Below are 57,671 nucleotides of genomic sequence, written 5' to 3' on the forward strand. Positions count from 1 at the left end.
CTACATATGGATAAATAAGAAATTCGATTCTAGCTCAAACCGTTAGAACTTGATTTTATTTTGCTCCCATCTTCTATACTGATGGGAGCCATTTATAAATGACTTTTTGATTTTAAAGTGCTTTCAGCAAATGAAAATAAATACGTCTTCATTTTCGCGTGGGTGGCGCGCTGATGAATATAATTGCTAAGTATTATTTCCCCGCCTCAAAGCACTTTAAAATCAATCAGTAGATACCTCATTCTATGCAGTGAAATCACTGATATGAATTAAATATTATAAGGATTCATCATGACAGTTGAAAACATCAGCCAAGCTAAAGTTGCCGGTGGTTGGCATAAACAGTACACACATACTTCATCAGCATTAAATTGCGATATGCGTTTTGCAATTTATCTTCCAGCTAATGCATCAGAGACAAATAAAGTCCCTGTGCTGTATTGGTTATCAGGCTTAACGTGTACTGATGAAAACTTTATGCAAAAAGCAGGCGCATTCAAAAAAGCGGCTGAATTAGGTATTGCTATTGTAGCAATGGATACAAGTCCTCGTGGTGAAGATGTACCTGATGATGCAGAAGGCGCGTACGATTTTGGCCTAGGTGCAGGGTTCTATTTAAACGCAACACAAGCGCCGTGGAATCGTCACTATCACATGTACGATTACGTAACTAAAGAGCTGCCTTCTTTAATTGAAGAGCATTTCCCTGTATCAGATAAAAAATCTATATCTGGTCATAGTATGGGTGGACACGGTGCAATTACTATCGGGTTAAAAAACCAAAATGCATACCAATCTATCTCTGCATTTAGCCCAATATCAAGCCCTATTAACTGCCCTTGGGGTCAAAAAGCATTAGGTCTATACCTTGGCGATAGTAAAGACACTTGGAAAGAATACGATAGCTCTGAGCTTCTTAAAAAAGGGGCTAAACTTCCGATTTTAGTTGACCAAGGTGAGGCCGATGGCTTCTTAGAAAATCAATTAAAACCTGAATACCTACTTTCTTCGGCAGAGCAATCTGGTGCGGATATAAATGTAAGAATGCAACCAGGTTACGACCACAGCTACTTCTTTATATCGACGTTTATTGATGGCCACCTAGAATTTCATGCTGCTTATTTAAATAAATAATACTGGTTTAAGATAAGTAAAAGCATAAACAACAAAAACCCAGAGTAGGTTCTCCTTCTCTGGGCTTTTTTATATCTAATAATCCAATACGATTAGATGAATGCTAATACTGGAGAGATACAAAGTAATATACCTGTCACGATGATTAAGTTAGTTGATAGACCTTTGTATTTATGAAGATCTGGCACCTTATGAACAAGATAAGCTGGAATTAAACAACCAACCAAACCAAACACAGGGCTACAAATTGATGTGAAAGATAAGATAGGTGCATTTAATGCGACTGCCGACCAAGCCAATAAAACAATAAATACCGTGATAAGTTTATTAACTAACTCTTTGTTAATCGCCGACTCATCCATGCGTCTTAGTAAAATATTCATCGCCAAACCACGACACGCTTCTTGGAATGCCATAAATACACCGAAGAATGAGGTAACTACAGCAAAAATATTAATCACGATACCCGTAACGGTAGCCCAACTGCCTGGGAAGTAATGAGCAATAATAGCGAGAGCTGAGATATTTTTATTCATCGCTTCTGCCGCTTGCTCTTGACTGATAGCAAAGGTAAATGACACAGCAAAAAAGAAAACAACAACAAATAAGATTGAAAAAGCAATATTCATCGCTCTTAGTGATTTATAACGTGCAACTTCAATTGATTTCTCACGTGAACGGTATGAGATAACCATAGGGCTAAGCGACTGAATAAAAAGAATAGACGTTAGTGTAAATGGAAGCGTAATGATCGCATCTTTTAGCATTGGGCCAAAAGAGCCAATGGCTGGTACGTTAGAAAAATCCCAACGAGAAACCAGTAATAACCCCATAACAGCAACTAATGAAAGTACTGTTACGGCCATAAAGCCAGATAATTTAAAGAGTAACTTCTCACCTTTAGAACCAATAAAAGCAAGTATACAAATTAAACCTAAACCATAAAACACGTTATCATTTAAATGCCCTTCCGTAACACCAAACGAATGTAAGTACGAAGAACTGTCATTGGTTACAGCAAGTGCGTATACCAATACCCAAATAACAAGCATGATGAAATAAAGGGCCCCTAAAGCTACCCCCCAGTTTTTACCTAAATATCCGGTAATCACACCAGGATAATCTGTACAAGTTTTTGCTTCGGCAAGAGTATTGATAAAAAGTTTTTGAAACAAATACATGGCTGGGTAACCAATAATTGAAGACAGAAGAAAAACCCAGATCCCCATGATACCTACTTGAACAGGCAAAAATACGATCCCTGCCCCTATCGCCATACCAATGCTGATTACAATCCATCCAATATCGACACTGTCGAATTTAGTGGCTTTTTTCCATTCAGAATCAGTCATATCACTTTTACCATGACTTGGATTCGCCAATGTAGCTGTGTTCATATAAAACTCCATCTTTGTAGGGAACATTATTTTTATAATTTTAAAGCGTCTAAACGCCATTTTTTGCAACTTTTGAAGAATTTACTCTCTAATTTAAAAATAACAATGCAATTTTATTTGAAATGATATCGAGATCTCAGTTCGTAAAATAAACAAAGATTTGCAACAAAGTCATTGCATTCCCTTACGAATAAGCATAAATTCAACTCACACAAAATAAATGCAATTATTTTTGCATAATTAAAAATCAAACTCCAAGTCAACAATAGTTGCAAAAAAAAGGATGGGAAATATGAAACAAATTATCGTGGCAAAATCAGCTCCAGAAGCAATCGGTCCTTACTCTCACGGTACTGCATTTAATGGTCTTATTTTCACATCAGGTCAATTACCTGTTGATGGCTCAACTGGCTCTGTTGTAGAAGGGGGCATTACCGCTCAATCAGTAATGTCTCTTAAAAACTTAATGTCAGTAATTGAAGCCGCTGATGGTGATGTGAATACGGTTTTAAAAACAACCTGCTACCTTGCTAACATCACTGATTTTTCAGCATTTAATGAAGTATATAAAACCGTTTTCCATACCGACTGCCCTGCTCGTTCTTGCTTTGCGGTAAAAGATCTTCCGCTTGGCGTATTAGTTGAAGTCGAAGCGATTGCTCACAAGAAAACAACGGTATAACTAAAAAGGTGAACAAAATGAACTCTACCTGGAAGCAATACATTACTATTTTAAAAAATGTCGTGAAGCCAGCTCTTGGCTGTACTGAACCTATTTGTGCGGCCTATGCAACAAGCGTAGCAACGCAAATGCTAGGAGAAAAAGCTGAAACAATTGATGTTTTTGTCTCTGATAATTTGTATAAAAATAGTATGGGTGTTTTTGTTCCAAGAACAGGTAGAGTTGGTCTTGCCATCGCAGCAGCGACTGGCGCTACAGGTGGAAACCCAGAAGCTGGTTTAGAAGTTCTTGCAAAACTGACTGAATCCCAAGTAAATGAAGCGCAACAACTTATTGATGCTGGCCGAGTTCAAGTAAAACGAGAAACTACAGAGGAGTTCATTTATTGTCGCGTTGTAGTTAAAGGCTCACAACATCACGCAGAAGTCACTATCAGCGGGGGTCACACTCTCATTGTAGAAAAACGACTTGATGGTAATGTCATTTTTTCCCTTGATTCTTCATTACCAAAAGCCTCTACCGCTTCTATTTGTGATGGTGTAGATATCACTATTTCATCCATTTATGACTTTGCAACTCACGCTGAATTCGATGACATTAAATTTATTCTTAAAGCTAAAGATCTCAATATTGCACTAGCTCAAGAAGGACTAAAGAACCCATACGGCTTAGAAGTGGGTCGAACTTATCAAAAGAATATAGATACTGGTTTACTTTCAAAAAGCTTAGATAGTGATATTTTAATTTATACCTCTGCAGCATCTGATGCTCGAATGGGTGGCGCGACTTTACCTGCTATGTCTAATTATGGCAGCGGTAATCAAGGTATAGCCGCAACGATTCCGGTCGTTAAAATGGCTGATTTTTATAATGCTGATGAAGAAGCATTAGCAAGAGCCTTTATTATGAGTCACCTTGGTGCCATTTACATCAAATCTCATTATCCACCACTATCCGCATTTTGTGGTAATGCCGTCACATCTGCTGCTGCAGCAATGGCAATGGTATATTTAGCGGGTGGTACATTCGAGCAATCTTGTTCAGCAATACAAAACACAATCAGTGATACTAGCGGTATGATCTGTGATGGTGCGAAATCAACCTGTGCGATGAAAGTAGGCAGCAGCGCCCAATCGGCAATGAAATCATCCTTACTCGCTTTGAATAATCATTGCGTAACGAAGCAGGGTGTTATTGCTGAAGATGTAGAAAAAACCATTCAAAACATCGGTAGAATGATAACAACTGGAATGCCAAATATTGATCATGAAATCATTGAAATAATGGCGTCATAATGAAAAGATGTCACTTACACACTAAGTGACATCATCTTTTTACCAACATAAAGAAAACATATGCTACATAAACTTTCTACTGCCGATAAACTCATACTGAAATCAACTTATAGTATTGTTGATGGCATTGCTGCTATGTTTGGAAAACATGTTGAAGTGGTACTGCACTCTCTTGATTCTGATAATCCATCAATCATAAAGATCGCTAATGGCCACGTCACTGGTCGTGGTATTGGTGCACCCATTACCAATCTTGCGTTAGAGAAATTGAAGGCAGGATCCGATGTATCGACACCTTATTTCACAAGAACTGATAAAGGTGAACTACTTCGCTCTGTTACTTCAATGATTAGAAATGAAGCAGGAATACCTATCGCTTTACTTTGCATTAACTCTAATCTTGATGTGCCAATGAATAGCTTCTTTATGGACCTATTCCCACAAGCAAATCAATTAGCAGCGTCACCTGAAACCTTTGCAAAAGACAGTATTGAAATGCTGACAGACTCTATTGCAAGAATACAAAGCGAAGTATTAGAAGATGAAAGCATTGCTATTTCTCGAAGAGTAAGAACCATTGTTGAACGTTTACATCATCAAGGGGCGTTTAATATAAAAGATGCGACTCAAATAACCGCCAACATTCTTAATGTGTCTAAAGACTCTGTTTATCGTTATTTAAGAAAATTTAAATAATAAAAAAGAAAAGAACGTCATACAAAAAAGCCCTGAGAACTTATCATTCTCAGGGCTTTTATTTTATAAGCTATTTCATAAAGCGAAGTGCTTATATTAACCAGGTAATTGGTATGTATATGGTGCTTGTATCCCTAGAGGAATACCTAGAGCCCAGTACGCTAGTAAGAAGATTGTCCAACCAATTAGCATAGCGATAGAGAAAGGCATCATTAGAGAAGCCAATGTACCGATACCTGTAGACTTAACATAACGTTGGCAATAAACCACTACTAATGGGAAGAATACCATTAATGGTGAGATGATATTTGAAACAGAATCACCTACACGGTATGCCGCTTGAGATAACTCAGGAGAGATACCAACACCCATTAGCATTGGAACTAATACTGGACCAATTAATGCCCATTTAGCTGATGCAGAACCGATTAATAGGTTTACAAATGCGGTAAGCAAAATCATACCAATAATCGTTAGCTGACCAGGAAGCTCCATTGCTTTAAGTACATCAGCACCGTACATCGCTAAGATTGTACCAATGTTCGATTGGCTGAACGCAACTAAGAACTGTGCACAGAAGAATGACATAACCATGTATGCACCCATTGTGCCCATCGTCTCTGACATTGCTTTGATTACATCATTACTGCTTTTAAACGTACCAGAAACTCGCCCAAAAACGATACCCGGAATGATAAATAAAATGAAGATAAGTGGAACAATAGACTTCATTAATGGCGCAGAGAATGAGGTAATTTGACCATCTGGAGAACGAAGCGCTGAATCTTCAGGGTAAATAAGCGCGATAAGTAATGCGATACCAGCAACCATTGCCCAACCTGCAAACTTAAATGCTCTTGATTCAATTTCAGTGAATGATCCTAAATCTGGCGCGGTTTCTGCATCTTTATCTACTGGTGTTTTCGCTAAACGAGGCTCAATGATTTTCTCGGTTACATACCAACCAATCACAACAATTAAAATTGAAGAAAGACCAGTAAAGTAAATATTTGCTAATGGGTTAACGATGTAAGACGTATCCAATACTTGTGCTGCAGTTTGTGTAAAACCGGCAAGTAATGGATCAATACCCGATGGAATAAAGTTAGCAGAGAAACCACCAGATACACCGGCAAATGCTGCGGCAATACCCGCTAACGGATGACGACCCGCCGCGTGGAAAATGATACCACCAAGTGGAATAACTAATACATAACCGGCATCTGCTGCTGTGTGTGACACAATCGCAACAAGGATAAGCATTGGTGTTAGTAATTTAGCTGGCGTGAAGTTCAGCATTTTCTTTAGGCCAGTTTGAATAAAGCCTGAAGAGTCAGCAACACCAACACCTAGCATGGCAACTAATACGATGCCTAATGGAGCAAAACTGGTAAAGTTAGTTACCATTGTTGCTAAAAAGTTTGCTAAAGAATCACCCGTTAAAAGGTTTTTCACTTGAACTGCATCTTGAGTAACAGGATGAATCAAGTCAAATTGTACTTGTGATAATAGCGCCGAAAGGCCCCAAACAATTAAAAGGCCCCAGAAAAACAGTAGTGCAGGATCTGGGATCTTATTACCTACTCGTTCGATTGTATTTAGAAAGCGATCCATACCACTTGGCTTAGATGCTTTCTCTGCTGCTTGGTTACTCATCCGTAACTCCATTTTGTTTAATGTTGTATGTAAAGATAAAGAGATTTAATTTTTTTTATTCTTTATCTATTCCTTTGCTAAATCAGTGTAAACCAGATATTGCTAAGAAAAGATGAATACATTGCATTTTCAGCACTGTGCAAATAGTAAATTTGTAAAATAATGTTTCAATGAAACATATAACTAACAAGGTTAATATTTACATTACAATAGAAACAAAAAAAGCGCCTTTCGGCGCTTTATTATATTCATCATTTAACAATTAAATTAGAATTATTCCCATTCAATCGTCGCTGGTGGTTTACCTGAAATATCGTAAACAACACGAGAAATACCACCAACTTCATTAATAATACGGTTAGATACTTTACCTAAGAAATCGTATGGTAAATGTGCCCAATGCGCCGTCATGAAATCAATTGTTTCTACCGCACGTAGAGAGACAACCCAATCGTATTTACGGCCATCACCCATTACGCCAACAGAGCGTACTGGTAAGAATACCGTGAATGCTTGAGATACTTTATTGTAAAGATCAGCATTATGAAGTTCTTCAATAAAGATCGCATCAGCACGACGAAGTAAATCACAGTACTCTTTCTTAACTTCGCCAAGAACACGTACACCTAGACCAGGTCCAGGGAACGGGTGACGATAAAGCATGTTGTATGGAAGACCTAATTCTAGACCGATCTTACGAACTTCATCTTTAAACAATTCACGTAACGGTTCAACAAGACCCATTTCCATGTCATCAGGAAGGCCGCCAACGTTATGGTGAGATTTAATAACGTGTGCTTTACCCGTTTTAGACGCCGCAGACTCGATAACGTCTGGGTAAATTGTCCCTTGAGCTAACCACTTAGCATTTGATAGTTTCTTAGATTCTTCATCAAAGATATCAACAAACACATGACCAATGATCTTACGCTTAGCTTCTGGATCGGATTCACCACTAAGAGCAGTTAAGAAACGCTCTTCAGCTTCAACATGAATGATCTTAAGACCAAAGCCTTCACTGAACATTTCCATCACTTGTTCTGCTTCATTTAAACGAAGTAAACCGTTATCAACAAATACACACGTTAGTTTGTCGCCAATTGCACGGTGAGCAAGCATCGCAACCACTGATGAATCAACACCACCAGATAATCCAAGGATAACTTCATCGTCACCCACTTGCTCTTTAATACGAGCAACTGCATCTTCAATGATAGATGCAGAAGTCCACAGACCTTCACAACCACATACATTAAGAACAAAGTTCTCAAGCATTTTTAGGCCATTTTTAGTGTGTGTTACTTCTGGGTGGAATTGAACACCGTAATATTTTTTCTCTTCATTCGCCATTGCAGCGTAAGGACAAGTTTCTGTCTCTGCAATTTTTACGAAATCAGATGGAATTTCAACAACTTTATCACCGTGGCTCATCCAAACATCTTGAGTTGCTTCAAGATCTTTAAACAACGCTGATTCGCCAGTTACTTGAACCGCAGCATAGCCAAACTCACGCTCAGTAGACGTTGCTACTTTACCGCCAAGTTGCTCTGCCATTGTTTGCATGCCGTAACATACACCGAATACAGGAACACCAGAATCAAATACATATTGAGGAGCACGAGGAGAATTTGCCTCTGTAACACTTTCTGGACCACCAGATAATATGATGCCATCAGGATTGAAGTCACGGATATCCGATTCTTCTACATCCCAGCTCCAAAGCTCACAGTAAACACCTATCTCACGAATACGACGCGCAACAAGCTGCGTGTATTGAGAACCAAAATCTAAAATAAGAATGCGTTGAGCGTGGATATTAGTCGTCATTAGTCTTTCTCAAAAAGTCATTTATTTAGTGTGGTTTTACTATAAAACCACACGCTTAAAATTGAATTTGGTACAAAGTATTTCTTCATATTTCAAAGAAAAATATGAAGAAAAATTAACCTAGGCGCTTTTTCTAACCTAAACGGTAGTTTGGTGCTTCTTTTGTGATCTGAACATCATGTACGTGCGATTCTTTCATACCCGCACCTGAGATTCGTACAAATTCTGCTTTAGTACGCATGTCTTCAATCGTTGCAGAACCCGTTAGACCCATACTTGAGCGTAAACCACCCATTTGTTGGTGAACGATCTCTTTTAGACGACCACGATAAGCGATACGACCTTCAATACCTTCTGGTACAAGTTTGTCGGCTGCATTATCTGATTGGAAGTAACGGTCTGAAGAACCTTGAGACATTGCGCCAAGAGAGCCCATGCCACGGTAAGATTTGTATGAACGACCTTGATAAAGAATAACTTCACCCGGTGCTTCTTCTGTACCAGCAAACATTGAGCCAACCATGACACATGATGCACCGGCAGCGATTGCTTTACAGATATCACCAGAGTAACGAATGCCGCCATCAGCAATAACAGGGATGCCGTGAGCATTTGCCACTTCAGCTGCGTCTGAAATTGCTGTAATTTGAGGAACACCAACACCCGTTACAATTCGAGTAGTACAAATTGAACCAGGGCCAATACCTACTTTAACCGCACTTACGCCAGCATCGATTAATGCTTGAGCGCCTAAACCAGTCGCAACGTTACCACCGATTATTTGTAGATCAGGGAAAGCAGCACGAGTTTCACGAATACGTTGTAAAACGCCTTCTGAGTGACCGTGTGATGAATCGATAAGTAGTACGTCAACACCCGCTTCAACAAGAGCAGCAACACGCTCTTCATTACCAGCACCCGCACCAACAGCAGCACCAACACGTAGACGACCACGTTCGTCTTTACATGCATTCGGTTTACGTTCTGCTTTATGGAAATCTTTTGCTGTGATCATACCAGTTAGTTGGAACTCATCGTTCACTACCAATACTTTCTCAACGCGAGCTTCATGCATTTTCTCTTGAACTTCTTCACGAGTTGCGCCTTCTTTAACAGAAGCTAAGCGTGATTTTGGCGTCATTACAACGTCAACTTTCTTAGATAAATCTGTTACGAAACGAACATCACGACCAGTAATGATACCAACAAGTTCATTAGTGTCAGTTACTACAGGGAAGCCAGCAAAACCGTGTTTTTCAGTCAGATCTTTCACATCTTGAATAGTTGCGTCAGGACGAACGGTTACTGGAGCAGAGACAACGCCTGCTTCAAAGATTTTTACTAAGCGAACTTCTTCAGCTTGCTGTTCAATTGACATGTTTTTGTGGATAAAACCGATGCCACCCTCTTGCGCTAAAGCAATAGCAAGACGCGCTTCTGTCACGGTATCCATTGATGCTGAAATCATTGGGATATTTAGAGAGATGCTCTTCGTTAACTGAGTGCGAATATCAGCGGTGTTAGGAAGAACAGTAGAGTGTGCTGGGACGAGTAAAACGTCATCGAAGGTTAAAGCTTCTTTTGCGATTCGTAGCATTTGCAATATCTCACAACATAAGGTGTTAAAAGAAATAAATCCCACTTTATCGTTTCGCATAATAAAGTGTTTTGGATTTGATATTGCAGACGGATTATACGCATCACGCAAACGCTTGGCTAGACATTTATTTGTTTTTAATTTGCATTTACCCCCTTGATATGTATTATATTGCCGCTAATTCCTATATTCATGTCTAAGGCATTCTGATGTCTCTCGATTCCAATCCTCGCATCTTTACTGTCTCTCGTCTTAACTCTGAAGTTCGCTTATTATTAGAGAATGAAATGGGAATTGTTTGGCTTGTTGGTGAAATATCCAACCTAACCGTGCCTGTTTCTGGCCACTGGTACCTCACCCTCAAAGACAGTCAAGCTCAAGTCAAATGTGCTATGTTTAAAGGCAATAACCGTCGAGTTACCTTTAAGCCCCAAAACGGTAAACAAGTTCTTGTTAAAGCCCGCCTTTCTCTTTATGAACCTCGTGGTGACTACCAAATAATCATTGAAAGTATGCAGCCCGAAGGAGATGGTCGTCTTCAACAAGAGTTTGATCAATTAAAAATGTCACTCGCCGCTGAAGGACTTTTTGCTCAAACAGCGAAACAACCTTTACCTGAGCAACCAAAACGTGTTGGCGTCATTACCTCGCAAACTGGCGCTGCGCTTTTTGATATTCTAAATGTATTAAAACGACGAGATCCTAATCTTCCTGTCGTGATTTATCCTACGATGGTTCAAGGGGCAAGCGCTGCAATTCAAATAGCTCAAGCGATTGGACGTGCCAATACTCGTAATGAATGTGATATTTTGATCGTTGGCCGTGGCGGTGGTTCTCTAGAGGATCTTTGGTGCTTCAACGAAGAAATAGTCGCTCGTACAATTGCAGCTAGTAAAATCCCTATCGTTAGTGCCGTTGGCCATGAAATAGACGTAACCATTGCAGATTTTGTTGCTGACGTTAGAGCTCCGACGCCTTCTGCAGCCGCTGAGTTAGTGAGCCGAGATTTATCTTCCCAGCTGCAAACTGTTACTCACCAGAAACGTCGTCTGAACAGTGCAATGGATCGCTATTTATCAGGGCAGCAGCGCCAATTATCAGCACTTCAACATCGTCTTGAAAAACAGCATCCACAAATGCAGTTAAATAATCAAAGCCAAAAACTAGATGATTTGAATCAGCGTTTAATGACGTATATGCAGCAACGCCTACAACGTCATCAGCATAAAATTGAAAACCTAACTCTCCGATTAAATAATTTATCTCCAAGTAAAAAAATCCCTCAAGATAAATTACGTATTGAAGAATTAAAACGTCGCTTATTAGATTCAATGGATAGAAATTTGCTCATGCAGCGCCATCAGTTAGCTCTAGCAGCAGAAAAACTGGATACTGTAAGCCCATTAGCAACATTACAACGCGGCTACTCTATTACTCGTAATAAGAAAGGCGCGGTTGTCACTTCAACAAAACAAGTAGAAACGGGTGAGAACATAACCACTCGCTTTGTCGATGGTGAAATTACATCTACCGTAATTAACTAAGACTAATTTCTACAAATTCTGTTTTCGCACGAGATTTTGATTTCAACTCATTACAATCATGACAAAAATAGCTTGGTGCACCACATGCATTGAGCTTTTCCATTTCTTTGTTGCAATCTGGACAGTAGGCTATTTTTTTAAAATCAACCTGACAAAAATCGCAATGATATCCTTCTTTATGCCAACGTAATTCAGACTGACATTTAGGACACTCATTTATTTGCATTGCATATTCCTTCTTAATTTATTTAAAAATAAATACAGACTCTCTGTACACATCAAAGAATGCGGATCTTCATGCTTATTGGGATCTGATCAGCGATCATGCCACTTAAGAACATTTATATAACCACACCCCGAAAGCATTAGTTACATATCCTGTCCTTCAATTTAAAACGATATAATGTTTCAATTAGTGGTTTTAAAACCAGAAGATCCAGAACATCAATCAGCATTAACCTTCTCTGTTTTAGTGGAAAAAACGCAAATTACACAAAATGCAAAATAAGAATTACATCTTATGTAATTTCAACTTTAAATTCGTTTTTTCGAATGAGTCAGCATTAATAATTCTTGTTCACCTTGTGTTTTCAGCTCAACTTTAATCTCTTGATATTCTTTAAATGAAGAGACATGAGTTCCACCACAAGGAAGTTTTACTACACCATCTATACCAAAATCTGCAATCCAGTAACGTGAATCGGTTAACGCTTTACCTTCACATTCAATAGAAACTTCATTTTCTAAGGCTAACCACACAGTTATCTGCTGATTTACTTGCTCAGTAATAGAGCTAAGATCAGCCATCAGTTCAGCACTATTCAAGCCACGCTTACGTAATGTTTTTCCTAGACGGTAAACATCTTCACACTGATCTTCTGTGACAAAACTGGTTTCCTGTGCATAGCTATTAAAATTGTGATGTCCTAATTCGTCTTTTCTATCTGCATCCTTACGCCAATAACTTGTATGTAATACTTTATTTAATGCGAGATAAGCGATATGACCTGCACTGTGCCCACGGCTCAATGCATCTTGGTATTCTTTATCAACCGTTAGTTCGACAGTATTTTCTACTGCAATATTAGATTTTTTAGAGATTAAATGCGATACAACAAACACCCACCCCGCTTCTCCACGTTTAATTGGGATATCTTTATCTATATATAGCTCACCGGTTGCCAATTCAATCGCACCCGTTTGACAAGCAAGTACTGGGTATTTAATCCCATTAATCACGACAGTACCTTTATCTTCAGGATGATCAGGCCAGATGTGGCTAACTGGATGAAAGGGCGTTTCTTTAGTAACAAACCATGTCCCTTGGTCTGTTTCTTTAATTAATTGAACAACTGACGTGTGTTGCCATGTGTTATGACAAAAAAGGATCTCTGTTGCTGATAGCTCTATCATAAATTTCACCTAAAAAAAACGCCCAACAAGGTGGGCGTTTTATTATTGACTATGTATAAGTAAGGTAATTAAAAATTACTTTTTATTACGGTTTTTCACCGCGCCAACTAGGCGCTTGCGTTGACGCTCTTGAGATAGAGTCAACTTGCCACCGCGATCTTCAAATGGGTTTTCACTATTCTGGAATTGAATACGAATAGGTGTGCCCATTATTTCTAATGATTTACGGAAGTAGTTCATTAAGAAACGTTTGTAAGAAGATGGTAATTCTTTTACTTGGTTACCGTGAATAACGATAAGCGGTGGGTTATAACCACCTGCGTGTGCATATTTCAATTTCACACGACGGCCACGAACCATTGGCGGTTGGTGATCATCTTGAGCCATTTTCATAACACGAGTAAGAACAGATGTACCTACACGTTTAGTTGCTGAAACATACGCTTCTTGTACTGATTCATATAAATGACCAACACCTGTACCATGCAACGCTGAAATAAAGTGCAGACGAGCAAAATCAACGAAACCTAGACGACGGTCTAGCTCAGATTTCACTTTTTCCTTAACTTCATTATCAAGACCATCCCACTTATTCACTGCAATCACTAATGAACGACCGGCGTTCAATGCAAAGCCTAATAAGCTTAGATCTTGATCTGAGATGTTTTCACGAGCATCGATAACAAGCAATACTACGTTAGCATCTTCAACCGCTTTCAATGTTTTGATTACAGAGAATTTCTCAACCGTTTCATTGATACGGCCACGGCGACGAACACCTGCAGTATCAATAAGTACGTATTCTTGACCTTCACGTTCCATTGGAATGTAAATAGAATCACGAGTAGTACCTGGCATATCGTAAACAACCACACGCTCTTCACCTAAAATACGGTTAATTAGCGTTGATTTACCTACGTTAGGACGACCGATAATCGCAAGTTTGATTGGTTGGTCTTGAAGGCGAGCAAAGTCTTTTTCTGCATCTTCTTCTGTTAAATCTTTTTCTTCTTCGTCAAAATCTTCAAATTCAGTAAGATCCATGATCTCACCATTTTCATCTTTCAAAGATTCTTGAATTAACTCTTCCATGAAAGGAGCAAGAGCCAACTCAAGTAGAGACGTTACACCACGACCATGTGATGCTGCAATTTGATAAACTTTATTCATCCCTAATTGCCAGAACTCAGCACTTGCTGCATCGGCATCAATACCATCGATCTTATTTACTACTAAGAACGTTGGTTTTTCGCGTGAGCGTAAGTGTTTTGCAATCGCTTCATCAGATGATGTTAAACCAGCACGGCCATCAACCATAAATAACACAACATCAGCTTCTTCAATCGCAGCTAATGACTGTTCAGCCATTTTAGTTTCTACACCTTCTTCAGTTCCATCAATACCGCCGGTATCGATCAAAATGAATTCAAGTTCTTCTAACTTAGCACGACCGTACTTACGGTCACGAGTTAAACCTGGAAAGTCAGCAACTAATGCATCCCTTGTGCGTGTAACACGGTTAAACAGCGTCGACTTACCAACATTTGGACGCCCTACCAGAGCAACAACAGGAATCATATATACCTCTTAATTTAATCATAGGCATAGCGCGAGCTAATACCAATTTGATGATAGTTTTTTTAATATGAACGGATAAAAACCATCACCAAATTGGATTATCTTTCACTATCTAAAAACAATAAAAGGCCCCAAAGTCAAAATGACTTGGAGCCAATTCACAATTATAGCAAATAAAACTTATTTAATTCGCATTTTTTTGATATCGCCTTCGCGAGTCACGATTAAAAAGCCATCTTCAACAATAATTGGGGATACTGCGATACCATCACTGTCGATCTCTTGTTGAGAAACGAACAGCCCAGTATCTCTATCTAACCAGTGTAGATAACCTTCACTGTCAGCTAAAACGATATAATTATCAATAATCATCGGTGAGGTCAGCTGACGGTATTCAAGCTCTTCATTGTTCCAAAGTTCAGTACCACTTCGAGCATCAACTGCCACAACGTGATCTTTCTCTGTTACTAAGAAAAGACGTTTACCATCTGACGACATATTTATCGCTGATGAGTAATTACGCTTCCATGCTGGCTGACCAGTACGTAGATCCAGTGCAATTAGCTGACCATTATAGCCAATGGTATATAAGCGCCCACCTAAAATAAGCGGAGAAGCATCAACATCAACTAAACGATCAATTTCAGTTGCGCCTTTTGGTGTGCCTACTGGTTGCTGCCATAACAATTGACCTTTAGAGATCAATGCAGCGGCTAAACGACCATTAGACATACCCCAGAATACACCACCAGAAATACTGACGGGAGCACTATCGCCACGAAGCGTTAAGTTAGGTACTTCACTGTTGATCTGCCATTTTTCATCGCCAGTCTCAGCATCAAAAGCAATTAATGCGCCGCGACTCGTATGAACAATGACATAACCTTCATCTGCTAATGGCTTAGCAAGAACTTCACCATCAACCGTTTTACGCCATAATTCTTCACCTGTTTCTGCATCAAGAGTTATTACCTCTCCATTCTCAGAACCAATGAATACTTTGCCATAAGTTAGGGTTAAACCACCCGACAATCGTGCGGATATATCTTGTTCTAAATCTTGCTCCCAAATGGTTTTACCATTTTCGGGATCAAGTGCTTTAACAAGACCATCACGGCTTGCGACATACACTTTTTGATAAGCATAAACAGGAGTTAAACGTGAAAAATAATGCCCAACCCCATCACCAATTGAACTTGTCCATTCCGTTGTTGGTTCAAATTGATTCTGAACAACAGGAACCGGTGCCATTACGATTGTATCTTCTTCACTCGCACAGCCAAAAAGCATGGAGAAACCAAAGGTACATAATGCCGCTTTTTTTAACACCTTACGCATTCAGTTGTCCTTACTCTGCTAAATCGTCCAGTTTCATTTGAACCGCTTGGTTCATTCCAGCTTGTAGTGCTTCAGTATAAGCAGTACGAGCCGTTGCTATGTCGCCTTGTTCTAGAGCAATATCACCTTTTAGTTCAGCAACACGAGCAGCCCAACTTGTTGATTTAACATTAGCTAATGTCGCTAAAGCGGCATCAAATTGAGTTTGTTCTGCTTGAATACGAGCAGAACGAATTTGAGCCGTCGCAATTAAAGATTCATCTTTACTGTTACTTGCTACCCAATTTAATTGCTCTAGTGCTGCATCAAGTTGACCTGCATCTACTTGAACTTTTGCTAACTGAAGTGCCGCTAATACCGCATACTCACTTTTAGCATGATCGGTAATAAATGCTTGTGTAGATTCAGCCGCTTCTGCACCAGAGGCTTGCAATTCTGTTAGTGTTTTTTCATAAGAAATTGAAGCTGTTTCTTTTGCTTCAATTTGTGTCGATTGGTAATATTTCCAACCTAAAATTGCACCAATACCAACAACGCCACCAACTACGACAGCCTTGCCGTTTTCTTTCCACCAACTTTTAATGGCTTCAACTTGTTGTTCTTCAGTTTCGTAGGCTTCCACGTCCTATCCTCTTAAATCAATTCAGCTAATTTTGCGAATACATCGGCTTGAGCGAACATTTCTTGTTCGCCAGTATGTAAATCTTTTACGTTTACTGTTTGCTCAGCCACTTCACTCTCACCTAAAATAAGAGCAACTGCAGCACCTGCGTTATCAGCACGTTTAAATTGCTTTTTAAAGTTACCACCACCGAAGTGACACATTACTCGTAAACCTGGAACTTGTTCGCGCAGTGACTCAGCCAGTTTCATTCCAGCCATTAGAGTTCCTTCACCAGACGTTACCATGTAAACATCCACTGAACGACGTACATCTGTTAGTTCTAATGTTTCCATTAGTAATACCAAACGCTCTAAGCCCATAGCAAAACCAACGGCAGGAGTTGTTTTACCGCCTAATTGCTCCACTAGGCCATCATAACGACCACCACCACATACCGTGCCTTGAGCGCCTAAACTTTCGGTGATCCACTCAAAAACAGTACGGTTATAATAATCTAATCCACGAACTAAACGTTCATTAACTTGATATTGGATGCCAGCAGCGTCAAGTAGTTCACATAAACCAGAAAAATGTGCTTTTGAATCATCATCTAAATACTCAGATAACTTAGGTGCATCACCTAAAATAGCTTGTACTTCTGGATTTTTAGTATCAAGAACTCGCATTGGGTTTGTGTGCATACGACGTTTGCAATCTTCATCCAACACATCTAGATGCTGTTCTAAAAATTCAACTAATGCGATACGGTAGTTAGCACGAGCCTCTAATGAACCGATAGAGTTCAATTCTAAACGAACGTGTTTATCAATACCTAATTCACGCCATAAACGTGCAGTCATCATGATAAGTTCGGCATCAACATCAGGACCGTTTAGGCCAAAGACTTCAACACCAACTTGGTGAAATTGACGGTAACGACCTTTTTGAGGGCGTTCATGACGGAACATTGGACCCATGTACCATAAGCGCTGTTCTTGGTTGTACAGTAAACCATTTTCAATCCCTGCACGCACACAGCCAGCGGTTCCTTCAGGACGAAGTGTTAAACTATCACCATTACGATCTTCAAACGTGTACATCTCTTTTTCAACAACGTCAGTCACTTCACCGATAGCACGCTTAAATAGATGAGTTTGTTCAACAATAGGCATACGAACTTCGTTGTAACCATATGCACTAATAACGCGTTTAACGCCATCTTCTACTTTATGCCACAATGGCGATTGTGTTGGAAGGCAGTCATTCATGCCTCGAATTGCTTGGATTGCTTTAGCCACGTTCACTTCCCAATGGGTTTTATTTATATCTGGTTTACTAATCAGTCAATCTGATTAACATCAATTTGGTTTTCTTTTGATAACATTGCCGCTTTTGCACGAATTTTTGCTTCTAGCTTATCCACAATATTGTCGTTATCAAAACGCTCTTTCTGACGAATGCCATCTTCATAGAAGGCACTTCTACGATTACTTCCCGCGATCCCCATATGAGACACTTCAGCCTCACCAGGACCGTTTACAACACAACCAATAAGGGACACGTCCATTGGTGTGATTAAATCTTCTAAACGCTGTTCTAACTCGTTTACTGTTGCAATAACATCAAACTCTTGACGAGAACATGTTGGGCAAGCAATAAAGTTAATACCACGAGAACGGATACGCAACGACTTTAATATATCAAAGCCAACTTTGATCTCTTCAATAGGATCTGCTGCCAATGAAATACGTAGAGTATCACCAATACCTTCAGACAATAACATGCCTAAACCAACGGCTGATTTAACAGAACCTGCACGAGCTCCGCCCGCTTCAGTAATGCCTAAGTGCAATGGTTGAGCAATTTGTTTTGCTAATAAACGGTAAGAGTCGACTGCTAAGAAAACATCTGATGCTTTTACGCTGACTTTAAATTGATCAAAGTTCATTCTTTCTAAAATATCTACATGGCGCATTGCCGACTCAAGTAACGCTTGGGCCGTTGGCTCTTTGTATTTAATTTGAATGTCTTTTTCTAATGAACCGCCATTCACGCCAATGCGAATAGGAATGTTTTTATCTTTTGCACAATCAACAACAGAACGAATACGCTGCTCGTTACCAATATTACCAGGGTTGATACGTAAGCAATCAACACCATACTCCGCTACTTGTAACGCGATACGGTAATCAAAATGAATATCAGCGACTAATGGCACTGACACTTGCTGTTTAATTAACTTAAACGCTTCCGCAGCATCCATCGTTGGAACCGAAACTCGTACAATGTCAGCACCGACTTTTTGAAGTGCATTAATTTGTGCAACGGTAGCTGCAACATCAGTCGTTAACGTATTTGTCATAGACTGAACAGCGATAGGTGCGCCATCACCAATAGGCACATTACCCACATAAATGCGGGTAGATTGGCGACGTTTGATTGGGGACTCTATATGCATGGAATCAACTCATTATTGAGGTAGGGTTAATCGTGCAACTTTACCAGCTGGGTATGCTGATAAATCAACAGGCTTACCTTTATAAGTTAGGGTTACAGCGCTTGGTGCACCGATAACTAATTTATAAGGCGCTTTACCTGTTAACTTCAATGTTTGATTTGTTTTTTTAACGCCCGAGTACAAACGGTTGTTTGAGGCATCTTGAACTTGTAACCAGCAATCACTCTTGAATGTCATAACAACATCTTCACTAACTATTGCTATTTTATCTTCAACTTTTTCTTCAGAAACCGCTGCCGTTTCTGGCTTTTTTACGATTTCTTTTTCAAGCGCTTCTGGAGACGTTTCTAATTCAGACATATTCGTATCAACGTCAAGCATCTCTGCTTCATCTAAAGGAGCAGCAGTCTCTGTTTCTGTCTTTTGAATTGTAGAATCCATTGATTCAGCTGTAGCCACTTCGCTGATCAATTCAGCATCATTACCACTCTCTAATTGAGCTTGTTCTTGCCACCACCATAGAACAGACATTCCCAGAATAATTGCAAAAATTACCCACGTCAGTTTCATAATACGATTATCGTGTTTTTCTCTTTTCGTCTTTCGAGAAAAGCTTTGCATATCATGTTGCTCTATTTTGGCTTTACCTAATTGATCTAATGCGTTTAGAACTTCAATTTCAGGTACATTTACCATTTTAGCGTAAGAGCGATAGTAGCCACGCGTAAAGGTGGCCAGCTTTCCCATATCAAATAGATCTGCTTCTATTTGCTCTAGAACTTCAACTCGTAAACGTAAGCGAGAAGAAACATCTTCTCGAGTTAACCCTAATGCTTCACGAGCTTCTTTTAATAGCAGCCCTGGAGCGACAATTGTTTCTACTTTTTCTTCAATATTTTCAGGAGTCATAATTTAAATAATTCTGATATTCTCTGGAGTCCGGATATTTTTTCCCGAGTAAATCTGCGTATTTTTTAACTAAATGCGCATTGCCTGCTTTTTTTTCTAATTCTATGAGTAAGCTTAGGCTAACGGGTTTGTATCCGTACTTCTTAGTAAATTTAAACAGCGCAATTCTCGGTTCTGAATAGTTACCTTCATCAATATTCAATTTAGCCAATTGAAGGGTGGAACGAACGCGATTCGGATCGTGAGCCAATGAGCGCTCAAAATACGTTTTTGCTGTCACTTTATCCCCACTACCTAACGCACACATTGCGGCATTTTCATAACTTGCCGAAACAAGATAGTAGTAAGGTTGGTCTATTGCTTGAGTAAACTTCTGTTGAGCTTCCTCATATCGGCCATTTTTGCAAAGAAAAACGCCGTAGTTATTTAATACATTACCATTTTTTGACGAAGAACGTAATGCTCGTTTATAAGCCTTTTCCGCTAATTCGTTTTCATCTACTTGTTGATAATAATAGGCAAGGGAAGTTTGAGAGCGGTAATAGTCGGGAGCGTATCGTACAGCCAGTTCCAAATTTTCACGGGCTTTTATCATATTACCCGCATTTAAATAGCTTAATCCAAGAGTAACTCGAGCTTCAGCAGCTCGAATTATCTCAGCGTCGGTCATCTCATCGGATTCATTTACCGTGACACAACCGGCACTTACTAACAAACTCACCGTTAGTAGCGCGACTCTCCATTTTCTCATTCTGCCTTCCCTTGCTGTTATACAATAAGGTTAAACAGTTTTAACAGGGATAGCCTCACCTTGCTGTTTAACTTGAGTACGTTTAGTTCTATCGATTACATCACCCACTAATTGACCACAAGCGGCATCAATATCATCACCACGAGTTTTACGAACTGTTACCGTAAAATCATATTCCATTAGTGTTTTCATGAATCGATCGATACGTGAATTACTTGGCTTCTTGTATGGTGACCCAGGATATGGGTTAAATGGAATCAAATTAATCTTTGCAGGGGTATCTTTTAGCAATTCTGCGAGTTGTCTTGCATGATCCATATCGTCATTAATATGATCTAAAAGTACGTACTCTACCGTTACGCGTCCACGGTTAGCATTTGATGATGCAATGTATTCACGAACACACGCTAAAAACGCGTCGATATTCCAACGATCATTAATTGGCATAATCTCACTGCGCAATTTATCGGTTGGAGCGTGAAGAGAAATAGCTAAAGCAACGTCAACTTTACCAATCATTTGTTCTAAACCAGAAACGACACCTGATGTAGAGACGGTTACACGACGTTTAGATAAACCAAAACCTAGATCATCAAGCATGATATCTAATGATGGAATTAGGTTTTTCATGTTAAGTAATGGTTCGCCCATGCCCATCATTACAACATTCGTAATTGGACGACGACCCGTTTCTTTTTCTAGACCAATTTCACGAGCTGCACGCCAAATTTGGCCTACAATTTCAGACACTTTAAGGTTACGGTTAAAACCTTGTTGAGCAGTTGAGCAGAATGTACAAGCAAGTGCACAACCTACTTGAGAAGAGACGCATAACGTTGCACGATCACCATCAGGGATATAAACCGTTTCAACATCTTGATCGCCAACTTTCATTGCCCACTTGATAGTGCCATCTACAGAATGCTGAGCTTCAGATACGTAAGGAGCACGGATCTCACACTTATGCTTTAGTTTTTCACGAAGTTTTTTGTTGATATTGTTCATTTGATCGAAGTCATCACAACCAAAGTGATACATCCACTTCATGATTTGATCTGCACGGAAGGCCTTCTCTCCTAATTCCTCAGAAAAAAATGCTCGAAGTCCTTTACGATCAAAGTCCAGTAGATTGATTTTAGCTGTAGTCATGTTGCCTCTCTGATAAATAACATCACCGCGAATATCGGGCGCAGAATTGTACAAGTTTTGGGGGCATATTGCTAGAGGTTCGAGGTATTGCTGGGGATCAAAGAATAGAAACTATATGCACTTCGTGCCTAGATACTATAAGAGCAGATATACAACCAGTGTAAAAGAGTCTGCTCTTATAGAGAGCGAAGCGATTAATTCCTAGTTAATATAGAAACCTTAGCTTCGCTTATTTTTTAACATGATTTTATTCCGCTGGACGCGGACAAATTTCATCGCCAGCGAAGAAGTATGCAATTTCACGTGCTGCTGATTCAGGACTATCAGCGCCATGAACAGAGTTATGACGCATACTGATCGCATAATCAGCACGAAGTGATCCACAAGCGGCTTCTGTTGGGTTTGTTTTACCCATTAATTCACGATAACGAACAACCGCATTTTCACCTTCCAATACCTGTACCATTACTGGACCAGAAATCATGTAAGCAACTAGGTCATTAAAGAATTCTTTGCCTTCATGCTCTGCGTAAAAACCTTCAGCTTGTTCCTTAGTTAGATGTAACATTTTAGCAGCAACAACTTGCATACCTGTTTTTTCAATACGACGGTAAATTGCACCAATAAGATTACGCTTAACGGCATCGGGTTTTACAATTGAAAAAGTACGTTCTATTGTCATTTTACTTTCCTTTTTTCGAATTTCATTACTTCTTTTGAAGCTATTATAGTTATAAGAAAAAAGACCGAGTTTATGGCTCGATCTTTTCTGCGTTATTTTGTAAGTAGGTTCGCCAATGTCCTTACACCAACACCTGTTGCTCCGGCTGACCATTTATCAGAAGGCGATGTACGATATGTTGCTGAACAATCCATATGTAACCATCCTTTTTTATAATCATCAACAAAATAAGAAAGGAAGGCTGCTGCAGTACTAGCACCTGGTGAATATGTGCCAGACCCAATATTTGCTAAGTCTGCAAAATTCGATGGTAGCATAGCGCGGTGAAATTCCATTAATGGTAAACGCCACAGTCCTTCGTTTTCTTCCTGGGCTGATAACAATGCTTTTTGGCTTAATTCATCATCAAAACTTAATAATGAATGAAAATCATTACCAACGGCCATTTTAGCCGACCCTGTTAATGTTGCACAATCAATAATTAATTCTGGATTCTGTGCTGAAGCAAATTGAAGACCGTCGGCTAATACTAATCGCCCTTCTGCATCTGTATTTAATATCTCTACCGTTTTGCCATTCTTATAGGTAATGACATCACCTAATTTTAATGCTCGACCTGAGATCATATTTTCAGCACAGCATAGAATTAACTTAACACGCTTATCTAAACCACGAAGAATAGACATAGCAAGACCGGCAGTTGCTAGTGCAGAACCACCCATATCAGACTTCATTGATGCCATTCCACCTGATGGTTTAATGCTGTATCCACCTGAATCAAACGTGATCCCCTTACCAACAAGACAAGCGAATACAGGGGCATCAACATCACCTGTTGGGTTGTAATCCAATTGCAGCATCGCTGAAGTGCGCTCAGATCCGCGGCCAACAGCATAAGTACCAGTCCAACCTTCCGTTAAAAGATCTTTATCTTTTACAATTTTAGTTGTCACTGTTCCTGCTGGCGCCACTGACTTAATAAACTCAGAAGCCATCGTTGCCAATTGACGTGGCGCGACTTCTTCCGCTGTTTTATTGATGATGTCGCGTGTCCAGTTAGTCGTTAAAATACGTGCCTTCAGCTCATTTTCATCCACATCAGGTAATGCAGCCCAAGTCACATCGTTGTTCTTTTTAGAATTACGGAAACCCTGAATAAAAGACCAAATAGATTCAAGATCCCAATCTGACCCTTTTAATTCAACCTCAACAATGCCTTGGCCGTTTAACTTTCTAGCCGCTTGTTGAATTGCACTGCACACATCAGTATTTACACAGTGAATGACTGCGCCTTCAGCGGCAAATGAAATTAGCGCATTATCACCCCAATGAGCTGCTGCTACTTCTGTTGAAAGTTGTACTGTCATCTTTTGTGACATGGTGGATCTCCTTTAAATACGCAATAACTCCATATAATCACACAAGTTACCATGGTGATCTTTTATATTACGCGAATATCAAATAGGCATAAGCGAACAGAATGTTCGTTTTTATCTAATTTGCCTATTTTACCTTAGCGATACAAGGCGTTTACACAAAATGTAAGAGATTGATCTAGCCAATTGGTGGGATTTTATACGTTATAAGCTAGATCAATTAATACAACGAAATTAATCTCGTTCATCCATCCAACAGAGCATTATCGCTTCGAGTATCTTCTCACCAGAATGATTTGGATCGTCTTCAAATTCATCTAACGCCATCACCCATTCTCTTAAATCGGTAAAGCGAACAGTTTGTGGATCTATTTCAGGGTATTTTTCTGATAATTCTATTGCTATATCTCGTGAATCTATCCATTTCATGCTCATAATTTCATCCTTAATTACGTTATTACAGATATAAAAAAAGGTAAGTTCTGAAAGGTAAGTTCATCACTCACTCTTCATCCCTTACCTTTATCAAAAGGAACTTAATTAATCGGTAAGATTAATGATCTTCTGATGCTAAGTTTAGTGTATATTTTGGAATTTCTACCACTAAATCTTGTTTTGCCATTCTCGCTTGGCAACCTAGACGAGACTCTGGCTCTAAACCCCATGCTTTATCTAGCATATCATCTTCAAGCTCATCGCTTTCTTCTAGTGAGTCAAACCCTTCACGAATAACAATATGACACGTAGTACATGCACATGATTTCTCACACGCATGCTCAATAGCAATACCATTTTTTAACGCTACGTCTAAAACCGTATCGCCTTCATTGGCTTCAAGCACTGCACCTTCTGGGCATAGCTCACTGTGTGGTAGAACAATAATCTTTGGCATTTCTATACCTCATCAATAGATTGACCGGCTAATGCGGCGCGAATAGAAGCATCCATTCGACGCGCAGCAAACTCTTGGCTTGCTTCATCAGCGTGTTTAATTCCATCTTCAATTGCTTGCGTATCTGTACCTTGACGTACTATGATCAACGCTTCAACTGCTTGTAAAATTTCTGCTTGCTCTTCTTTGGATAGTAATGTGTCGCTATCATTATTAAGCGCAACAACTAACCCTTCGATAACACGATCCGCTTCAACTTGCTGCTCTGCTAATGCACGAGCTTGCATATCTTCTTTAGCAAACGTCATTGAATCTTTCAGCATGTTCGCTACTTCATTATCACTTAAACCATAAGAAGGCTTAACTTGGATATGAGATTGAACACCTGTGCTTTTTTCCATTGCCGTTACAGATAAAAGTCCATCAGCATCCACTTGGTAAGTCACTCGAATATGTGCAGCACCCGCCGTCATCGGTGGAATGCCTTTCAATGAGAAGCGAGCAAGAGAACGACCGTCTTCCACCATTTCACGTTCACCTTGAACAACGTGAACCATCATTCCTGTTTGACCATCTTTAAAGGTCGTAAATTCTTGTGCTTTCGCGACAGGAATAGTGGTATTGCGTGGAATGATTTTTTCAACCAAACCACCCATAGTTTCAATACCTAGAGACAATGGAATAACATCAAGCAGTAACATTTCAGCATCAGGTTTATTACCCACTAAAATATCCGCTTGAATGGCAGCACCAATAGCAACCACTTGGTCAGGGTCAATACTGGTTAATGGCGTTTTACCGAAATAATCACCAACAGAACTGCGAATGATAGGCGTTCTTGTCGAACCGCCAACCATAACCACTTCCATTACTTCTTCTGAGGTAATATCTGCATCTTTTAGAGCGCGACGACAAGCCATTAGCGTTTTCTTCACTAATGATTGAATTAATTGATTAAAGATATCAACCGTAATATTGCCTGACCATTCTTTAAAAGAAACAGTAACTGAATCTGCATCTGACAATGCCACTTTAGTTTCTGTTGCTAATGTTAAAAGCTCACGTTGTTCTTGATTAGAAAGTGCAGATGTAATACCTGCTTGGTTTTTAATCCATTGAGCTAATGCATGATCGAAATCATCACCACCCAGTGCTGAATCACCACCTGTTGCTAATACTTCAAATACGCCTTTTGATAAACGTAAGATTGAAATATCAAATGTCCCACCACCAAGATCATAGACTGCAATAACGCCTTCCTGACCTGAATCTAAGCCATAAGCAATCGCTGCGGCTGTTGGTTCATTTAATAGACGAAGAACAGTTAAGCCTGCTAATGTTGCTGCATCTTTTGTTCCTGCGCGCTGAGCATCATCAAAATAAGCCGGTACTGTAATTACCACACCTTCAAGATCACCACCTAACGTTGCTTGAGCACGATTAGATAACGATTTAAGGATCTCCGCTGATACTTGAACTGGATTAACATCACCTTGAGGTGTACTAATAACAGGTAACCCGTTATCACTTTCTGTAAATTGGTAAGGTAGATCAGGGTAACGCGCTTGAATGTCTTTCAATGAGCGTCCCATTAAACGTTTTACCGAAATAATGGTATTTTGAGGATCAGAAGCGGCTGATTGGTAAGCGTTGGCACCCACACAAATTTTATCGTTTTGATATTGCACCACGGACGGAAGAATTACGTTACCTTTTGTATCAGGTAATGTCTTTGCTTCACCACTTCGAACCGAAGCGACCAATGAGTTAGTTGTGCCTAAATCGATGCCGACTGCTAGTTTATGTTGATGTGGTGCAGCACTTTGTCCAGGCTCAGAAATTTGTAGAAATGCCATGAGTAATATCCTTCACTTAATTAATCTAACAAAGATTAATTTAATAATTTATCTTCTAACTTTTCGACTTCTTGATTTAGCTTATCAATAAACTTTAGTTTACGTACGCTTTGTGCCGCTTCTTGCCATGCATCCGCGTCTAACTGCTGTTCTAACTCAGCCAATTGTGATTTACGCATTGCGGAAACATTTTCAGAAAAATCAAATAGTGCACTTTCAGGATCAGAACTTGATGAGATGTCTTCTAAATCTTCTCGTAGTTCCATCTGTTGCATTAAAAACATTGGATCTTGCATCGTAGTTTGCTCACCACGTATGTCATGACCTTGTTCTGAAAGTAGATATTCTGCACGGGAAACTGGATTTTTTAGCGTTTGATAAGCGTCGTTAATTTGTGCCGCTTTTTGAACGGAAAGCAAGCGGTCACGCTCTGACGAAGTCGCGAAGTTATCGGGATGGAATCGTTTCTGCAATTCACGGAATTGAGCAGAAAGAAGGCCACCATCCAGTTTAAACTGGTTTGGTAGCCCAAATAATTCAAAATGATTCATAGTTAACGTTATGCTCTATACGTTGAAGCTTTCACCACACCCACATTCACTTTTTACGTTTGGATTGTTGAATTGGAAACCTTCATTTAAACCTTCTTTGGCAAAGTCTAATTCTGTTCCATCCATGTAAGCTAGGCTTTTAGGATCGATAATGATTTTTACACCAAACTCTTCAAACACTTCGTCTTCTTCGTTTAGTTCATCAACAAATTCAAGAATATACGCCATACCAGAGCAACCAGAGGTTCTTACGCCTAAACGTAGACCAATGCCTTTCCCTCTGTTTTCAAGAAATGTTTGAACACGGCTTGCTGCTGCTTCAGTAACTGAAATGGCCATACTACAACCTTTACTATATTTGTTTGTGGTCATGGGTGTCGTTAATTTATAACGACCTATATTAAACAATAAAGCGTCATATTTACATAATATAACGTAAACAAGACGCTTTATAATGTTACTTAATCTTAGTGTTTATTACGGTAATCTAGTACCGCTGCTTTAATCGCATCTTCCGCTAAGATTGAACAGTGTACTTTCACTGGTGGTAATTCTAGCTCTTCAGCAATTTCAGCATTTTTCAACGCAGCTGCTTCGTCTAGAGTTTTACCTTTTACCCATTCAGTAACTAATGAGCTTGATGCGATTGCTGAACCACAGCCGTATGTTTTGAATTTTGCATCTTCAATAATACCTTCTGGAGATACCTTGATTTGCAATTTCATTACATCACCACATGCAGGCGCACCAACCATACCACTACCAACCGATGGATCATCTTTTTCAAATGAACCAACGTTACGTGGGTTTTCGTAATGATCGATTACTTTTTCGCTATAAGCCATGATAAATACCTCTAAATTCTGGAACGTCCGTGTTAGTGGTGTGCCCACTCAACCGTGTTTAAGTCGATGCCTTCTTTATACATATCCCATAATGGAGACATATCACGCAGTTTGTTTACTGCTTGGCTAATTTGTGTGATTGCATGATCAATCTCTTCTTCTGTCGTATAACGACCAAATGAGAAACGAATTGAACTGTGTGCTAGCTCATCATTCAGACCTAACGCACGTAATACATACGATGGTTCAAGACTTGCTGACGTACATGCTGAACCTGAAGAAACCGCAAGATCTTTCAGTGCCATTAGCAATGATTCACCTTCAACAAATTCAAAGCTGATGTTTAAGTTATGTGGTACACGTTGGTCTAAATCACCATTAATGTGTACAGCTTCCATATCTTTAACGCCATCAAGAAGACGATCACGCATTGCTAAACAATGATCATAATCTTTTTGCATCTCTTCTTTTGCGATACGACACGCTTCACCCATGCCAACGATTTGATGAGTTGCTAATGTACCAGAACGGAAACCACGCTCATGACCGCCACCGTGCATTTGTGCTTCTAAACGAATACGTGGTTTACGACGAACGTACAATGCACCAATGCCTTTAGGGCCATACATTTTATGAGCAGAAAGAGAGATTAAATCCACTTTCATTTCTTGTACATCAAGAGGGACCTTACCTGCTGATTGTGCTGCATCAACATGGAAAATAATTTTACGTGAACGACAAAGTTCACCAATTGCTGTGATGTCTTGAATCACACCAATTTCATTGTTTACATGCATAATAGAAACAAGCACGGTATCTTCACGCATTGCTGCTTCTAATTTAGCTAGGTCAACTAAACCATTAGATTCTGGGTCTAGGTAAGTAACTTCATAGCCTTCACGCTCAAGTTGACGACATGGGTCAAGAACGGCTTTATGTTCTGTTTTGCAAGTAATTACGTGCTTGCCTTTCTTATGATAGAAATGTGCAGCACCCTTAATTGCAAGGTTATCTGATTCTGTAGCGCCAGATGTAAATACGATCTCACGTGGATCAGCATTTAATAAAGCAGCAATATTGTCACGAGCGGTATCAACCGCTTCTTCAGCCTGCCAGCCGTAACGGTGTGAACGTGATGCTGGATTACCAAAGCATCCATCCATTGTCATATGTTGAACCATTTTATTCGCAACACGCTCATCAACAGGACAAGTCGCCGAATAATCAAAGTAAATTGGCAGTTTCATTTTCATCTCCGAGAATACAGACGTTTGACCGTCAAAAGCGGACATTAACACCCACAGAATTTGTTAATTTAGAACTCGGTGCTAACCCATTATTTAAGGCGGCATCGATATTTTGTCTATCTGATACTTGTTGAACTTCATTATCTATCATGAGTTCACCAAGAGTAATTCCATCTAAGAAGCTACTAATACGAGAACTTAAATCACGCCACAAGGTATGCGTTAAACAACGCGTTCCACCTTGGCAGCCTTCTTTCCCATGACATTTAGTTGCATCAACCGATTCATCAACCGCTGAAATAACCATTCCAACTGCGATTTCATCTGGTTTTAATCCTAAGTGATAACCACCACCTGGACCTCTAACACTAGCAACCAAACCGGCTTTACGTAATTTAGAGAATAATTGTTCAAGATAAGATAATGAAATCCCTTGTCGCTCCGAGATATCGGCAAGTGGCACAGGGCCTTCTTGAGCATGCAGTGCAACATCTAGCATTGCTGTTACAGCATACCTTCCCTTCGAAGTTAATTTCATAAGTTACCTCATATCCACACTATTCGTATGGAATGAAGTTTCCCATACCTGACTATTTTGGTCAAGTATTTATCCCACTATTTTAGTCAAGTATTATTACTTGCTTATATTTTCGTCTTTCATGCTTCTTTCTACTGCGGTTAATATACCGCGTAAAGTGCGTAATTCATGTGTTTCAGGACGGCATCGATTAAACATACGACGCATCTTATTCATCACTTGTCCAGGATGAGCCTTATTTATAAAGTCTGTGTCTGTCATGACTTTTTCAAGGTGTTCATAGAATAATTCTAATTCGAAGTTTAAAGGATATTCAGATTCTGTTGTTTCACCTTTATAAGCTTCGCTATCTAACCAAGCAACGCGTGCTTCATAACTGATTGTTTGTACCGCCATTGCTAAATTTAATGAGCTGTACTCTGGGTTAGCAGGAATGCATACATGAAAATGACATTTCTGTAATTCTTCATTTGTTAATCCTACTCTTTCTCGGCCAAAAATGAATGCGATTGGATGAGACGGTGCTTCTTCTATTGCTTTTACACCTGCTTCACGCGGTTCTAGCATTGGCCATTCAAGTGTTCTTGAGCGTGCACTTGAACCAATAACCAAACCACAATCAGAAATGGCTTCATCTAAAGTATCAACAATGCGAGCACGATTCGCAATATCACTTGCACCAGCAGCTAATGCGATGGCTTGACCATCTACTTCACACTCAGGCGCAACTAATACCATATTAGTTAAACCCATTACTTTCATTGCACGAGCAGCTGACCCAATGTTTCCTGAATGGCTAGTACCAACAAGGACAATACGAATTCTATCTAACATGTTATTTTTCCATATGATGAAAAGAGCCGCCGGATACTACCATAAAGCAATACCCCTTTCTTCTTTATATATAAGAGATTTTAACCTGCTATGGTTTTTTTTGTAATGAACGACACTAACTGAACAAAAAATAAACGCTTCCTTTTAAGCGTTACTTTATGTATACTCGCGGCCGATTTCTGTTCTTTAACATCTTTTGGGATATAACTATGCATCCAATGCTAAATATTGCTATACGTACTGCGCGTAAAGCCGGTGACTTTGTTGCTAAATCTTTTGAGCAAACTGACAAAATTGAAACAACAAAAAAAGGCAATAACGAGTTTATTACGAACATCGAAAACGATGCTCAATATATGCTTATTGATATGATCAAGAAATCTTACCCTGATCACAGCATCATTTCTGAAGAGTCTGGCCTAATCGAAGGCAGAGACGCTGACGTTCAATGGATCATTGACCCATTAGATGGCACTACTAACTTCGTTAAAGGTATCCCACACTTCGCTATCTCTATTGCAGTTCGCATTAAAGGTCGTACAGAAGTTGCTTGTGTATACGATCCAATCCGTAATGAATTATTCACAGCTCAACGTGGTTCTGGTGCTCAACGCAACAACCAACGTGTTCGTGTTCAAGAATTAAAAGACATGAACGAAACAATTCTTGCGACTGGTCTTCCATACCGTCAAAAACAACACGCAGAAAGCTACTCAAAAGTGCTAGGCGCGATGTTTGTTGAATGTGCTGATATCCGTAGCTCTGGCTGTCCTTCTCTAGATTTATGTTACCTAGCTGCAGCTCGCATCGATGGCTTCTTCGCTCTTGGCCTTAAGCCTTGGGAAATGGCAGCAGCAGACCTAATCGCTCGTGAATCTGGCGTTATCTGTACTGACTTCTCTGGCAACACTGACTACATGAAAACTGGCGGCCTAGTAGCTGGTAGCCCACGTATCGTTAAGTCTATGCTTAAGAAAATCCGTGAAAACGGCAGCGAAGCAATGACTAAATAATCTTAATTGATTATCAAGATTTGAATTAAAAATCTTTGTTAAAAAAAGGGAAGTGAGTTTATCTCACTTCCCTTTTTTATTGTCTTTAATCCGATGTTCTATAATACCAATGTAACTAATTAGGTGATCTATTTATTACGCAGAAAAATCACTTAAGAGTAAGGCAAAAATTCTTTTAAGTAGTTATTCTACAATACTAATTTTTAACGCAACTATTGAGTTATTTAACCAATAATAATGATCAGATAATTAATGGAATTGGTATGACTCAATATCCCAACCAAACTCTGCCATTAATCTCCGCCATGTTTCATCAACGCCTGCTTTTATCTCTATATTTTCATTAGTAATAGGGTGAGTAAAACTCAGCCCTGATGCATGTAACAACAAGCGATGGCTGTCCAAATTCTCTTTAAATAATCTATTGTGCTTCCCATCGCCATGAGTCGTATCACCAACAATTGGGTGACGCAAATGTGCCATGTGACGACGGAGCTGATGCTTTCTACCAGTCTGAGGTTTTAGTTCCATAAGACAATAACGACTGGTTGGAAATTTACCCGTTGAATAAGGTAACTCAACTTTAGCGAGTGGCGTGTATTCGGTTATCGCTTCTTTTGCCTCAACCTCTTTTGATGCCTTTTTATCCGCTATTTTATCTAACTGCTCTTTAAGCGGATAATCAAGAGTATCGCTCTCTTCTATCCAGCCACGAACAATAGCGTGGTACGTTTTTTTAATTTCTCTACCTGAAAACAATGGTGAAAATTGAGCAGCAACTTCACTTGATAATGCAAAAAACAAAATGCCTGATGTCGGTTTATCTAAGCGATGTAGCGGGAATACGTGTTGGCCAATTTGATTTCGTAATGTTTGCATCGCAAATACGGTTTCATATTTATCAAGCCATGAACGGTGAACAAGCATTCCTGCCGGTTTATTAATCGCAATTAAATTCTCATCACGGTACACAATCTCTAGCTCAATGGGTTCTGGTTGTATATCGTTTTCGACAGGTTGCTCTTCTTCTAGGATATGTTTATCTATGTTCACAAAATATTACTCAATTTATCAATGGCCTGACAAAGGCTAATAATCTCAGCTTCGCCCTTTTGATTTTTCAGTGTTTCTTCAACATAAGGGGTAATTGAAAATCCTTTTGGCAATGAGTGTCCATTCTCAATTAAGATGAACATCTTGGGAATAAAAATCCATTGCAACCATTCTGTTGACGATAAAGTATCAAGGGCGAAAGGCTCTACACTTGCCAATGCAGCATCCGATGGTGAACTCTCTTGCCAATGTTCATGGTGTTGTAATTGTTCCGTTAACTGCTGCAATAACACAACTAACGATGATGAAGTTGTCATAACCGATTGATCTCGCACTCTCTGATACTTTTAATGACAAAGGATACCATCTTATCAATGGTTGGGTATAATCATGATATTAACCATTGAATAAGACATATCATGGAACAGATTTATACGCTTAGCCAACTTATCCAACAATCAAATTGTGAATACGCTATTTATGATTTAGGTCGTCGCGTGCAACCTATTTCCAATAAACAATTTGAATCGATTGAAGCTGCTCAGCAACCTTATCCTTTTCCACTTCAACGCCATGCTCATTTAGCCATTGCTTATTGGAATGAAGCTAAACAACCTTGGATTTGGTTTTTAAAACTACCTTTGGATGAGCGTGGTTTATTACAACAAGGCGATATTGGTAATTTTATTAAGTATGTAGTTGAAGCTATTGGTGTGTCATTAAGTGGCGATTTAAACGAAGAACAACAACAAAAACTGGCTAACAATCCTTACACCTTTAAGCCAAAAGACGACAAAATGGCCATGTTTCATAGCTTACTACGCTCTGATTTAAAACAATCAATGAGCCAATACTACGAACATGCTCAAACATACCTTTCTGGTAAAAATGGGTGGGATAATTGGCAATTTGTTGGGGTTCAGGGCTTAGCGGATGTTTGTGCCAATTTAAGTAAAGAAAATAATGGTGTCGCATTACGTAAAGCACTATCGCATTTACCAACGACTGTTTTATATGCCACTCTGGGTTGTTTAGAACATGTAGAACTGCCAGAAAAACTAGCACAAACGCAGTTAGATATTGTAAATGATCTTTGTGGTGATGATAATGCTGACCTATTTTTGTTGTCTGCGCATATCCGTGCACTTTCTGGATCTCAACATTCTATTTTAACTCAAGCATTAACGAGTATTCTATCTAGTGAACGGTTGAGCCACCCTGAAGTCTTAGTGGCGATTGCTGGTCGTTGCTGGCTTGGGTTAGAAGACCTTACGACTGCGAATTTATTCTTACTGCGTCTAGCTCAGACGGGTGATCAACAACTCTTCAACCAACTGTTTTCAGATTTAGTTATGCAACCTAAATTACGTATGTGTATGTTACAGATCTTGCATGGAGAAGCAGATCCTAAACTAGCAGACGCCTTATTAACGTTACAACAAACTACCAAGAGCTAATGATATGGATAATCTTTTTGCAATACTTGGCTTAACCTTTTTCTGTTTTCTTTTTTGGCAACAAAGAAGACAATCAGAATACGCACATCAAGCTATCCAACAGTACTGTAAAAAAATGGAATTGCAGCTATTAAGTGTTGCAAGAGGATCTTATGGTTTTCGCTTACCAAGTGGTAAGAAACGTTTATACACAACGTATGAATTTGAATTTTCTTCTATTGGTGATGACTACTATACGGGTAAATTAATCATGGTAGGCTTTAAAGCAGCAAAGTTTAATTTACCACCGTATCGTATGGCTCAAGAATATTAGTCTAGGTAGGTATTTGATTGAAGATAAGTACTTCATAGAAAATAAAGAAAAACCCCACTAAGCTTTCGCCTAATGGGGTCATAACTCTACTCGCAGCAGTCCCGCTACTTAGGGTGCTCCGTGCATCAAATCCTTGATAGTATGCTGAATCCGTCAGCGTATTCCTTTCATCGCTATCCTAGCGGTGTCCATGATCTAATCCTGATCCGTTAACAATCCGTCGCTAACTCACTTCACTTGTTCCTTGAGCTGTGTCCTTTACATCATCCTGATGTCTAATCCTTCCTCTATCCTAGAGGTGTCCATTATCTTTCCTTAGTAGTAACCATCCTAGCTACTATTGAATCCATTCAATGTCCGGTTTTGCTTTCCATGCCGATTACTCATCCTAAGTAACCGAGTGCCTCATCCTGAAGCGTACCAAATCCTTGGTCAATTCCTGTTCCGTGTCAGTATCCTTCCGACACCAATAAGATTACGCTTTTTACTTTTAGGAACAATCCCCTAATTATCATTTTCCTACCTAAATAAGATACGTCTCGTAATTAAATAAAACAAAAGACATTAAAAACAATAAATTAAGATGCATAGCATTGATTATCACTATAAAGAAAACGACATATCTCAACGGTTTTGTAAGATATCTCTTACAAGAACTCTCGGTTATTTCTAATGTAATTTCTGCCTAAACTCAAATTATGTCAATCAAACTGAAGTAATGTATATCTATGGTGCATTGAGCCAGTATTAGATATCATGGCTTCAGATGAAATATAGGAAGTCATGATGAAAAATGTAACTGATGAACTGCAAAAAATAATGCAAGATTTAATCAATGAAGGGAAAAAACCAACAACAGCCCTAGTTAAATCTCGCTTAAGCACTCAAGTTCCTATGCCTGCGATTATTACTGCAATTAAATCATTTCAAGCCAGTGCTCACGTACCTAAAATTGAAGTACGTGAAAGTGCATTAACTGCCGATGAACGTATTATTCAGCTTGAACAACAAGTAAGAGAATTAACCCAGCGTTTAAACGCTTTGGAGAATAAATAATGCAAATTTGGGTAGATGCAGATGCATGTCCAAAAGTCGTAAAAGAAGTACTTTGCCGCGCTGCTACACGTACTGGCATCCAACTGACTTTTGTTGCAAACCACTACATTCCAGTACCAATAGCGTTCAATATTAAATCAATACAGGTTGAATCTGGTTTTGATGTTGCAGATGACGAAATAGTAAGACGTTCTGAAGCGGGAGATCTTGTTATCAGTGGTGATATTCCACTGGCTGCAGAATTGATCGAAAAAAAGGTACAAGTTCTGAACCCTCGCGGTGAGCTTTATACTGAAGCTACGATAAAAGCACGTTTAAATATCCGTGACTTTATGGATACAATGCGAGCAAGCGGCATCCAAACGGGAGGCCCTGCCGCACTATCTCAGACTGACCGACGTGAATTTGCTAATCAACTGGATCGTATCCTTGCTAAATTCAAAAAATAAAAACAAATAAAAATGGGAGCTCATTGTGAGCTCCCATTTTTTATTTATCTGTATATGACCGAGTATTAGTCTTTAAAATCCCAAGACAAATTACTAACTAATCGACACTCATCACACTTAAAATCAAACACTTCATGAATTGGCTCTTCTAACGCCCAATCTCCATCGCACACTGGGCATTTACGTGCTAATTCTTTTTCTTTACTTTCACCGCCGACACGATAAAGGTATAGATACGTTGAAATACCACTCAATACTTCCATACGGCGGCACAAATCCCAACCACGTTTAAATAAACGACTCTCACTTGAACTCACTTCATGCAATGCAGGATGTTCAACCACAGACCCATTCATTTGCAATTGATCACACGCACTCCAATCTTCTTGCCATTTAATGAATTGTTTTTGATCACCATTAGCAACAGCAGGTAAACGATAAAGAGGAATAGGTTGAAACGTCTCACCGTGACGAATTGGAGAGCAAGTATGCAAATGGGTAGTGTACAGAATTTGCCAGCTTACCTTTTCACTCTCATCACTTCGGTCAGAATTCATGTCCTGGCCAACCACTTTGACTTTCGGTTCTAATAATCCGAAATCACTTAATTGTTTAAACGCCAATTTCACTTGTGGACTGTGATTATCAGGATGAAGTGAATCTTCTTCAGGGCAAACCACACGTGCAACAAAATTAGTTCCCTTCATTACCACTGGTAATTCACGACCAATCACTTGTCCGTTATAACGTAAACAATCCAAACAATAATTGATCGCTTTCTCTACTGCGGCCATTGAAGTATCGCAGTAAATTTCAAAATCTAACTCAGTTACAAACATTAACGCTTATTTCCTACTACAACGTATAAAATGAAAATTCCGATAAGCATACCTTTATCGGAATTGATTTAATCATGATCTTTCTAGGGCATATTAACCGATCGTTTAAGCAACAACCGGTTCAAGTTTTTCTAAAAATTCAGTCATATTCTCAGCCAATACTTTTCGTTTCTTTGTACCAACCGTATCTAAAATAACTTCGCCTGATTGATTACAAATAGAAATCACTTCCATCTCATCGTCCGTTACGGCAATAAATAACGTTGGCACTAACTTTAATCTACGCTGCATAACAAGATGACCAAGCATATTGCCTTGTAAATTATCTAAATCTTCATCACTCCAAACTTGAAGTAACTCTATATTCATATCCTCAAATTTAGCGGCCATATCTGCACTAAATTGAGCTCCATAAAACGCATGAAAATCATCATGAAGATCTAATTCAATGCCTTTTTCGATGTTAACTAATCGAATGTTCTCTTCACGAGCAATAGGTTGCCATAAGATCTCTAAATCACGCGTTTCATCAATACAAGGTGAAGCTAATCCCACTAACTCTTCATTTATCGGAAGGCTATTATGTTTGGCTTTCCATGCTTCTACATAGCGTTGACTAAAGTTAGCAAGCGCTTGCTCTACCGAAAGTGGCATTCGATTCTCCTAATAAGACAAAAATTCAAGTAAACTACCGTTAATTGTATCAAATAACGCTAATTTATTAAGCGACCTCTATTCTAATCTACTTTTGGCATTTTCAATATGACTAAATACACTAACGCTGATGAGCTAAAATCACTGACTCTTGGTCAGAAAACCGAATATAAACATAGCTATGAGCCAGAATTATTACAGGCCGTTCCTCGCAGTTTAAATCGTGATGATCTTAAATTAGGTGACGAATTACCTTTTGTAGGTTGTGATGTATGGACACTGTATGAGCTATCTTGGTTAAACCAAAGTGGTTTACCTCAAGTAGCCGTTGGGGACGTAGTATTACCTGCAACAAGTCCTAATTTGGTTGAATCTAAATCCTTTAAATTGTATTTAAACAGCTTTAACCAAACTAAATTCTCTTCATGGGATGAAGTAACTCGTACATTAATTAAAGACTTAAGTGCGTGTGCAGGTGAAGAAGTAAAAGTAGAAATACACCCAGTGCAAGCATACTCACAACAACCAATCGTCGATATGCAAGGTGAGTGTATAGATAATCAAGATATTATTATTGATAGCTATGAATTTGACGCTAACTATTTAGAATCAAGTACATCAGAAGAAATGGTCAACGAAGTTCTACATAGCCATTTATTAAAATCAAACTGTCTTATTACAAACCAACCAGATTGGGGCAGTGTTGAAATAAATTATGACGGTAAGAAAATTGATCGTGAAAAACTACTTCGCTACTTAATTTCATTCCGTCAACACAATGAGTTTCATGAACAATGTGTTGAACGTATCTATACTGATATTATGAAATTCTGTAAACCAACGTCATTAACGGTATTTGCTCGTTACACGCGCCGTGGCGGACTTGATATCAATCCATTCCGTAGTTCACATTTAGCCAAACCAGAACATAACCTACGTTTGGCTCGACAATAAGAATTTAGGCACCAAAAGCCTTTAAAATAGTGAGTTTTGTCTACTTTGAATCGTATTCCTAGTAGACAAATTTCACCACATAGATAGTATGTAATGGTTGTTTTTTAGTGGATCATTTACATGTCTTTGCGTCAATGCCTTCTTATTATCTTTATTTTCTTCCCTCTATCAGCGTGGGCTAAATTTTTCTCTGCGCCTATTTTAAATGACGCCTACCAATTACTGGATACAAATCCAGAACAAGCCCATTCAATTGCCCAGCAATATTTAGAACAACGACAAATATCTCCAGAACAAGATCCAAACCGAATTCATATCAATAATGATTCGGAACGAACTATCCGCACTCCAATTAGTACCGTTGAAGCGTTTCAAATTAAAGCCTTAGCAAATAAGCGCCTTGATCGTAATCGTGAATCTATTGAATCTATTAAACAAGCAATCGCTCTAGCAAAAGACTTTGACTTAAAGTCTGGTTACTTAGAATCAAAACTTATCTATTCAAGCTTATGGTGGAATTTAACTCAAAATATCAACGAAACGAATGCCATTTTAAAAGACATCTCTGTTGAATTAAATAAGTTAGATACAAAAATAAAATTAAACCAAAAACTCTATTTTGGCTTAGCCTTAATTCATGCTGAAGTGGAATCATTTCAAGGCAATAACAGTCAAGCACAACAATATTATAAGCAAGCCATGTTTCATGGAAGCGCACTTAATGACCCTAGTAGTATGATTTATTATCATATTTCTTACGGTAAGTATTTTTTAAAAAACAAACAATTTGATCAAGCATTAACTGAGTTATTAAGTGCTTACTGGCAGTCGATTGAAGCGGACAGAAGTGGTCAGTTAGCAACAACTAACTATTTACTTGGGCAGTTATTTTTCCAAAGACAAGTGTTAGATAAAGCATTAGAACATGCCTCGCAATCTGCCGAGTTCTATGGCCGATACAATAACAGCGAGCAACTCTCTAACGTCCTAATTTTAATTGCTCAAATACACTTAAAACAGGGGCGATTTAACTTAGCCTTAGTACAGTACTTCAATGCTCTTGACCAAGAAAAAGAAAAAAATAACGTAGATAAATTAATCTCATTACGTTTAGATATCGCGAATACCTATTTCTTACTTTACAACTATGCGTTAAGTGAACATTACCTTAAACAAGCAAATAACCTTAATGAATACGTAAATTTGCCAGAACAAAAAGCGTGCGCTTCCCTTTTACAGGCGAAACTTTATCTCGTAAATAATAAAACAGATCTTGCCGTTCAACAGATACAGCAAGCAATCAAATACAGTAAGAAAGATAATGACTTACGTTTAAAGTTACAGTCACAAAAATTGTTATCTGAAACCTATGAGAAAATGGGTAAATATGAACTCGCATTAAAAGCCCAAAGAGAATACGAAACCTTAAATTCATCAGTTCAAGCCGTACAAAATGAAATTAATGAGGGTGTTTTCAGGCAGCAAAAGAGTATTATCGAGCAATCCCTACACTACCAAGGATTAGAGGAACAATTAAAAGAAAACCACTTACAAACTCGAAAAATACAAAAAATAGCCGGATTTTTATTGGTTCTTTTAACCTTGATTTCTATTTATGCCTTTAGACAACAGCAGGTAAATCGTTTTTTAAAGAAACGTCTGCATCTACTATTGAACAAATATTACACCCACCCAAGAAGTGGCTTACGTAACTTCCGTTTATTAACAGAAAGACTGCCTTCATCATTACAACAAAGTAGCTCAAATATAGAGCAATGGCATTTAGGCGAGTTAATTAACGAACCCTTAAGTGACCGCCTTCGTTTTACTCTCTTTCATGTGCCGGTATTACAAGAATTGTATTTCACTCACGGTTATCAAGAAGGGTTATCGATTGAAAAAGAATTTGGCGATTACCTATCTACCGTAGTTACATTGCCATGTCGAATTTATCATTTTTCTGACTCTAGTTTTTTATATATTGAGCATAAATCAGATTCAACATCCAACGCTCAAGAAATGGCTGAAACCGTTCAATCTTGGATAAACAATTTTGAATCAAAAACAATGCCTAATAGAACCGTCAATATAGGTATGGTGGAGTATCCATTTTTACCACGTGCTTATACCGCCATTAATGACCGTGAATTGATCGATATTCTATTAATGGCAACGAATACGGCTTGCGATATTAGCGCTGAACATTCTGGCAGCCAATGGGTCCATTATCGAGCGATTGATAATGCCCCTGCTGCCAGTTTTGCTAGCAATAATATTATTTCTGCATGTAAGCAAGCGATTAATCAGGGCCTAATTAAAGTCATGACGTCTAAGCACTAATTTTAGGATTTGGATTATGCATCACAAATTTAACAATTATCATTAGTGAATGATTATCAATTAAACAAAATAGGGTACTTTTTTTAGTCTGTTAATTATAAATTTGTTACTATAAATAATTGGTCTTATCAATGTTTTTATAACGTATGAATTACTCTCTAAATTATTATGATTGAAGTCTCCATCGTTGCCTCTGAATTAAGTCAGTTAAAGCAACAACTAGATCAAACACGCTTATCGCATCGTGATACCACATTAAAATCACGTCGTGAAATACTACTTTTAAAACGTATTATTTTACGCTTTTGCGCTGCGTGTAAGCATCATGATGGAGAACTAGATAAAGAAATAGTAGAGCTTGCTAACAGTATAGAAAACGTTGAGAACACCTCAGAATTAACCGTACAGATAGCTACGTTTGAACGTTTAATTAATCGTTATAAAATAAACGTTCAAAAAGAACATTCTGTTATGGAGGAGCATATTTCTTATTGTGGTGAAACCCTTCAACGCGTTGTCGGTTTACCCGCAGGTCTAAAAAGAGATCTTCGAACTCTTTTACAATATCCTTCTCAAGATGGCAGTAAACATATTCAACGTATTGTTCGATTAGTTGAATTGTATGAAAGAGCGATCAAATTCATCTCTGTCGGTAAAATTTCATCTGAAATAAACACTAATGAAATTATTGATATTGATACTCAAAAACAATTAAGTAATGAATTACAACATCTCATTTCTGAACTAGATTTTGATAATTCTTCCGGTAATAAATTACTCGGTATTCGTAATAAATTAGTGAGGGGAGTAGATGCCGTTTCATTAATTGACTTAGCTCTGCAGACCTTACAATTAGTGTTAGAAGGGACGAATAACGAACGTAAAGCCTCTCAAGCTTTTGTTGGAGAGATGAACACTCAAGTCGCTCAAATAATTAAGACTAGTGAACAGAATCAAAACCAAGGCCAATCTTATTTAGAGCAGCGCTCTTTACTTAATGAAGAGTATTCACTTCTTATTAAACAAGCTGAGAATACGCTAGAAAGTAAAGGCAGCGAACACGAATACAAAGCTAAAATGACGATGTTGCTAGGTGAAATGAGTGACCTAGCTGAACGCAATAAAATAATGCACGAACGCGAGGCAGCATTAATCACTCGTCATGAATATACAACAAAAAAACTCAATAATTTATACGATGAAACATTAGAATATCGCCGACAACTTAGCGACCAACAACAGCGAGTATTTAAAGATCCACTAACCAAAGTGTATAACCGTGCAGCAATGCATGAACGTCTAGATCTTGAATACAAACGTTGGGTTCGCCATCAACACTCACTTGTTCTCACTATGATAGACATTGATCAATTTAAACGCATTAATGAACGTTTCGGGCATTTAGCGGGAGATAAAGCCCTATCTATCATTGCAAAAACAATTGAAAACAACGTGTCCGACACAGATTTTGTCGCTCGTTTCAGTGGTGAAGAATTCTTAATTCTATTTACAGAAACAGATAAAGAGCAGATAAATAACACCCTGAAAGCAATTCAATTGGCGATTTCAAAACTTCCGTTCAAGTTCAAAGATGATCATGTTCAAGTTACCGTTTCTATTTGCTGTTCAGAATTTACCAATAGCGATATCCCAGAGAAAGTAATTAAACGTTCAATTGATGCCCTCTATAAACAAAAATCAAAAGGGATCAGACAGTTTATTAACCTATAATTCATTATTGCTACACTGTAAATATATGCCTATAAATAAGTATGCATTTCTCAATTCCTTTGTTTTTTCCTCGCAAAATCCTTCATTGCTGTGTAAGTTAAATACCTAAACAATAATAAAAACAGCTAGGGAGGCTCTGTATGATCACTCATATTAGTCCTGCAGGTAGCATGGATTTGCTATCACAATTGGAAGTAGACCAACTAAAAAAAACCGCTTCTAGTGATGTCTATAGAATGTACCGAAATTGTACATTAGCCGTTTTAAACTCAGGCAGTCACACTGATAGCTCGAAAGAACTTCTAGAAAAATACGAATCTTTTGACGTATCAGTAACACGTCGAGATCGAGGTATAAAACTCGAACTAAGTAACCCACCAGAACATGCTTTTGTTGACGGTACTATTATTAAAGGGATCCAAGAGCACCTCTTTTCTGTATTACGTGACATGGTATATGTGAATATGCAAATCGCAGATCATAATAGACTGAACTTATCCAATGACTCACATTTAACCAATCTAGTATTCAGTATTCTACGCAACGCCAAAGCACTCCATACTCGCATTGAGCCCAATCTCGTTGTTTGCTGGGGCGGTCACTCTATTAATCCAATCGAATACCAATACACTCGTGAAGTTGGGCATGAACTAGGATTACGAGAGCTGAATATCTGTACTGGTTGTGGGCCAGGCGCAATGGAAGGACCAATGAAAGGAGCGGCTATTGGTCATGCTAAACAGCGTTATTTAAGTAGTCGCTTTGTTGGATTAACAGAACCTTCAATTATCGCCGCTGAGCCACCAAACCCTATCGTCAATGAACTCATTATTATGCCGGATATTGAAAAACGATTGGAAGCGTTTGTTCGTATGGCTCATGGTATTGTCATTTTCCCTGGAGGCCCTGGTACAGCTGAAGAGTTGCTGTATATCTTAGGGATCATGATGAACCCTGCCAATCGTCAGCAACCAATGCCAATAGTACTCACCGGACCAAAAGAGAGTGAAGCCTACTTCCTTTCAATCGACACTTTTATACGTGAGACATTGGGTGAAGAAGCGACGCATTATTATGAAATCGTTGTCGATGATCCTGAAAAAGCAGCTGTGATGATTAACCATGGCATCAAGAAAGTAAAAGAGTACCGTAAAGCAACAGATGATTCATACAGCTTTAACTGGGCGTTGAAAATTGAATCCGCGTTTCAACATCCATTTGAACCAACGCATGAAGCAATGTCTGCCCTTGATTTGCATTTAGACCAACCCACTGAAAATCTAGCGGCAAACTTACGCCAGGCATTTTCTGGAATTGTATCTGGAAATGTAAAAGCTGAAGGTATTGCTGAAATAGAAAAAAACGGGGTATTTAAACTTCATGGAGATCCGAAGTTAATGAAGAAAATGGATCGCCTACTACAAGATTTTGTTAAGCAAGGTCGAATGAAGCTTCCAGGTTCTAAATATGTCCCTTGTTATGAAATCGTCGTAGATTAGGGCTGGAATCCCTCCCCTTCAGTAACGTACAATAGAAAGCCTATGCTAAATACATAGGCTTTTTCTTTTTTCTATATAGGAATGAATACGTTATGGCAATTCACCTGGTTATTATTGACGCATTAAATCTTATTCGTCGCGTTCATTCCGCCCAACCAAATCAAGACGATATCCAAGCGGTTATTACCACAACCTCTCGCACAATTAACCGCATTTTAAAAGAAACCGAGCCGACTCATATTATCGCGGTATTCGATCACCACCTTCAAGACCGAGGCTGGCGAGCAGAAATATTACCTAAATACAAAGAAGACCGAAAACCAATGCCAGAAACCCTAAAAGAAGGCATGGACAGCATTCAAGATGCATGGTGGAAATTAGGAATCGATTCACTTTTATCTGATGGTGATGAGGCCGATGACTTAGTGGCTACCTTAGCAAATAAAGTTGCCGCGCATAATGAACAAGTCACCATAATTTCTACAGATAAAGGGTATTGCCAATTGCTATCTCCTACACTTCGTATCCGAGATTACTTTCAACATCGTTGGTTGGATGCCCCTTTTATTGAAAAAGAATTTGGTCTAAAACCTGAACAATTGGCAGATTACTGGGGATTAGCAGGGATTAGCTCAAGTAAAATCACGGGGATCCCTGGAGTTGGCCCTAAAGCGGCACTAGAAATTTTAACTCAATTTCCAACGATTGAAGCGGCGAACGAATCTGAAGAACTACCAAAAAAATACCGTAAAAAATTTGATGAATATTACGAAACGGCGATTCTATGTAGAAAAGTAGCTGGATTAAGAACTGATATTGAACTTGGCTTTAATCTGCAAGATATACGATATGAGAAACCAGAATCAGGATCTAGGGGATAGAATTATAAATCCCATAAGATGTAGAAGCTAATGTGCTTTGAAACAAAAATCTGTTTGTCATCATTGAGCCACCAACGCGAAATATAGCGATTCTTCTTTTAAGAAAAAAGCGTATTAAGTTCTATTTTCTTCGGTAACCTTAAATAAAAACGCCCGCTGATTATCAACATCAGCGGGCGTTTATTTTTATCTCACTCTAATCAATATCACAAGATTAGTGTGGCGAAATATTAGAAATAGCTTGGATATGTACCGTAATTTCTTCACGGTCATGATACAAGTGCTTCGCTTGAAGCTTGTATTGGAAGTTATTCTTCTTCAAAAATTCTTTTAAATTTTCAATATCTTGAAGCACTTCATCGTAACGGCCTTTCATTGGTAATTTAAGGTTAAATAGCGCTTCTTTAGCCCAACCTTTAATTAACCACTCACCCATAAGATGAGCAACACGTGCAGGCTTTTCAATCATGTCACACACGATCCACGTTACGTTCTTTCTTTGTGGTTCAAATTTAAAACCATCAACCATGTGGTGTTTAACTTGACCTGTATCCATTAAGCTTTGTGCCATCATGCCATTATCAATCGCATGAACAAACATAGAACGCTTAACTAGTTGGTAAGTCCAACCTCCAGGACACGCGCCTAAATCAACAGCCCACATACCAGAAGCCAAGCGAGTATCCCACTCATCTCTTGGAATGAATACGTGAAACGCTTCTTCCAGTTTCAGTGTAGAACGGCTTGGTGAATCTGACGGAAATTTCAGACGAGGAATACCCATAAAGAACGTTGAGTTATTATTAGTATAAGAATAACCTACATAACAATGACCCGGAGCCGTAAAACAAATATGCATAACAGGGATTCTGTCTGAATCTCTTGGTGTTAGCATTTCTTTACCACGTAATGCAATTCGCATTGGTACGGTAAATTTACGACAGAATTTTAATAATTCTTTTGCTTCATTCGTATCAGGTGTTTCAATGCGAATATCACCACAACAAGGTACATTTTCGACATCAACTAATGCATTCAAAATTGGTGAGATACGATCTTCAGATGGTAAATCTTGTAGCTCAGTAGCTACCGCAAACATTTGACGAGCAAAAATCAGCTCATTAAATTTAATCTCACGGATCAATTTATCTGCATCGCCTTCCTGGTAGCATTCAAATAGCACATAGCCTGTATTATTTTTTAGGCGAGGAAAACCAAACACTTCAAGTTGAGTGGCTTTATCTTGGATCTCACCTGCACACTCTTTCTCAAAACCAGAGCGACAATAGAACATTACTTGTTTCACTTTGAAACCTCAGTCAAACGATAAGTTGAAACAGCCAGCGTTAGCCAACCGACAATAAAGCAGAATCCACCTAATGGAGTAATTGGTCCAAACCATTTTATTCCAGTGAACACTAATGCATATAAACTACCACTGAATAATAATATTCCAATGGTAAATAGCAAGGCGGCGTATGATACCCCTTTTGAAAATGAATTTCTCAACAAAATTCCACATCCAAACAGAGCAAGTGTATGCCACATTTGATATTGCACTGCTGTCTCATACACATCCAGTAGATATGGCGATAAAATCGACTTTAGACCGTGGGCACCAAAAGCACCTAAACCAACAGTCAGCGCACCACTAAAGCTAGCAGTCAATAAACATAGACGACTATTCATCATCTGTAATCTCTTGCTCACTACGCGCCTTACTCAGTATCCATTTTCTAAAAGTAGCAATGCGTCCCGTATCGGCCTGTTTTTCACTACATACTAAATAAAATGCATTTTTACTAATGAGTAACTCTTCAAAAGGAGCGACTAAACGCCCTGCATCTAACTCAGGTTGAGCAAGTACATTATTCCCTAATGCAATACCCTGACCATGCGCTGCGGCTTGTAGTACCATCGTTGAATGGCTAAATATAGGGCCTTGATTAACGTTCATTCCCTGCAAATCAAATTGTTTTACAAATAACTTCCAATCTTTACGGGAGGTATCATGCAATAAGGTATGGAAACGTAAATCATCAATCGTTGCTAATGGTTTTTCATTTAACAGTACTTGCGGTGAACATAACGGTAATAACTGTTCTTGGTATAACAAATCAACACGTAAACCAGGCCAATTTCCACGACCATAATAAATCGCAACATCGACATCTTCCGTTAATGAACCCTCATCCATATCAACCGCTTTAATTCGTACATCAATGTCTGGTTCTTGGTTATTAAAATCAGACAAACGAGGAACAAGCCATTGAATAGCAAAACTTGGTGGCAAACTAATAGTTAGAGCGCCTTTCGCACTTCTTTCCAATACTTTATCTGTTGCTTCTGATAGAGATGTGAAAATTTCTTTAATATCTAAAAAGTAACTTTGCCCCTCTTCGGTAAGAAGTAAAGATCGATTACGACGGCGAAATAACTTCAAGCCCAGAAATTCTTCTAATGCTTTGATTTGATGGCTAACTGCTGCTTGTGTAACAAATAACTCTTCCGCTGCACGAGTAAAGCTTAAGTGCCTAGCTGCCGCTTCAAACACACGTAAAGAATTTAAAGGTGGTAATCTTCGAGACATAAGAACTCACATTCTGAATCATTAGTTTTTTTAATGCCAAGTATTATAAATTGTCCATTGCCGAACTACCAGATAAAACCTAATATTGGCTCCGTTGTTTAGAGGAAAGACATATATTCCTCCCTGAGTATCTTTTACTAACCTCTAGACTCCAATGTTGTGTTTGCATATTGGCTCGACTGTTAGAGCCCCGAGTATTGATTTCAAAAAATTTGTTAACAATACCCAATATTTACTACGTTTTTGACCATTTGGTTAAAAAAGATTCTTAGCACCGTTTAATACGGTGCTTTTTTTTGCCTGTAATTTTGACTTACGAACCAGAAATCCGCATCATTCTCACTGTCTGCTTACCCTAATAAAAGAAAATCACTATGACTGCATTTAGCGTTGACGCTATTCGAACTCAATTTCCGGCCTTAACTCAAGATATTAATGGGCAACCTATTGCTTATTTTGATAGTGCAGCCACTACGCAAAAACCATTAGTTGTATTAAATGCCATTCAAGATTACTACCAAAAAAGTAACGCTAATGTTCATCGTGGCAGTCATAGCTTAACCGCATCAGCAACGTTGCAATTTGAACAAGCCCGTGAAACTGTTCAGCACTTTATAAACGCAAAAAACAGTAAAGAAATCATTTGGACTCGAGGGGCAACAGAAGCCATTAATTTAATAGCTCAAACTTACGCTCGAAGTACATTAAAAATAGGTGATGAAATTCTAATAAGCGAATTAGAACATCACGCCAATATTGTGCCTTGGCAAATTGTTGCAGAGCAAACAGGTGCGATAGTTGTAAAAATCCCAATGAACCCTGATTGCACTCTAGATATGGAGGCATTTGCAACATTGGTAACTCCGCGTACTAAAATTGTTGCCGTCGCTCAAGTGACCAATGTAACGGGCACTTTGAATCCAATTGATAAAATTATAAACGCAGCACATAAAGTAGGTGCTATTGTTGTTGTGGATGGCGCTCAAGGTATTGTTCATCACGATATTGATGTTCAAGCAATGGATGCGGATTTTTACGTTTTCTCTGGCCATAAATTATTTGCTCCGGCAGGTATCGGTGCTCTTTATGGTAAGCAACATTTACTTGAATCCATGCCAGTTTGGCACGGTGGCGGTAAAATGGTTGAGAAAGTCTCGTTTAAAAAAACGACATTTTCAGAACTGCCAGGGAAATTTGAAGCGGGCACACCAAACGTTGCTGGCGCGATTGCTTGTGCTACCGCAATCAATTGGGTTAAGCAGTTTACCCACAATGATCTAAATACTCATATCAACGAGCTTCGTCAGATGGCGATCGATGGAATCAAAGATATTGAAGATTTACGGTTTGTAGGCTTACAAAATAATGCGAGCTTATTTTCTTTTGTTATTGATGGTGTCCACCACCAAGACATCGCGACATTATTAGACCAGCAAGGCATTGCTGTACGCTCTGGTAACCATTGTGCGCACCCTATGTTAGACGCATTAGGACTAACAGGTACTGTACGCGTTTCATTTGCCTTGTATAATACCAAGCAAGATGTTCAACGTTTTATCGACGCGCTAAATAAAGCCGCAGATATGCTATAAGCTCAAATTTAAGGTATTTTATTTATGTCTACATTCCCATCGTCACCTTTTGGTTTTGATATTACTCACACCACGGTTCTCGATTTAATGAGTGAAGCAAAAGGGTGGGAAGATCGTTACCGTAACGTGATTCAATTAGGTAAAAAACTGCCTAAAATGCCTGAAGAACTGCAACAAGATAATGTAACGATTTCAGGCTGTGAAAGTAAAGTTTGGCTACAACATGAAGTCATTGATGGGGTTTATTTTTTCTGTGCTGATTCTGACGCGCGTATTGTTCGAGGGCTTATCGCGTTAGTAATGGCTACGGTTAATAATAAAACGGCACAAGAGATTAACACGTTTGATATGGATGGATATTTTGCTCAATTAGGGTTAATTGAACATTTAAGCCCATCACGTGGTAATGGACTTAAAGCAATCATTGAAACGATTAATGAGACTGTTCGTTCAGATAGCTAGAAACTATACGCTTCGCTAACTAGATACTATAAGAGCAGAAAAGGCTGATAGTAATAACAATATTTATCACACCAGCCATACACGCACTTATAGTCTCTAGTCTCTAGTAAAGTGTTTCTCTATCAACTTCTCTACAATTCTCGACACCGCAACAAAACCAAAGGTCGCAGTGACAACCGTAGCAGCACCAAAACCACTCGCACAATCCATACGCTTTGGACCATCAGCGGTTGCTTTAGTCGCACACACAGAGCCATCCGCTTGTGGGTATTTCAAATGCTCTGTTGAATAGACACAATCAATGCCAAATTTACGCTTAGGGTTCTTCGTGAAATTATGATGGCGACGTAACGTATCACGCAATTTCTTCGCTAATGGATCTTGAATTGTTTTGGTTAAATCAGTGATTTGAATTTGAGTTGGATCCGTCTGGCCACCCGCACCACCCGTCGTGATAACTTTAATCTTATTACTTTTACAATAAGCTAATAATGCGGCTTTTGGTTTCATGCTATCGATAGCATCAAGTACGTAATCAAATTCTTTAGAAATATATTCTGCTTGGTTTTCAGGGGTGATGAAGTCATCAATCAAATTAATCTTACACTCAGGATTAATTAATTTAATGCGTTCAGCCATTACTTCAATTTTACTTTGGCCAATTGTTCCCGTCATTGCATGGATCTGACGGTTAATATTCGTCACACACACATCATCCATATCAATCAAGGTAATCTCACCAAGACCAGTACGAACTAATGCCTCTACAGCCCACGAGCCGACACCACCGATACCTACCACACAGACATGTGCAGCACGCATGATTTCCACTTCACTATTACCATACAAACGGCGAGTGCCACCAAAACGTTGGTCATAACTTTCAGAAGCAGGAGTGGTTAATTCGCGCATGGGTTTACCTTACTCAAAAACAAAAAAAGAGCACGATTTATACGCACTCTTTTTTAGAAGATCAAGCTTTAAGAAACTCGGGATTATTTCAAACCTATTTCTTTTTTGGCATTTCCCATGGATTTTCAGTTTCTGAGTCTTTTAAACCTAACTTCCATACTCGCCCAAAGTGCTTAAAGTGGCCAGCAGCAATACCAGCCTCTGAACCCATACCGTAATATTGGTCTAAATGGTTTTCTTTAACTGCACCACCCGTATCAAGTACGAGTAATACTTTCAATACGTGTTTACCCGTCCACTTACCATCTTTATCTAACTGTGGAACCTCTGCAAGTATCGGGGTTCCCATAGGCAATAAACTGCGATCAGCCGCAACTGCCGCACCAGCAAGTAAAGGGATACCGGCAGAGCCTAATACATCATGTGCTTTTTTAGGCGTAAAAAATACGTAGGATGGATTTGTTTCTAATAATTCACGAACGGTTGCATCATCGTTTCTTTCAACCCATTCTTTAATCGCTTTTAGCGACATATCTTTTCGTTCAACTTCACCACGCTCAATAAGGATACGACCAATACTCACGTAAGGATGATTGTTTTTTCCACCATAGGCAAAATACTCTAACTTATCGTCATCACCAAAATGAATAAAGCCACTGCCTTGCACTTCCATAATAAACGGATCAATCCGATTATCTGAATAGCCAAGCTCTAGCCCTAACCCAGCTAACGCACCCGCGTTAATTTCAGCTCGAGTAGGACAATCTGAACCACAATCAGGTTTATCATAAACTGGATATTTAAACGTTTCATTAGGCGTATGACGCATTTCAATCACAGGTGAAAAATACCCCGTAAACATCACGTTGCCCTGTTTGTCCCCTCCGCCCATTTGAGCAAATTGAATACCATAAGCCGACAACTCTGCAGGGTTTGAACTTTCATCAATCCATTTTTGCAATTGTACATACAGATCTTCATAGCGTAATGACATAGACTCAGAACGATTAACTACTTCGGCACTTTGCTTTTTGAATGCACTAAAATCAGAAGGTTTATCTGTATGGATTTCATTAACTTCATTTAAATTACTGCTGAACCCACCATCTAAATATTGTTGAGCTCGTTCAGTGGGACGATCAGCACAACCAGCTAAAGCAAGAAGAACACACACGAGAGAAAATTTACGAAACACAATAAAGCCTTATTGAAAAATAGTGTAAGAAGAATGACAAACAAATAGAAATAGAGCAATTCCTTACCTTCGAATAAGTGTAAGAAAAGGAGAATTTTGACAAAAATTGACACAAACTAGCAGTCAACTTCCAAGTAAATGTAATGAAACATAGTTACCTAGAAACTTTAGAAATTATTGCTTATGAAAAATTGATTTATAATGCGTTGGTTTAATACGCAATAACTCTGCACCATCTTTGTCTTCAACCATATATACATACATCATTTCACCGTGTTTATAGCTGAGTTTACTGCCATTAAATTCAAACTTAGTATTAATTAAGCGACCATGAGTATAAATTCCTGCTTTACTGACAGTAAAGCTATCCTGAGCATAACTTGGTACGCCAGACTCAACCCAATTACCATATATTTGAGAGACTGGCATTTGAGCAAAAGCACCCGATTTATACATTGCAGCAATCACTGATGCGACTAAACCAACGGCAACAAAACTGATTAAAACTAATAATCGAATTTTTCTTTTCTTTAACTCTTTTTCTTGAGCTCGACTCATTGTGATGCCTACTAAAAATAATTATGTTATTAAGCTTATCGGCAATCCTTCAAAATATTAAGAAAAACTTATGTGACCTTGTACTAAACACTTGTAGAAATATAAATAATTAGTCAATATAAACGCATAAATAATTACTCATGGATGAATCGTGTGAAGTTTCGTAGTACCGCTTTAGTTAAAGGGTTTCGCCAATCTGCACCTTATGTAAATGCTCACCGGGATAAAACCGTGGTGATTATGCTTGGAGGTGAAGCCATTGCTGACCAAAACTTTGCAAATATCGTTAATGATATTGCTCTCCTAAACTCTCTTGGATTACGGATTGTTATTGTTTATGGCACTCGGCCTCAAATGCGCTCCCAACTCAAAGAAAATGGTCATCATGCGCCTTTTCACAAAGGGATCCGAGTCACCGATGAGCAAACCCTTGAACTCGTCAAGCAAATCGCAGGGCAATTACAACTTGATATTACTGCTCGGCTATCCATGAGTTTAAATAACACGCCAATGGCAGGTGCACAAATTAACGTTATCAGCGGTAACTTCATTATCGCCCAACCGCTTGGCGTTGATGATGGGATTGATTATTGCCACAGTGGTCGTGTTCGCCGTATTGATACCAATGGTATTAGCCGTATGCTTGACCAGCAATCCATCGTCTTACTTGGCCCTGTCGCCAGTTCCGTCACTGGGGAGTGTTTTAACTTGCTCTCTGAAGACGTAGCGACCCAATTAGCCATTCGATTAAACGCAGATAAATTAATTGGATTTTGCTCTGAACAAGGTGTTGTTGATAACCAAGGTCATATTTTAGCCGAGCTATTTCCCAATGAAGCAGAAACTATACTTGGGAAATTAGAAACGGATCTTAACCCGAAAGATGAAAATTCTACGGGCACCATGCGCTTTTTAAGGGGGGCCATTTCAGCTTGTAAAGCGGGCGTACCAAGAAGCCACCTTATTAGTTACAAAGAAGATGGGGCATTAATTCAAGAATTATTTTCTTTTGATGGTATTGGTACCCAAGTTGTAATGGCCAGTTCTGAGCAAATTCGTGACGCTGAAATTGATGATATTGGCGGTATTATGGATTTAATTCATCCATTAGAAGAAGAAGGGATTTTAGTTCGTCGATCTCGTGAGCAACTAGAACAAGAAGTCGCTCAATTTACCATTATTGAAAAAGACGGATTAGTAATTGCTTGCGCCGCTCTTTACCCTTTTCCTGAAGATGGCATGGCTGAAATGGGCTGCGTTGCGGTTCACCCTGATTACCGAGACGGAGATCGCGGAGTCACATTACTCAATCGCTTACGCTTTAAAGCCAAGCAATTTAAATTATCACAACTGTTTGTACTTACCACTCGCAGCCTTCATTGGTTTAGAGAGCAAGGGTTTGTTGAAGTTGATGTCTCGCAATTACCAATGACAAAACAAAAATTGTATAACTACCAACGTAAATCAAAGATCTTAGTGCTAAAAGAACTGTAAACGAAAAAAGCCGTAACGGATTATCCCTTTGCGGCTTTTTAATAATCGTCTTTGTTCTCTTTAGTGACTAGCAGTATTAGAGAACAAATTAACAACCAGTACACCAGATAAAATCAGAGCGATTCCGGCTAATGCTGGTAAATCCAGTTTTTGCCCATAAGCAAAATATCCAATACCGGCGACCAAAACAATCCCAGCCCCACTCCATATCGCATAAACAATACCTACAGGCATGCTTTTTACGGTTATTGACAGTAAAAAGAAGGCGATAGCATAACCCACAGCAACAATAACACTCGGGGTTAGCTTGGTGAATTGCTCTGTTTTAGGAATAAAAGAGGTCGCTATCACTTCGGAAATAATAGCAATAATAAGCGCCATTGCTGGTGGCATTGAAACAAGTAATTTAAACATATAACGGAACAGCCATATTAATACCAACTCTATCAATCATCTAATTGAACATATTGGTAGAAAAAAAGATCCGGTATTCCTTCCGAATTTTAGAGACGCAATTATAGGCATTTATTTCACATTTACTAGAGGTGGAGAAGAAAATGATTATTACGTATATGAAATAATACAGCGGCTAATCTTTTCTTTATTAACCACTGTATTTAACTAACTCATTAACGCTGCTAACCCACTGTTTCTCTGAGTTTTAATCATTACACCTCGCGCCACCACTTTCTCTGTTGCGAACAGATCGAGTTTTTTCTTAGCTCGTGTTACACCAGTGTAAATCAACTCTCGCGTTAAGATTGGGCTGAACTCAGCAGGTAAAGCTAAAACGGTATGTTCAAACTCAGACCCTTGAGATTTATGAATCGTCATCGCATACACGGTTTCATGCTCTGGTAATTGGCTTGGTAATACTCCACGAATCGAACCATCTGGCATATCAAAATAAACACGTAGACGTTGATCAACAGGATCTGGCATCGCAATACCAATATCACCATTATAAAGACCTACGCCATAATCATTTTGAGTCACCATCACCGGGCGACCTGAATACCACACTTCATCACCATGAGGAATCAAATCAGATTTTCTTAATCCTTTTTCAATTCGTTGATTAAGTCCTACAACCCCAAAGTCGCCTTCGCGCATTGCACACAATAATTGAATATGGCTAAAGGCTTTTAGTGCCACTTCTGGTTTATCGCCCGCATGGATATGGCCTAAATAACTGCGATAGCCATTCACCATCATGGTGATCATTGCGTTATAACTGTCATTACTTAAATCATGAAAACGAATATCAGAGAACCCTTTGGCCCATACCGCTTCTACTTTAAATTTACTGCCTTCATTAATGGCTTTAGCTAATTGTCCAATCCCTGAGCGTGCATCAAAACGGTAACTCTTTTGCAGCATACACAAGCTATCGGCTACCGCGTTATTGTGCGACTGCACAGGCAAAGCATAGCCTGTTAATTGAGATAATTGTTGTGCTTGATTCTGACTGTAACCCATTTTAGTAAACTGACAGATATCACCTAACACCGCACCCGCTTCAACCGAGGCTAGCTGATCTTTATCACCCAATAAAATAACACGCGCGTGTTCTGGTACCGCATCGAGTAGTCGGGCCATCATAGGTAAATCGACCATCGAGGCTTCATCCACCACCAATACATCAAGGTGTAACGGGTTCGATTTATTATGACGAAAATCTACTTGGTTTGGAATATAACCAAGCAAGCGATGCAGCGTACTTGCGTCTGTCGGGATCGCTTCTTTTACTTCTGGTGCTAAACCAATAGATTGCACCGCTTGACCAATGGATTCAGTCAAACGCGCTGCGGCTTTACCCGTTGGAGCAACTAACTTAATTGCGATACTTTTATTATCTTGCTGAGCTTGAGTCACTAGGGAAGCCAAAAGCTTAGTAACCGTGGTTGTTTTACCCGTTCCTGGGCCACCAGAGATCACAGAGAATCGACGAGTTAACGCTACCGCTGCCGCAACTTTCTGCCAATTCACACAGTGTTTGGTTGGGATTAAGTTATCCAGCGGTTCTAATTCTGAAGACTTAGTGGCTGCGAGTAAAACCGCATCAATCGCTTGCCAATCTAACTCACTAGAACTAGATCCCACAACATCGAGCATATCGCACACTAATTGCTGACGAGATACTTGATTATTATTTTCTAATTTTTTAAGCCCACTGAATAAAAAATGGTATTGGCGAGCAAATAGCTCATCCAATGTATTCGATAACTGAGGGTTTACCGCCACGCTTTGCGCCGCTTTAGTGATACGGTTGGCAACACGCTGCTCAAACGACCAATAACGTTGTAAATACAAACGAGTTCCATCAAAGGCTAGTGGCGTTGCTTCCGTGCCATTAGATACCGTCGATGCCGCTGATAATTCACTAATCCACTGGGTTTTCTCTGGTACTAACGCTAACAATGCATCACGATATTTTGCGGGCAACGTAAACAAATCACCTTGCTCTACTTGCTCGATATCTATACACACATGGCCTTTACCTAACTCATGGCTAGTCATTGCGGCGAGCAACATGATTAAATTTTTATCGCTGTTCTTTTCCTGTTGGCCTAAAAACTTAGCTAATTGAAGATCCAATGGGCGAAGTACACCATGAGCCATTAAGTGTTGTAATTGCTTAAGCATCGACTGTTTCTCCATTTACCAATTGCTCTAATTCTTCTAATAACACTTCACTTGGTTTTGAATAAAAGACCCCATTTGAATTGCTATCATGCCCCTCATGACTCTCTTCAATACCACGCAAGAAAATATAATACGCTCCACCAAAATGAGTGTCGTAATTATAATCGGCAATACGGCTTTTCAAGAATCTATGCAGCGCTAAAGCATACAACTGATATTGGAAGTCATAACGGTGATCTCGCATTGCTTCCATTAAAGCATCACCGCCGTAGCATTCTGGAGAATCGCCTAAATGGTTAGATTTCCAATCGAGAACGTAATATTTTCCTTCATGCTCAAACACTAAATCGATAAAGCCTTTCAACATTCCACTCACGGTAGAAAAGCCTAACTCACCCGCACGTGCAGAGACTTCATCGTGTTTAGCGATGGTTTTATTGACCAAGCTTGAGTTCAATAGCGTTATCGGCAATAAAAACTCCATTTCAACCAAACGTTGAGTTGGGCCTTTGCTTGCCAATCGTAAATCGTGACCATCCAACGGACAATCGAGCACGCGTTGCATCATGCTTTGAACGACGTCTAACCATTCCACATCGTAGTTTTCTTTTTCTAATAGCTTGATGATTATTTGTGTATTTTCTTCGCTGTTAATTGGTTGAGTAAATTCAACCTCTTCAAACAATGAGTGTAAAAACGTACCCGCTCTCGCACCACGAGGAAAAGTGAATATCGTGCGCTCTGGCTCTAAATCCAATTCTTTGTCGTCTTTATCTTCAGCGGAATCTATATCCAAATTAATTAATTCTAACGAGGCGTCATTATGATGATTACCTTGTTTCACCAAACCGGAATAACTGGTCATCCACCAATTACTTTTCACAGGCTGGTTCAATTTGTTGGCCGTTAATGCTAATAAGTTGTCTTCTGTCTCTTTATAAAGCACATCACTTAAGGTTTGAGGTGACTGGATCACCATAGGCGAATTGCCTGCTATTAATTTTTCAAGACACGCTTGAAGCTCAGCAATATCACATTCATCCGCTTGTTGGATCAAATACCCTAAACCAGAAAGGTGCACACCCGTTGGTGGTTTTTTCGATGTGCCTTTACCGATAGGTGCCATGCCAATAT

Annotated in this window: 56 protein-coding genes (1 of these 56 running past the window's edge); 18 read left to right on the forward strand and 38 right to left on the reverse strand. The window is 39.0% G+C overall.

The window, feature by feature from the left end:
• The first annotated feature begins 291 nt into the window (after positions 1 to 291).
• Positions 292 to 1,134, forward strand: a complete 843-nt coding sequence (fghA, locus tag A6E03_RS15325; RefSeq protein WP_065601206.1) for an S-formylglutathione hydrolase — start codon at positions 292 to 294, stop codon at positions 1,132 to 1,134.
• 92 nt (positions 1,135 to 1,226) lie between these two features.
• On the opposite strand, the gene A6E03_RS15330 is transcribed toward fghA, so the two are convergent.
• Positions 1,227 to 2,531, reverse strand: a complete 1,305-nt coding sequence (locus A6E03_RS15330) for an amino acid permease (RefSeq protein ID WP_065592656.1) — start codon at positions 2,529 to 2,531, stop codon at positions 1,227 to 1,229.
• 292 nt (positions 2,532 to 2,823) lie between these two features.
• On the opposite strand from A6E03_RS15330, the gene A6E03_RS15335 reads away from it, so the two are divergent.
• From A6E03_RS15335 to A6E03_RS15345, 3 genes are read left to right on the forward strand one after another with little or no spacing between them, the layout of a single operon-like run.
• The gene (locus A6E03_RS15335; RefSeq protein ID WP_065592655.1) at positions 2,824 to 3,213 is read left to right on the forward strand and encodes a Rid family detoxifying hydrolase; all 390 of its coding nucleotides are present in this window, start codon (positions 2,824 to 2,826) and stop codon (positions 3,211 to 3,213) included.
• Between the two features lie 17 nt (positions 3,214 to 3,230).
• Positions 3,231 to 4,508, forward strand: coding sequence for a serine dehydratase subunit alpha family protein (locus A6E03_RS15340; RefSeq protein WP_065592654.1), 1,278 nt, complete (start codon positions 3,231 to 3,233; stop codon positions 4,506 to 4,508).
• 60 nt (positions 4,509 to 4,568) lie between these two features.
• Entirely contained in the window at positions 4,569 to 5,204 is a 636-nt protein-coding gene (locus A6E03_RS15345) for a transcriptional regulator (protein WP_065592653.1), read from the forward strand.
• Positions 5,205 to 5,300: 96 nt separating this feature from the next.
• Here the strand turns inward: A6E03_RS15345 and A6E03_RS15350 are convergent, their stop codons facing one another.
• The 3 genes from A6E03_RS15350 to guaB all read right to left on the reverse strand — a co-directional run bounded on the left by A6E03_RS15350 (position 5,301) and on the right by guaB (position 10,284).
• The gene (locus A6E03_RS15350) at positions 5,301 to 6,860 is read right to left on the reverse strand and encodes an AbgT family transporter (protein ID WP_065592652.1); all 1,560 of its coding nucleotides are present in this window, start codon (positions 6,858 to 6,860) and stop codon (positions 5,301 to 5,303) included.
• Positions 6,861 to 7,133: 273 nt separating this feature from the next.
• Positions 7,134 to 8,687 carry a glutamine-hydrolyzing GMP synthase gene (gene guaA, locus A6E03_RS15355; RefSeq protein ID WP_065592651.1) on the reverse strand — a complete coding sequence of 518 codons (1,554 nt, stop codon included), beginning with the start codon at positions 8,685 to 8,687 and terminating at the stop codon, positions 7,134 to 7,136.
• Positions 8,688 to 8,820: 133 nt separating this feature from the next.
• Positions 8,821 to 10,284: an IMP dehydrogenase gene (guaB, locus tag A6E03_RS15360; protein ID WP_065592650.1), complete on the reverse strand. Its 1,464-nt coding sequence runs from the start codon at positions 10,282 to 10,284 to the stop codon at positions 8,821 to 8,823.
• A 209-nt stretch (positions 10,285 to 10,493) separates the two neighbouring features.
• Here guaB and xseA point away from each other — a divergent pair, with 209 nt between their 5' ends.
• Positions 10,494 to 11,828, forward strand: a complete 1,335-nt coding sequence (xseA, locus tag A6E03_RS15365; RefSeq protein ID WP_065592649.1) for an exodeoxyribonuclease VII large subunit — start codon at positions 10,494 to 10,496, stop codon at positions 11,826 to 11,828.
• Here xseA and A6E03_RS15370 read toward each other — a convergent pair.
• The 21 genes from A6E03_RS15370 to trmJ form a co-directional block, all read right to left on the reverse strand.
• Positions 11,821 to 12,054: a zinc ribbon domain-containing protein gene (locus A6E03_RS15370; RefSeq protein WP_065592648.1), complete on the reverse strand. Its 234-nt coding sequence runs from the start codon at positions 12,052 to 12,054 to the stop codon at positions 11,821 to 11,823. The two genes, xseA and A6E03_RS15370, sit on opposite strands and share 8 nt — an antisense overlap.
• Before the next feature lie 308 nt (positions 12,055 to 12,362).
• Complete coding sequence (locus tag A6E03_RS15375) at positions 12,363 to 13,241, reverse strand: metal-dependent hydrolase (RefSeq protein WP_065601207.1); 879 nt, start codon at positions 13,239 to 13,241, stop codon at positions 12,363 to 12,365.
• Positions 13,242 to 13,316: 75 nt separating this feature from the next.
• A complete protein-coding gene (gene der / locus A6E03_RS15380) occupies positions 13,317 to 14,819 on the reverse strand; it encodes a ribosome biogenesis GTPase Der (protein WP_065592646.1) in 1,503 nt (500 codons plus the stop codon).
• Positions 14,820 to 14,999: 180 nt separating this feature from the next.
• Positions 15,000 to 16,157: an outer membrane protein assembly factor BamB gene (gene bamB, locus A6E03_RS15385; protein ID WP_065592645.1), complete on the reverse strand. Its 1,158-nt coding sequence runs from the start codon at positions 16,155 to 16,157 to the stop codon at positions 15,000 to 15,002.
• 10 nt (positions 16,158 to 16,167) lie between these two features.
• Positions 16,168 to 16,779 (reverse strand): tetratricopeptide repeat protein, encoded by a 612-nt coding sequence (locus tag A6E03_RS15390; protein WP_065592644.1) that lies wholly within the window; start codon positions 16,777 to 16,779, stop codon positions 16,168 to 16,170.
• An 11-nt stretch (positions 16,780 to 16,790) separates the two neighbouring features.
• A complete protein-coding gene (hisS, locus tag A6E03_RS15395; RefSeq protein ID WP_065592643.1) occupies positions 16,791 to 18,059 on the reverse strand; it encodes a histidine--tRNA ligase in 1,269 nt (422 codons plus the stop codon).
• Positions 18,060 to 18,100: 41 nt separating this feature from the next.
• Positions 18,101 to 19,219, reverse strand: a complete 1,119-nt coding sequence (gene ispG, locus A6E03_RS15400) for a flavodoxin-dependent (E)-4-hydroxy-3-methylbut-2-enyl-diphosphate synthase (protein ID WP_065592642.1) — start codon at positions 19,217 to 19,219, stop codon at positions 18,101 to 18,103.
• Between the two features lie 12 nt (positions 19,220 to 19,231).
• Positions 19,232 to 20,128 carry a RodZ domain-containing protein gene (locus A6E03_RS15405; RefSeq protein WP_065601208.1) on the reverse strand — a complete coding sequence of 299 codons (897 nt, stop codon included), beginning with the start codon at positions 20,126 to 20,128 and terminating at the stop codon, positions 19,232 to 19,234.
• Complete coding sequence (gene pilW, locus A6E03_RS15410; protein ID WP_065592640.1) at positions 20,118 to 20,879, reverse strand: type IV pilus biogenesis/stability protein PilW; 762 nt, start codon at positions 20,877 to 20,879, stop codon at positions 20,118 to 20,120. The genes A6E03_RS15405 and pilW overlap by 11 nt, the downstream gene beginning before the upstream one ends.
• 30 nt (positions 20,880 to 20,909) lie before the next feature.
• Positions 20,910 to 22,028, reverse strand: coding sequence for a bifunctional tRNA (adenosine(37)-C2)-methyltransferase TrmG/ribosomal RNA large subunit methyltransferase RlmN (locus A6E03_RS15415; protein ID WP_065592639.1), 1,119 nt, complete (start codon positions 22,026 to 22,028; stop codon positions 20,910 to 20,912).
• A gap of 247 nt (positions 22,029 to 22,275) precedes the next feature.
• Entirely contained in the window at positions 22,276 to 22,710 is a 435-nt protein-coding gene (ndk, locus tag A6E03_RS15420; protein ID WP_065592638.1) for a nucleoside-diphosphate kinase, read from the reverse strand.
• Between the two features lie 92 nt (positions 22,711 to 22,802).
• Positions 22,803 to 24,089, reverse strand: a complete 1,287-nt coding sequence (pepB, locus tag A6E03_RS15425; RefSeq protein ID WP_065592637.1) for an aminopeptidase PepB — start codon at positions 24,087 to 24,089, stop codon at positions 22,803 to 22,805.
• A gap of 231 nt (positions 24,090 to 24,320) precedes the next feature.
• The gene (iscX, locus tag A6E03_RS15430; protein WP_176703495.1) at positions 24,321 to 24,515 is read right to left on the reverse strand and encodes a Fe-S cluster assembly protein IscX; all 195 of its coding nucleotides are present in this window, start codon (positions 24,513 to 24,515) and stop codon (positions 24,321 to 24,323) included.
• A gap of 124 nt (positions 24,516 to 24,639) precedes the next feature.
• On the reverse strand, positions 24,640 to 24,978 hold the full coding sequence (gene fdx / locus A6E03_RS15435) for an ISC system 2Fe-2S type ferredoxin (protein ID WP_065592635.1): 339 nt from the start codon (positions 24,976 to 24,978) through the stop codon (positions 24,640 to 24,642).
• A gap of 2 nt (positions 24,979 to 24,980) precedes the next feature.
• Entirely contained in the window at positions 24,981 to 26,834 is a 1,854-nt protein-coding gene (gene hscA, locus A6E03_RS15440) for a Fe-S protein assembly chaperone HscA (protein ID WP_065601209.1), read from the reverse strand.
• A gap of 35 nt (positions 26,835 to 26,869) precedes the next feature.
• Positions 26,870 to 27,385 carry a co-chaperone HscB gene (hscB, locus tag A6E03_RS15445; RefSeq protein WP_065592633.1) on the reverse strand — a complete coding sequence of 172 codons (516 nt, stop codon included), beginning with the start codon at positions 27,383 to 27,385 and terminating at the stop codon, positions 26,870 to 26,872.
• A 15-nt stretch (positions 27,386 to 27,400) separates the two neighbouring features.
• Positions 27,401 to 27,724, reverse strand: coding sequence for an iron-sulfur cluster assembly protein IscA (gene iscA, locus A6E03_RS15450; protein ID WP_065592632.1), 324 nt, complete (start codon positions 27,722 to 27,724; stop codon positions 27,401 to 27,403).
• Positions 27,725 to 27,852: 128 nt separating this feature from the next.
• Positions 27,853 to 28,230, reverse strand: a complete 378-nt coding sequence (gene iscU / locus A6E03_RS15455) for a Fe-S cluster assembly scaffold IscU (protein WP_012549523.1) — start codon at positions 28,228 to 28,230, stop codon at positions 27,853 to 27,855.
• Between the two features lie 32 nt (positions 28,231 to 28,262).
• Positions 28,263 to 29,477: an IscS subfamily cysteine desulfurase gene (locus A6E03_RS15460; protein ID WP_065592631.1), complete on the reverse strand. Its 1,215-nt coding sequence runs from the start codon at positions 29,475 to 29,477 to the stop codon at positions 28,263 to 28,265.
• 31 nt (positions 29,478 to 29,508) lie between these two features.
• On the reverse strand, positions 29,509 to 30,015 hold the full coding sequence (gene iscR / locus A6E03_RS15465; protein WP_065592630.1) for a Fe-S cluster assembly transcriptional regulator IscR: 507 nt from the start codon (positions 30,013 to 30,015) through the stop codon (positions 29,509 to 29,511).
• A 96-nt stretch (positions 30,016 to 30,111) separates the two neighbouring features.
• Positions 30,112 to 30,849, reverse strand: coding sequence for a tRNA (cytosine(32)/uridine(32)-2'-O)-methyltransferase TrmJ (gene trmJ / locus A6E03_RS15470; protein WP_065592629.1), 738 nt, complete (start codon positions 30,847 to 30,849; stop codon positions 30,112 to 30,114).
• 209 nt (positions 30,850 to 31,058) lie between these two features.
• Between trmJ and suhB the strand changes: the two genes are divergently transcribed.
• Positions 31,059 to 31,862, forward strand: a complete 804-nt coding sequence (gene suhB / locus A6E03_RS15475) for an inositol-1-monophosphatase (RefSeq protein ID WP_065592628.1) — start codon at positions 31,059 to 31,061, stop codon at positions 31,860 to 31,862.
• A gap of 249 nt (positions 31,863 to 32,111) precedes the next feature.
• On the opposite strand, the gene truC is transcribed toward suhB, so the two are convergent.
• Positions 32,112 to 32,897, reverse strand: coding sequence for a tRNA pseudouridine(65) synthase TruC (gene truC / locus A6E03_RS15480; protein WP_176703496.1), 786 nt, complete (start codon positions 32,895 to 32,897; stop codon positions 32,112 to 32,114).
• 14 nt (positions 32,898 to 32,911) lie between these two features.
• Positions 32,912 to 33,232 carry a YqcC family protein gene (locus tag A6E03_RS15485; protein ID WP_065592661.1) on the reverse strand — a complete coding sequence of 107 codons (321 nt, stop codon included), beginning with the start codon at positions 33,230 to 33,232 and terminating at the stop codon, positions 32,912 to 32,914.
• Between the two features lie 102 nt (positions 33,233 to 33,334).
• Here A6E03_RS15485 and A6E03_RS15490 point away from each other — a divergent pair, with 102 nt between their 5' ends.
• From A6E03_RS15490 to A6E03_RS15505, 4 genes are all read left to right on the forward strand, one after another.
• Complete coding sequence (locus tag A6E03_RS15490; RefSeq protein ID WP_065592626.1) at positions 33,335 to 34,372, forward strand: DUF3549 family protein; 1,038 nt, start codon at positions 33,335 to 33,337, stop codon at positions 34,370 to 34,372.
• A 4-nt stretch (positions 34,373 to 34,376) separates the two neighbouring features.
• Positions 34,377 to 34,685, forward strand: a complete 309-nt coding sequence (locus A6E03_RS15495) for a DUF3301 domain-containing protein (RefSeq protein WP_065592625.1) — start codon at positions 34,377 to 34,379, stop codon at positions 34,683 to 34,685.
• A 786-nt stretch (positions 34,686 to 35,471) separates the two neighbouring features.
• A complete protein-coding gene (locus tag A6E03_RS15500) occupies positions 35,472 to 35,741 on the forward strand; it encodes a hypothetical protein (RefSeq protein ID WP_065601211.1) in 270 nt (89 codons plus the stop codon).
• Positions 35,741 to 36,190 (forward strand): YaiI/YqxD family protein, encoded by a 450-nt coding sequence (locus A6E03_RS15505; RefSeq protein ID WP_065592623.1) that lies wholly within the window; start codon positions 35,741 to 35,743, stop codon positions 36,188 to 36,190. The genes A6E03_RS15500 and A6E03_RS15505 overlap by 1 nt, the downstream gene beginning before the upstream one ends.
• A 65-nt stretch (positions 36,191 to 36,255) precedes the next feature.
• Here the strand turns inward: A6E03_RS15505 and A6E03_RS15510 are convergent, their stop codons facing one another.
• The gene (locus A6E03_RS15510) at positions 36,256 to 37,029 is read right to left on the reverse strand and encodes a Zn-ribbon-containing protein (protein WP_065592622.1); all 774 of its coding nucleotides are present in this window, start codon (positions 37,027 to 37,029) and stop codon (positions 36,256 to 36,258) included.
• A gap of 105 nt (positions 37,030 to 37,134) precedes the next feature.
• On the reverse strand, positions 37,135 to 37,683 hold the full coding sequence (syd, locus tag A6E03_RS15515; protein ID WP_065601212.1) for a SecY-interacting protein: 549 nt from the start codon (positions 37,681 to 37,683) through the stop codon (positions 37,135 to 37,137).
• Positions 37,684 to 37,791: 108 nt separating this feature from the next.
• Here syd and queF point away from each other — a divergent pair, with 108 nt between their 5' ends.
• The 5 genes from queF to xni all read left to right on the forward strand — a co-directional run bounded on the left by queF (position 37,792) and on the right by xni (position 45,088).
• Positions 37,792 to 38,637 carry an NADPH-dependent 7-cyano-7-deazaguanine reductase QueF gene (gene queF, locus A6E03_RS15520; protein ID WP_065592620.1) on the forward strand — a complete coding sequence of 282 codons (846 nt, stop codon included), beginning with the start codon at positions 37,792 to 37,794 and terminating at the stop codon, positions 38,635 to 38,637.
• Positions 38,638 to 38,757: 120 nt separating this feature from the next.
• Positions 38,758 to 40,977 carry a lipopolysaccharide assembly protein LapB gene (locus A6E03_RS15525; protein ID WP_065601213.1) on the forward strand — a complete coding sequence of 740 codons (2,220 nt, stop codon included), beginning with the start codon at positions 38,758 to 38,760 and terminating at the stop codon, positions 40,975 to 40,977.
• A gap of 168 nt (positions 40,978 to 41,145) precedes the next feature.
• Positions 41,146 to 42,708 carry a GGDEF domain-containing protein gene (locus tag A6E03_RS15530; RefSeq protein ID WP_065601214.1) on the forward strand — a complete coding sequence of 521 codons (1,563 nt, stop codon included), beginning with the start codon at positions 41,146 to 41,148 and terminating at the stop codon, positions 42,706 to 42,708.
• Between the two features lie 140 nt (positions 42,709 to 42,848).
• Complete coding sequence (gene ppnN / locus A6E03_RS15535; RefSeq protein WP_065592617.1) at positions 42,849 to 44,207, forward strand: nucleotide 5'-monophosphate nucleosidase PpnN; 1,359 nt, start codon at positions 42,849 to 42,851, stop codon at positions 44,205 to 44,207.
• Between the two features lie 92 nt (positions 44,208 to 44,299).
• Complete coding sequence (gene xni, locus A6E03_RS15540) at positions 44,300 to 45,088, forward strand: flap endonuclease Xni (RefSeq protein WP_065592616.1); 789 nt, start codon at positions 44,300 to 44,302, stop codon at positions 45,086 to 45,088.
• Between the two features lie 214 nt (positions 45,089 to 45,302).
• Here xni and rlmM read toward each other — a convergent pair whose 3' ends face one another.
• The 3 genes from rlmM to A6E03_RS15555 are packed head-to-tail and all read right to left on the reverse strand — an operon-like array spanning position 45,303 to position 47,678.
• On the reverse strand, positions 45,303 to 46,394 hold the full coding sequence (gene rlmM, locus A6E03_RS15545; protein WP_065601215.1) for a 23S rRNA (cytidine(2498)-2'-O)-methyltransferase RlmM: 1,092 nt from the start codon (positions 46,392 to 46,394) through the stop codon (positions 45,303 to 45,305).
• Positions 46,391 to 46,780 (reverse strand): DUF423 domain-containing protein, encoded by a 390-nt coding sequence (locus A6E03_RS15550; protein ID WP_083190308.1) that lies wholly within the window; start codon positions 46,778 to 46,780, stop codon positions 46,391 to 46,393. The genes rlmM and A6E03_RS15550 overlap by 4 nt, the downstream gene beginning before the upstream one ends.
• The gene (locus A6E03_RS15555) at positions 46,770 to 47,678 is read right to left on the reverse strand and encodes a transcriptional regulator GcvA (RefSeq protein ID WP_065592614.1); all 909 of its coding nucleotides are present in this window, start codon (positions 47,676 to 47,678) and stop codon (positions 46,770 to 46,772) included. The genes A6E03_RS15550 and A6E03_RS15555 overlap by 11 nt, the downstream gene beginning before the upstream one ends.
• Positions 47,679 to 48,052: 374 nt before the next feature.
• Here A6E03_RS15555 and csdA point away from each other — a divergent pair, with 374 nt between their 5' ends.
• Positions 48,053 to 49,270, forward strand: a complete 1,218-nt coding sequence (gene csdA / locus A6E03_RS15560) for a cysteine desulfurase CsdA (protein ID WP_065601216.1) — start codon at positions 48,053 to 48,055, stop codon at positions 49,268 to 49,270.
• Positions 49,271 to 49,294: 24 nt separating this feature from the next.
• Positions 49,295 to 49,732 carry a cysteine desulfurase sulfur acceptor subunit CsdE gene (gene csdE / locus A6E03_RS15565; RefSeq protein WP_065592612.1) on the forward strand — a complete coding sequence of 146 codons (438 nt, stop codon included), beginning with the start codon at positions 49,295 to 49,297 and terminating at the stop codon, positions 49,730 to 49,732.
• Between the two features lie 96 nt (positions 49,733 to 49,828).
• Here csdE and tcdA read toward each other — a convergent pair whose 3' ends face one another.
• The 3 genes from tcdA to A6E03_RS15580 all read right to left on the reverse strand — a co-directional run bounded on the left by tcdA (position 49,829) and on the right by A6E03_RS15580 (position 52,397).
• Positions 49,829 to 50,644, reverse strand: a complete 816-nt coding sequence (gene tcdA, locus A6E03_RS15570; RefSeq protein ID WP_065601217.1) for a tRNA cyclic N6-threonylcarbamoyladenosine(37) synthase TcdA — start codon at positions 50,642 to 50,644, stop codon at positions 49,829 to 49,831.
• Between the two features lie 94 nt (positions 50,645 to 50,738).
• Positions 50,739 to 51,839 (reverse strand): murein transglycosylase A, encoded by a 1,101-nt coding sequence (gene mltA, locus A6E03_RS15575; RefSeq protein ID WP_065592610.1) that lies wholly within the window; start codon positions 51,837 to 51,839, stop codon positions 50,739 to 50,741.
• Between the two features lie 174 nt (positions 51,840 to 52,013).
• Positions 52,014 to 52,397: a DUF2850 domain-containing protein gene (locus tag A6E03_RS15580; RefSeq protein WP_065592609.1), complete on the reverse strand. Its 384-nt coding sequence runs from the start codon at positions 52,395 to 52,397 to the stop codon at positions 52,014 to 52,016.
• A gap of 153 nt (positions 52,398 to 52,550) precedes the next feature.
• Between A6E03_RS15580 and argA the strand changes: the two genes are divergently transcribed.
• On the forward strand, positions 52,551 to 53,891 hold the full coding sequence (argA, locus tag A6E03_RS15585) for an amino-acid N-acetyltransferase (RefSeq protein WP_065601218.1): 1,341 nt from the start codon (positions 52,551 to 52,553) through the stop codon (positions 53,889 to 53,891).
• 60 nt (positions 53,892 to 53,951) lie between these two features.
• Here the strand turns inward: argA and A6E03_RS15590 are convergent, their stop codons facing one another.
• From A6E03_RS15590 to recB, 3 genes are all read right to left on the reverse strand, one after another.
• A complete protein-coding gene (locus A6E03_RS15590; protein ID WP_083190309.1) occupies positions 53,952 to 54,305 on the reverse strand; it encodes a multidrug efflux SMR transporter in 354 nt (117 codons plus the stop codon).
• A 207-nt stretch (positions 54,306 to 54,512) separates the two neighbouring features.
• The gene (gene recD, locus A6E03_RS15595) at positions 54,513 to 56,537 is read right to left on the reverse strand and encodes an exodeoxyribonuclease V subunit alpha (protein WP_065601219.1); all 2,025 of its coding nucleotides are present in this window, start codon (positions 56,535 to 56,537) and stop codon (positions 54,513 to 54,515) included.
• On the reverse strand, positions 56,530 to 57,671 hold the end of the coding sequence (recB, locus tag A6E03_RS15600) for an exodeoxyribonuclease V subunit beta (protein WP_065601220.1). Its footprint extends 2,485 nt past the window's final position; the window shows 1,142 of its 3,627 coding nt (coding positions 2,486–3,627); its start codon lies beyond the right edge, outside the window; it ends in the stop codon at positions 56,530 to 56,532. The genes recD and recB overlap by 8 nt, the downstream gene beginning before the upstream one ends.

Source organism: Aliivibrio sp. 1S128 (genome assembly GCF_001691065.1).
Classification (GTDB): domain Bacteria; phylum Pseudomonadota; class Gammaproteobacteria; order Enterobacterales; family Vibrionaceae; genus Aliivibrio.

Coding starts and splice junctions, on each gene's coding strand:
- queF (WP_065592620.1), top strand. CDS start 37,792: ATGACTAAATACACTAACGCTGATGAGCTAAAATCACTGACTCTTGGT.
- A6E03_RS15415 (WP_065592639.1), bottom strand. CDS start 22,028: ATGACTACAGCTAAAATCAATCTACTGGACTTTGATCGTAAAGGACTT.
- A6E03_RS15530 (WP_065601214.1), top strand. CDS start 41,146: ATGATTGAAGTCTCCATCGTTGCCTCTGAATTAAGTCAGTTAAAGCAA.
- der (WP_065592646.1), bottom strand. CDS start 14,819: ATGATTCCTGTTGTTGCTCTGGTAGGGCGTCCAAATGTTGGTAAGTCG.
- A6E03_RS15375 (WP_065601207.1), bottom strand. CDS start 13,241: ATGATAGAGCTATCAGCAACAGAGATCCTTTTTTGTCATAACACATGG.
- hscA (WP_065601209.1), bottom strand. CDS start 26,834: ATGGCATTTCTACAAATTTCTGAGCCTGGACAAAGTGCTGCACCACAT.
- ppnN (WP_065592617.1), top strand. CDS start 42,849: ATGATCACTCATATTAGTCCTGCAGGTAGCATGGATTTGCTATCACAA.
- iscA (WP_065592632.1), bottom strand. CDS start 27,724: ATGGCCATTTCAGTTACTGAAGCAGCAGCAAGCCGTGTTCAAACATTT.
- A6E03_RS15580 (WP_065592609.1), bottom strand. CDS start 52,397: ATGAGTCGAGCTCAAGAAAAAGAGTTAAAGAAAAGAAAAATTCGATTA.
- iscR (WP_065592630.1), bottom strand. CDS start 30,015: ATGAAATTAACTTCGAAGGGAAGGTATGCTGTAACAGCAATGCTAGAT.
- xseA (WP_065592649.1), top strand. CDS start 10,494: ATGTCTCTCGATTCCAATCCTCGCATCTTTACTGTCTCTCGTCTTAAC.
- guaA (WP_065592651.1), bottom strand. CDS start 8,687: ATGACGACTAATATCCACGCTCAACGCATTCTTATTTTAGATTTTGGT.
- A6E03_RS15500 (WP_065601211.1), top strand. CDS start 35,472: ATGAAAAATGTAACTGATGAACTGCAAAAAATAATGCAAGATTTAATC.
- A6E03_RS15495 (WP_065592625.1), top strand. CDS start 34,377: ATGGATAATCTTTTTGCAATACTTGGCTTAACCTTTTTCTGTTTTCTT.
- ndk (WP_065592638.1), bottom strand. CDS start 22,710: ATGACAATAGAACGTACTTTTTCAATTGTAAAACCCGATGCCGTTAAG.
- recD (WP_065601219.1), bottom strand. CDS start 56,537: ATGCTTAAGCAATTACAACACTTAATGGCTCATGGTGTACTTCGCCCA.
- A6E03_RS15525 (WP_065601213.1), top strand. CDS start 38,758: ATGTCTTTGCGTCAATGCCTTCTTATTATCTTTATTTTCTTCCCTCTA.
- A6E03_RS15590 (WP_083190309.1), bottom strand. CDS start 54,305: ATGTTTAAATTACTTGTTTCAATGCCACCAGCAATGGCGCTTATTATT.
- syd (WP_065601212.1), bottom strand. CDS start 37,683: ATGCCACTTTCGGTAGAGCAAGCGCTTGCTAACTTTAGTCAACGCTAT.
- A6E03_RS15345 (WP_065592653.1), top strand. CDS start 4,569: ATGCTACATAAACTTTCTACTGCCGATAAACTCATACTGAAATCAACT.
- xni (WP_065592616.1), top strand. CDS start 44,300: ATGGCAATTCACCTGGTTATTATTGACGCATTAAATCTTATTCGTCGC.
- A6E03_RS15485 (WP_065592661.1), bottom strand. CDS start 33,232: ATGACAACTTCATCATCGTTAGTTGTGTTATTGCAGCAGTTAACGGAA.
- suhB (WP_065592628.1), top strand. CDS start 31,059: ATGCATCCAATGCTAAATATTGCTATACGTACTGCGCGTAAAGCCGGT.
- A6E03_RS15550 (WP_083190308.1), bottom strand. CDS start 46,780: ATGATGAATAGTCGTCTATGTTTATTGACTGCTAGCTTTAGTGGTGCG.
- pepB (WP_065592637.1), bottom strand. CDS start 24,089: ATGTCACAAAAGATGACAGTACAACTTTCAACAGAAGTAGCAGCAGCT.
- csdA (WP_065601216.1), top strand. CDS start 48,053: ATGACTGCATTTAGCGTTGACGCTATTCGAACTCAATTTCCGGCCTTA.
- trmJ (WP_065592629.1), bottom strand. CDS start 30,849: ATGTTAGATAGAATTCGTATTGTCCTTGTTGGTACTAGCCATTCAGGA.
- A6E03_RS15335 (WP_065592655.1), top strand. CDS start 2,824: ATGAAACAAATTATCGTGGCAAAATCAGCTCCAGAAGCAATCGGTCCT.
- A6E03_RS15405 (WP_065601208.1), bottom strand. CDS start 20,128: ATGACTCCTGAAAATATTGAAGAAAAAGTAGAAACAATTGTCGCTCCA.
- pilW (WP_065592640.1), bottom strand. CDS start 20,879: ATGAGAAAATGGAGAGTCGCGCTACTAACGGTGAGTTTGTTAGTAAGT.
- A6E03_RS15460 (WP_065592631.1), bottom strand. CDS start 29,477: ATGAAACTGCCAATTTACTTTGATTATTCGGCGACTTGTCCTGTTGAT.
- A6E03_RS15490 (WP_065592626.1), top strand. CDS start 33,335: ATGGAACAGATTTATACGCTTAGCCAACTTATCCAACAATCAAATTGT.
- fdx (WP_065592635.1), bottom strand. CDS start 24,978: ATGCCAAAGATTATTGTTCTACCACACAGTGAGCTATGCCCAGAAGGT.
- A6E03_RS15555 (WP_065592614.1), bottom strand. CDS start 47,678: ATGTCTCGAAGATTACCACCTTTAAATTCTTTACGTGTGTTTGAAGCG.
- A6E03_RS15370 (WP_065592648.1), bottom strand. CDS start 12,054: ATGCAAATAAATGAGTGTCCTAAATGTCAGTCTGAATTACGTTGGCAT.
- bamB (WP_065592645.1), bottom strand. CDS start 16,157: ATGCGTAAGGTGTTAAAAAAAGCGGCATTATGTACCTTTGGTTTCTCC.
- guaB (WP_065592650.1), bottom strand. CDS start 10,284: ATGCTACGAATCGCAAAAGAAGCTTTAACCTTCGATGACGTTTTACTC.
- iscU (WP_012549523.1), bottom strand. CDS start 28,230: ATGGCTTATAGCGAAAAAGTAATCGATCATTACGAAAACCCACGTAAC.
- A6E03_RS15505 (WP_065592623.1), top strand. CDS start 35,741: ATGCAAATTTGGGTAGATGCAGATGCATGTCCAAAAGTCGTAAAAGAA.
- iscX (WP_176703495.1), bottom strand. CDS start 24,515: ATGAAATGGATAGATTCACGAGATATAGCAATAGAATTATCAGAAAAA.
- csdE (WP_065592612.1), top strand. CDS start 49,295: ATGTCTACATTCCCATCGTCACCTTTTGGTTTTGATATTACTCACACC.
- A6E03_RS15340 (WP_065592654.1), top strand. CDS start 3,231: ATGAACTCTACCTGGAAGCAATACATTACTATTTTAAAAAATGTCGTG.
- A6E03_RS15510 (WP_065592622.1), bottom strand. CDS start 37,029: ATGTTTGTAACTGAGTTAGATTTTGAAATTTACTGCGATACTTCAATG.
- tcdA (WP_065601217.1), bottom strand. CDS start 50,644: ATGCGCGAATTAACCACTCCTGCTTCTGAAAGTTATGACCAACGTTTT.
- A6E03_RS15330 (WP_065592656.1), bottom strand. CDS start 2,531: ATGAACACAGCTACATTGGCGAATCCAAGTCATGGTAAAAGTGATATG.
- A6E03_RS15350 (WP_065592652.1), bottom strand. CDS start 6,860: ATGAGTAACCAAGCAGCAGAGAAAGCATCTAAGCCAAGTGGTATGGAT.
- ispG (WP_065592642.1), bottom strand. CDS start 19,219: ATGCATATAGAGTCCCCAATCAAACGTCGCCAATCTACCCGCATTTAT.
- hscB (WP_065592633.1), bottom strand. CDS start 27,385: ATGAATCATTTTGAATTATTTGGGCTACCAAACCAGTTTAAACTGGAT.
- fghA (WP_065601206.1), top strand. CDS start 292: ATGACAGTTGAAAACATCAGCCAAGCTAAAGTTGCCGGTGGTTGGCAT.